Source organism: Myxococcus sp. AM009, from assembly GCF_013372605.1.
Lineage (GTDB): Bacteria > Myxococcota > Myxococcia > Myxococcales > Myxococcaceae > Myxococcus > Myxococcus vastator.
In genome coordinates, this window is sequence record NZ_JABXEP010000039.1 from 1 (window position 1) to 54,815 (window position 54,815).

Here is a 54,815-nt window from a genome sequence, read left to right on the forward strand (position 1 = left end):
CGCGCGGAGGATAACGTCCTGGCGCCACCCCGTGGCCACCCGTTTGCCCGCGGTCCCGCATGTTTCCAGCGGGCGTGGGGTGTACCTGACCCCAGCGCTCCGGAGGCTCCCGGCTGGAAATGCCATGCTGCAGAACCGTAGTATTTTACAGCCCGTGTGTTTGGGGCCACGGAGCAGGGCGACTGGATGAAGTTCCTGTGTCTCACCACCGATGCGCGGCACCCCGTGGCGGAGGAGCTGCGGCGACAGGGCCAGGCCGTGCTCATCACCGCCGACCTGGTGGAGGCCGGCGCGGCGTTGGGGCACGGGCCCGTGGACGTGCTGGTGGTGGACGCGGCGGACCTGGCGGAGGACGCGCGCTGGTTGGACACGCTGCGGACGCGGGCCCGTCCCGAGGAGCCGTTGGTGCTGGGGCTGGCGCGGGAAGGCACCGACACGGGGCTCGAGCCGCTGCTGGCCGCGGGGGTGGATGAGTTCCTGGTGGAGCCCTTCACCCCGGTGCAGGTGCGCGCGCGGCGGGTGTTGTTGGAGCGGCGGATGGCGGCGCGGCGTCAGCGGCAGACGTCCGAGGCGGAGGCGCGGGGTGAGCTGTCGCGGCTGGCCTCCATCATCCAGATGCAGTCGGACGTGTCGATGGCGGGCTTCGGGCTCGACGAGCTGATGCGGATGTTGTGCGAGCGCTCGCGGGTGCTGTGCGGCGCGGATGGCGCGGCGGTGGCGCTGCTGGAGGAGGCGACCGCGGAGGTGAACTACCTGGTGGCCACTGGCAGCCTGGCGCCCTTCATCGGCTTCCGGCTGAAGGTGGAGGGCAGCCTCACGGGCGCCAGCCTGCTGAGTGGCGAGGTGATGCGGACGGATGACTCGGAGACGGACGTCCGGGTCAACGCGGCGGCGCTGCGCCACGTGGGCGCGCGGTCGATGATTTGCGTCCCGCTGTGGCGCGAGGGCCGCCCGGTGGGCGCGCTCAACGTCACCAGCCGGCGGCCGAACGCGTTCGAGGACCGGGACGTGCGCACGCTGGAGCTGATGGCGGGCCTGCTTGGCGCGGCCATGGGCAACGCGGCCGAGGCCCAGGCGCGTCAGGAGTTGATGGCGCAGAACACGCTGGCGATGGGCGCGCTGGAGGAGTCGCAGGAGCTGTTCGCGTCCTTCATGGACAACATCCCCGCGGTGGCCTTCATGAAGGACGAGCAGGGCCGCCGCATCTGGGTGAACGCGCGCTACAGCCGGTTCTTCGGCTACCCGGTGGGCGTGGACATGTCCCACGTGTCCGATCTGGAGCTGATGCCCGCGGCCTCCGCCGAACAGTCGCGCCGGGACGACGAGGCGGTGCTCGCGTCCGGGAAGCAGAGCATCTCCGAGACGATGATTCCCGCGCGCGACGGCACCGAGCGCCACTGGCTCACCTACCGCTTCATCGTGCGGGAGCGCTCGGGGCGGCGGCTGCTGGCGGGCGTGGCGGTGGATGTCACCGACCGCAAGGCCATGCAGGCGCAGCTCGTGGTGTCGGACCGGCTGGCGGCGGTGGGCACGCTGGCGGCGGGCGTGGCGCACGAAATCAACAACCCGCTGGCCTTCGTCCTCTCCAACCTGTCGTTCCTCGCGGGCGAGCTGCACGCCCTGGCGCGGGAGCTGCCGCCGGGCCGCATGGGGGAGTTGGAGGAGGTGCTGCGCGAGGCCACCGACGGCGCGCACCGCGTGCGGCAGATCGTCCGGGACTTGAGGACCTTCTCTCGGGGCGACGACGAGGTGGCCACCGCCGTCAACGTGAAGGCGGTGCTCGAGTCGGCCATCACCCTGGCGCGCAGCGAGCTGAAGCTGCGCGCGCGGCTTGTCCGCGACTACCGCGAGGTGCCGCTGGTGGAGGGCAACGAGGGCCGCTTCGGACAGGTGTTCCTCAACCTGCTCATCAACGCCGCGCAGGCCATCCCGTTGGGCCATTCGGAGCGGCACGAGGTCCGGCTGAGCCTGCGGACGGCCGGGGACCGCGTCGTCATCGAGGTGCGGGACACGGGCGTGGGCATGCCGCCGGAGGTGCGCGCCCGCATCTTCGACCCCTTCTTCACCACCAAGCCGGTGGGTGAGGGCACGGGGCTGGGCCTGTCCATCTGCCACGGCATCGTCACCGGCTTTGGTGGAGACATCTCCGTGGAGAGCGAGGAGGGACGGGGCAGCATCTTCCGCGTCTCCCTGCCGGTGGCGCAGCGCGCGAAGGAGCCGGTGGCGCCGCCGCTGCGCATGCCCCTGGTGGGCTGAGCTCAGCGGCGGAACACGGGCGGGAAGACGCGCGGGGCCTTCTTCTTGCGCAGGCAGCGCACGTCCGCGTCCATGTAGCAGGCGGAGAAGGCGCGGCGGCGCAGGCCGGGGCGCCCGCGTCCGGAGCGGTGCCAGAGGTGGTTGTGGACCAGGAGGGCCTCGCCGGCGCGCACCGGCAGGGACACGACGCGGGCTTCGGCGTCGGCCGCCGCCACCGCGTCGGGAGGAATCACCCCGCCCAGGGCCGTCACCAGGCCGCCGCGGTGGCTGCCCGGAATGACCTCCAGACAGCCGCCGTCCTCGGGGGCGTCATCCAGCGCGGTCCAGACCTGCAGCTCCGGCTCCCGGGTGAGCCCCCACAGCCGGCCACCATCCTGGTGCCAGGGCAGGTTGCTGCCGCCGGCCTGTCCCTTGTGAAAGAGGATGGCGCGGTAGAGGACGATGTCGCCGGGGATGCGGGCCCGGGCGAGGCGTTCGAACAGCGGGTTCTCCAGCCACGCCAGGAAGCGCGGGTCCTTCTCCAGCTTCTCCAGCTTGCGGTAGTCCAGGGAGGGGCCCTGCCAGCCCAGGCCCAGGGGGGCGTCCTCGTAGCGGCCGGTGGTGGCGTCCGGCTGAAAGAAGAGGCCTGGGTGGACGACCCGGCCCAGCATCAGGTCGTCGGCTCGCTCGCGGAGCGCGTCCAGGCCCTCGTCACCCAGCACGCGGCCCAGCTTCGCGTAGCCGTGCTCGGCGTAGTGGGCCAGGGCAGGGCGGATATCGAACCGTTCCACGTCGACGCAAAGCATGGCGCCCCCTCATACCCCGGCACACGCCCGTCAGGGCAGGTTGATGCTTGCGCCTCCGGCCCGGGGGCCGCATGGTGGGAGGTGGCATGCCCTACCGTCGCACCACGCGCTTTGTGACTGCCCCGGATGGTACCCGGGTCGCCTGGCATACCCACTTCGGCAACCTCCGGGAGGCCACCGCCGACTCGGAGCTGGTGGCCCGCCCCACGGTGCTGCTGACGAACGGGATTGGCTCCTCGGAGAACTTCTGGCGCTACCTGGTGGCGAACCTGGAGCAGGACCACCGGGTGGTGCACTGGAACTACCGGGGCCACGGCAGCAGCGATGAGTCCCTGGCGGACGGGTACCAGATTCCCGTGCACGTGGACGATTTGGAGCGCGTCACCGAGGCGCTGATGGCCCGAGGGGACGGCAAGCCGCCGCACCACGTGGCGTTCTCCATGGGCGTGCGCGTCCTGCTGGACTTGTACCGGCGGCGGCCGGACCTGGTGCCGTCCATGACGCTCATCGCCGGGGCGCCGGGCGCGTTCGGCTCGGGGGCGGATACGGCGGGCGCGCGCGCGTTCCTGTCCGCCGCCCGGGGCATGCTCAAGCTGGCCACGCCCACGCTGCCGCTGGCGGCGCCCGTGGCGCACGCGGTGATGGCCAGCCGCTTCGCCTATCCCTTGGGCCGCATGGTGGGGGCGCTTCGGGCCCGGGCGCCTCGGGCGGACATCGACGAGTTCATGCTCGCCCTGCGCCGGATGAGCCCCCGCGCCTACTGGTACACCCTCCGGGGCATGGTGGAGGGCCACGCCTGGGACGTGGCCAGGACGGTGCAGGTGCCCACGCTCATCGTCGCCGCCAGCAACGACATGCTCGTCCCGCTGGGGGAGATGGAGCGGATGCGTGACGTGATGCCACACGCGCATTGGATGCGGGTGGATGACGCGGGGCACGCGGGTCTGCTGGAGGCCGGGTCGGAGATCGCCGAGGCCGTGCGTGTCTTCCTCGTGGACCACGGGTTGGAGTCGCCCCATGCGGTCGGGGAGCACGCTCCGGTGCCTCCGGCCTAGCGCCTGGAGCGCAGCCGCGTCCCGGGCCCTTGAAGTGGGTCAAGGCGCTGCGCGTCCGCCGATCTCCGGGAACCGCTCATAGGCCCGCAGGAGCGCGTCCAGGTGGGCGGGGTTGTCCAGGTCGAGCGGCGCGTCGGTGAGCTGCACGACCCAGCCGCCCGACTTCGTGCGCCGCGCTCGCGAGAGCAGTTCGGCGTCACGGGTCGGGTCCGGGAACCCGATGGCTTGCGCGGCAGCGGCGGACCAGTAGTTGAGCCACCCGAGGTAATAGGGAATCTCGGGCGCGCGGAGGTGCTCGAAGAGCTTCAGGGCGGGCAACCCCCGGCGAGGGGACGGCGGCCCTTGCGGCGTGGGGGCTGTCTGATACGCGATGTCCACCGCCGCGTCGTAGGGCGTCGCTCGTCCCCATAGCGCATGTGCCCCTTCCGCCACGCCCTCAAGCACCGCCACCGCCGACGCGATCACCGGCTCGTCCAAGGGCAGTTTCGCGTGCACCTCAAACTGGGCCTGACCGCCTGGGCTGAAGGGGCCCGGGTTTTCCGTTCCCCAGACCGTCACGGGGTAGCGCTCGTCCCCGTTACACACCATCGGGAAACCTCCGTCCTCAATCTTTTCCATGAGCCACGCGTCACGCTGCGGCAATGCAATGGGGCGCCCGCTCTTGGAAAGCCGCCATTCCAGCCGCAAGCCGGGAAGCGTCTTCTCCATCCCATGAATGCTATCGATTGCGCGGCGATCTCTGCCCGCAAGCGCAGGCGCGTAGACGATGAAGGTGAGTCTTTTTCGCGCAGTCATCGCTTACACCCCGTGACGACGACATTCAGGGACTGATTCTCTTGCAACAGCGCGTCTCTGTGCGCCTCGGTACTCACCCCAATGACAAATTCGTATCCGCACGCCATAGCAGCTTTTCTCTCCTTTCGTAGCTGCTCGATTTCCCTCTTGATCTCCTGGTCTTGGATGAAATCATTGTACAAATCAAACCGATGGGTCTTGATCTCCCAGAGCACGCGCCTGCCGACTTGAAGCGCATCGAAGCGTACACCGCCAACAAGCACATCCATTCCGGGATAACGGTTGGGCGGGAACTGGTCGGCGCACTCATTGTGTGGGTCGTCCTCGCCCGCGTGGGGCACTGGAACAGGCTCGCAACTGGCGCGGCGCGTCCGGTCCACGAGTTCAGGTGGCACCGGGGGCTGCCAGTCCTGTCCCGCTGGATCGGGCTTCAGCTTGGGTTTGCGTTGCGCTACAGCTTCCCGGGTTGCCACTTTCGCTCCTCGTGAGGCCCCTGCCTCCTCGGGGTAGGCGTGGCGTAGCGCATATGCATCCAGTTCTTCCTTGATGGCGACGGCGACCACCACCACGCCAAGGACGATGACGGCTCCCACAACGATTTCAGGAGCCAGCAGAACGCAGAGCCCGACGCCCAGGGCACCAGCGCCAGCGGAGGCGACCGCGCATCTTCCGGTGGTGTCGTGGAACTCGAGCCGGTCATGGTCGAGGGTTTGATAGCACCGCTCAATCAGCACGGGCCAAGGCTGGGAAGCCTCGCGGACAACGCACTGCCCGCCGTCCGTCCAGGGCAGCGCCGCCGCTCGCTGAAGGTTGGCGATTCTCTGGATCCGAGTTCCCCGCGCGCTGGGCGACGGTGTCGACGTAGCGCAGGCGGAGAGAAGAAGGAGGAGTCCGATGCAAGCGCGGGAACGCATGACCACCGCCCTTCCACCAAGGTAATGAGCTACGGGGCCGGGATGGCCCACTCTGGAGTATGCCAGCACGCGCTGATGACGCGGGGACTCGGTACGTGCCCGTTGGCGAGGGATGCGCTTCGCCGAGTCGGGAGGTCCGTGGTTTGTTGCGCCGCATGGCACTCCCCGCGCTTCATCACGCCCGGCGCCCCGCCTTCGCCGCCACCTGGCCCACCGAGCTCCTGGACGTCATCACCGCGAGGCTCGCGGACGAGGTGCACGCCCAGGACTTGCGCGTCATCGTGCTCGCCCCCACCCAGGACCGGCTGCGCGTGGGCGTCTGGCTTGGCACCGAGTGGGACAACTACCCCTACGTGACGGGAGACGCGGCGGCCGCCGGCTTTGTCTCGCTGACGCCGTGGCTCGACGAGCTCGACGCGCTGTCCCGAGGGGAACGGACGCTCCCCCCGCCCGAGGACTGGACGCCGCTCGCGCCGCTCCACTTCCACGATGCGGCGCGCGATGCCTCCTTCCTGGCCTGGTGGCTCGAGCTCCACCGCGCCCTCGTCGCCAGCGCCATCGAGCTTGGCACGCGCCTGCTGGCGGAGCGCTTCGAGCAGCCCGTGGGCGTCTTCGTGTCCATGGACGGAACCGAGGCCCAACTCGTCTCCTTCTGTCACCCCCGAGGCGCCCCGCTCTGGCCCGTGCAGGAGCACCGGAAGGAGCACGGCTACGGCAGCGTCTATCCGCGCGCGTCCCTCGAAGGCGACACGATGGTCCTCTTCTACCCGGAGGGCGAGGGTGAAAGTGGCGGGCCGCCCGCCATCCGTTGCTGGTCCCATGCCCAGGTCGTCCGGGCCCGCGTGGACCGGAAGGCGCTGCACGTCACCGCGCGCTTCAAGGGCGAGGACTTCGACGTGCGCTTCAGCGCGGGCCACACCCACCCCCGGTTCGGAGGGCCAACGCCGCCCGCCATCATCAACGCCCTGCTCGGGTTCTTCAGGGCCAGCGGCGGGCTCGATGCTGGCGACCTGGCGCCACCGCTGCCCACGAGCGCCGAGGAGGTGGCGGCCACCCTCGCCGCGCTTCCCACCGCCCAGGAGCAGCTCCGGTACGTCACCGGCCTCGCGCGTGTCGTCAGCCTCGAGCGGCTGATCAGCCTTCTGGCGGGCCTCGAGGTGGCCGCGCCGACGCGCGGCGCCCTCCAACGCGCGCTTGCCGCGGACGCGCTGGACGCAGGGCAGTGGGCCACGGTGCTCGCCCATTTCGAGCAGCTCTCCGAAGAGGACCGCTCGTCCTGGATGGAGACACGGGCCCTCACCGGGCTTGGGCGCTGGGAGGACGTGCTGCGCGTGGCCAGCGATGATGCCCTCCCGGAGCGGGCGCTGGCGCTCGGTGCACTCGGGCGCCTCGACGAGGCGCTGCCCCTGGTCGACAAGGACAGCTCCGGGAGTGACGCGTTGGCGGTGCTCGCGCTGCTTCAGCATGCGCATGCGCCGGAGCAGGCCTCCGCCACGCTGCGCGCCGCCCTCGCCGGAGGGGTCCGCGAGCACCTGCTCGTTCATGTGGAGGCCTCGCCCGGGCTGAGTCCCATCCTGAAGGCGCACCGGGACTTCGAAGCGGCCGTGCGCGCCAGCCGCGACGCCTGCGAGCGGCTCGACCTCTCCCCGCTGAGGCTGGAGCCGGCGCGGATCCTCGCTGTCGAGCCCGCCACGCGGGCGCTGATCGCGCCACTCGAAGATGCCGACGCGGAGTCCAAGCGTTCGTACTTCCTCGCGGTCGTGGAGCGCCCCGGTGGAAGCTGGTGGGGGGCTGACAAGGAGGGCACGCTGTGCGAGTACCGCGCGGACGGGGGCGCGAAGACACTCGCCACGTTCAGCCCCCGCATCGAGGAGCTCGTCGCGCTGGAGTCCGGGGTCGTGGCGGCCGTGGGCTCGACGCTCGTGCTGCTGGATGCGGCGGGCCAGGCACGAGCGACGCTCCAGAGCCCCCGCGCAGGGGACGGCCCCATGGCCGCGCAGGGCGCGCTCCTGGCCTGCGCGAACGGCGAGGCGCTCAACCTCTACCGCGTCACGGGCGACACGTTGCAGTGGCTGGCCCCGCTCGCCATGCCTGGCCACAGCGCCATCGGCCAGCTCGGCTTCACCGGGCCTGGACAGCTGCTCGTCACCGCCGGGCGGCACCTGGTCCTCTTCGACGTGAGCGAGCCCACGCGGCCGGTCCCCCTGCGGCGCTGGACTGACGACGTGGACTTCGAGCTCGTCTCCACGCGTGAGGGGGCCGCCGCGCTGACCCGGGGGGAGTGGGTCTGGCTGGTGGAGGTGGGCGAGATGCTGCGCGGCAAGCACAAGCTGCACCTGGGCGCCTCCCCGACGGCCGCGGCGAGCGACGCGGCGCCGTGGGCCTTCTCGGCGCGCGGCCGTGTGGTGGAGGTCTCCGGCGCAGTCGCGCGCGAGGTCTTCCTGGTGGGCGCGGATGGCTCCCGCCTTGGCCCCCGGGCCCTCTCCCTCTCGGGCAGCCAGGGCACCGCCGTCACCCATGACACCGTGCTGCCGCTGTCGTCCGTGGAGCTCGACACGGCGCCCTTTACCGCGCACGTTGAGTCCCTCCTCCCGCGAGTGCGGGAGTGGCTGTTCGGCCACCTGGAGGCGTGGGCGCGCGACGGCGTCCGGGCCCCCGCCGGCGGGGGACATGCGCCCCTGGGGGGCCTCGTCCTCACCTGGATGACGGGGTTGTGGGCCGGCCTGCGCGGCCAGCCGCCCTGCAGCGTTGTGTCCCTGGGGTATGACAACTCCGGGGCGCTGCCGCTCGAGGGGGTTGGGACGCCACCGCCGCCCCGGGTCGCCCCCGCGTCCTCCATGGCCGCGGAACGACAGACCCGGGCGCTGGAGGACGCGCGAGAGCAGCGCGCCATGCACGAGCAGCTCCGGGTGTGCCGCGCGCTCCTCCGCGAAGCCGCGGCGGCCTTCGCGCACCGCACCTCCGCGCGGACCTTCTTGCTCGCGCTCGACACCGAGGATGGCCTCGAGGTCCTCGACGTCCTCCCGGGAGGGGGAGCGGCGCTGCCCCACCGCGCCGCGGACGCGCCGCGCGCTGAGCGGACGCTCCGGGAGCTGCTGAGCGCCGCGGATGCGGGCCTGTCGATGCCGAACCTCGTGGCCCGCGCGCGCCGCGACGCCGCCGTCCGCGCCGACGTCCTGGCCCTCTTCGAGCAGGAAGGGCTCGAGGCCGCCGGCCGGCTCTCGCTCGAACTGCTCGACGTCGACCTGGAGGGCTGCGCGCGCGCGTGGCTCGCCGTGGCCGCGCGCGACGCTCACCAAGGACTCCCAGGCCTCATCGCCCTGGCCCGGCGCGGCCACGCCGGGGCCCGCGCGCGGCTGCTGAGCCTCGTTGATGCCAGCGACACCCGTCTGGCGCTCCAGGCGCGCGTGGAGCTCGGCCGCGCCGACGAGGACGCCACGGTGCCCCTGCTGGAGCGCCACCTCGCGTCGCCTGGGGAGGTTGACGAGGTGCTGGCGCGTGCGCTCGCTGCCCTGAGCGACGCGCGCATCGTCCGCCTGCGAGCCGCGCTCGAGTCCGCGCGCGCGCGACAGGGCGCCGAGACGGACAGGCTCCTGCTCCCCCTGGTGCGCAGTGGCTGGGCTCCCGACGAGGAGACGGTGAGGGCCGGCAACGAGGCCCGCCTTGATGAAAGCGAGTTCGTCGCGAGCGTCTTCAGCGACGACGCGCCGGAGGGCTCGGCGAGCGCGGTGCGGCACTGGACGGCGCAGCGCATCGCCAGCGCGGTGGCCGCGGCAGGCCCCCTCTGGCCCCAGGAGGTCCCCCTTGAGCCACACCGGACGGGTTGGCAGCGCTTCTTCACGCTCGCCTGGCCGTACTGGGAGTCCCGTGGGGTGCTTCCCAGGCTGTACGAGACCCTGGCGAAGTGTGAGCAGGAGGCGGACGCGGAGCTGGCGTACCAGTTGCTCTTCCAGGGGCTGCTGCGCGGAGACCCACGGGGCGCCGAGCTCGGGCGGGCGCTCGCCCGGAACGCGGCCCACGCGAGCCGCCATGCGGAGACGACGCGACTGGCCGTGTTCTCGCGCCTTCAGTTCGGATGGTCCCTGGTGAAGGCCAGGCGCCTGACGGAGGCGCGCCAGGTGGCGGACGCGGCGCTCGCCGACGCGCCCCAGGATGGGCAGGTGCGCTTCTTCGACGCGCGCGTCGCCTGGCTCGAACGCGATGACCCCACCGCGGCGCTGGAGCGCATCGAGCCGGCCCTCCGCGCCGCGCGTGACTCCGTGGGGCGCGCCCGGCTGCTCAACCTGTACGGCGCCGCGCTCGACGCGCTGGGCCGCCACGCGGAGGCGCTCGACTGGTTCCACAAGGCCTTCGCCGCCAACGAGTCGTCGGTGGACGGCCACACTGGCAAGTCAGGTGACCCGGAGATGTCCCACGCGATTCTGTCGAACATCGCGGAGATGCACTGGAGGCTGGGTCAGCGGGAAGAAGCCCGGCGTCACGCCGAGCAGGCCGCGCGACGGGGCTCCACGACGGAGATCGTCATGGAAATCCTCGCTGAAAAGCGAGCCTGACGGCCGGCCCTGGCTCCCACCCTTCGGCCCTTGCCGCCGGGTGGATCAAGAGCCGGGCTTGGGTCCAGTGAAAACGGAAACTGCCGCCCAGATTGCGTCGCGGGTGACAGATATGGGATGCAGGGGGCTCTTCAAGGTTCAACGGAGACTCTTTACTCATGCCCTGGTCCTACCGGCAGATGCTGGCGCCGCTGTCCGCGCTGCTCCTTTTGATGTCCGCATGTGGCGACGATCCTGAAGTCCGGCCCGTCTGCGGCAATGGCGTCGTCGAGGCTGGCGAGACGTGCGACGACGGCAACCGGAACAACGACGACACCTGTGACAACTCCTGCCGGCGTCCCACCACGGACGATGCGGGCACCGACGCGGGCACCGGCGAAGAGGACGCGGGCACCGGCGAAGAGGACGCGGGCACCGGCGAAGAGGACGCGGGCACCGGCGAAGAGGACGCGGGCACCGGCGAAGAGGACGCGGGCACCGGCGAAGAGGACGCGGGCACCACCGAGGATGGTGGTTCGGGCGAGCCGGACTCCGGCACGGCCGAGGACGGCGGCTCCGGTGAGCCGGACGCGGGTTCGGAGGAGGACGGCGGTTCGGGTGAGCCGGATTCCGGCACCGACCTGGATGGCGGCCCGGGGCCTGACCTGGACGCCGGCACCGACGCGGGCACGGGCGAGGACGACGCCGGCACCGACGCGGGTACGGGCGAGGACGACGCCGGCACCGACGCGGGTACGGGCGAGGACGACGCCGGCACCGACGCGGGCACGGGCGAGGACGACGCCGGCACCGACGCGGGCACGGTCCAGGTCTCGCTGGACAGCTTCGGTCCGACGGGCACCTTCGCGCGCTCCGGCACCACGGGGGCGACGTTCCCCGAGGCGCTGACGGTGCGCCTGCGTGAGGACGCTCCGGCGGAGGTCTGGGTGGAGGTTGCTTCGTCCAGCGCCGTGCTGAATGTGCAGGGCGGCCTGGTGCGCATCGCCCCGGGTGAGCGCTCCGCCACGGTGCAGGTGACGGCGAACCTGGCCGCGGATCCGGAGACGGACAAGGCGACGCTGACGGCCACGCTGGGCAGCGACACGCGCGAGGCCACGGTCCGGGTGCTCGCGGAGGATCAGGCCGCTGAGCTGTCCACGCTGTCGCCCGAGGTCATCTCGGTGAGCGCGGGCCAGACGCAGGGCTTCACGGTGGAGCTGGACGTTCCCCCGGCGCAGGACACGGTCATCCAGCTCGCGCTGGAGCCCGCGTCGCTGGGCACGGTGCCGGCGACGGTGACGGTGACGGCCAACAGCCTGTCCGCCAAGTTCGACTTCACCGCGGGCAGCGAGGGCGGCGAGGGTCAGCTGGTGGCCGCGCTGAACGGCTCGTCCATCGCGGCGGCGGTGCAGGTGAGCGGCGGCGGCAGCAGCACGGGCCATGTGGTCATCAGCGAGATCGCGCCGCAGGGCCCGGGTGGTGCCGGCGATGAGTTCGTCGAGCTCTACAACCCCACGTCGAGCCCGGTGGACCTGAGCGGCTGGAAGCTCCAGTACAAGTCCGCGACGGGCACCTCCGGCTACACCGGCAACTACTCGCTGCCGGACGGCTCCATCATCGCGCCGCGCGGCTACTTCCTGGTGGGCGCGGGCGCGTACTCGGGCAGCGGCGCCACGGGGCGTGACGTGAGCTGGGGCACCATCTTCGCGATGGGCGCTGCCGGCGGCCATGTGCGCATCGGCTACCCGGAGTTGGAGGGGAGCGACCCCATCGACTCGGTGCTGGTCGTGGACACCGTGGGCTACGGCAGCACCGCCAACCAGCCGGAGGGCAACCGCATCCCGGCCTCGGCGCCCGCCGCCGGCAGCTTCGAGCGCAAGGCCTCGGCCACGTCGACCGTGGAGTCCATGACCACCGGCGCGGACGCGCTGCTGGGCAACGGCCACGACTCGGACGACAACGCGGCGGACTTCATCATCCGTCCGACGCGCCAGCCGCAGAACACGTCGAGCGCGGCGGAGCCGTAGCAATCCGCCCCTACCGCCCGTGTGTGCGGTAGGGGCTGGTAATGCCGCACGGGGCGGGCCATAAGCCTTCCCCGTGCGAGTCGTTTCGTGGAACGTAAACGGACTGCGCTCGGTGCACCGCAAGGGCTTCCTGCCCTGGCTCGCGGGGTGCCGAGCGCAAGTCGTTGGCCTGCAGGAGGTCCGCGCGCGCGCCGACCAGCTCCCCGACGAGGTGCGCTCACCGCCCCGGTGGAAGACGCACTTCGTGGCGGCGGAGCGGCCGGGCTACAGCGGCGTCGGGCTGTACAGCCGCCTGGAGCCCGATGAAGTCGTGACGGTGCTCGGCGTGGGAGAGCTGGACGTCGAAGGGCGCCTGCAGATTGCCCGCTTCGGCAAGCTCACCGTGGTGAACGGCTACTTTCCCAACGGCAACGGGAAGGACCGGGACCTCAGCCGCATCCCCTACAAGCTGACCTTCTACCGGCGCCTCTTCGAGCGGCTGGAGAAGCCCCTGCGCGACGGTGGCCGGGTGCTGGTGATGGGCGACTTCAACACGGCGCATCAAGAGCTCGACCTGGCGCGGCCCAAGGAGAACCGGGAGACGAGCGGCTTCCGGCCCGAGGAGCGCGAGGAGTTCGACCGGTGGCTCCGCGCCGGCTGGGTGGACACCTTCCGCCACTTCAACAAGGGTGGGGGGCACTATTCGTGGTGGAGTCAGCGGTTCGGCGTTCGGGAGAAGAACATCGGCTGGAGAATCGACTATGTCCTGGCCTCGCCAGCGGCCATGGCCTACGTGCGCAAGGCTGGCATCCACCCGGACGTGCTCGGCTCGGACCACTGTCCGGTGAGCGTGGACCTGGACCCCGCGGTTCGCTGACGCTTGTTCGAGGCTCTCATGAACGCACTGCTCTCCATCTGGACGTGGATCGAGATTGGCCTGGTGGCACTGGTCGGCTTCTGTGTGCAGCTGTCGCTGGCCATCCTGACCTGGGCCTTTGACCGCAAGCGCCACGTAACGGGGCGCTGCTTCCGGCTCATCGGCGTCACCGCGGCGAAGCTGACGCCGTTCTGGCGCTTCGGCGTGCACGGCCAGGTGCCGGACAAGCTCGCGCCGAACACGGTGGTCGTGAGCAACCACGAGTCCAACGCGGACCCGTTCCTGATTTCTCACCTGCCGTGGGAGATGAAGTGGCTGGGCAAGGCCAGCCTCTTCAAGATTCCCGTGGTGGGCTGGAGCATGTGGATGGCGGGGGACATCCCCGTGCACCGCGGCGACCGGGACTCGGCGACGGGCGCCATGGCGAAGTGCCGCCAGTGGCTGGCCAAGGGCATGCCGGTGATGATCTTCCCGGAGGGGACGCGCTCGAAGACGGATGACCTGCTGCCCTTCAAGGACGGCGCGTTCCGACTGGCCATTGAAGCGCAGGCGGACGTGCTGCCGCTGGCGGTGAGCGGGACGCGGCGCGCGCTGCCGAAGCACTCCTGGCGCTTCGCCACCTCGCGCGGTCTGGTGACGGTGGGCACGCCCATCTCCACCAAGGGGATGACGCTGGCGGACGTGGAGACGCTGAAGAGTCTGGCCCGCGATCAGATCTTGACGCTGCGGGCTTCGCTGATGCCGCTGACGCGCACCGGCACCGAGCCGGCCGTGCCTCCGGGGCCGGCCAGCGCCGCGTGACTCAGACGTCTTTGTCGTCGCGCTCGTCGACGATGTGGCAGCCGGTCTCCTCGTCGAGCGCGTCTTCAATGAAGCCGCGCACGATGTCCCGGCCGCCAATCTCGAAGGAGAGGCTGACCTTGTCGCCCTTGACCGCCTCATCCAGATCCACCTTCAGCCGTCCCCCCAGGGCGATGGCGTTCCCTTCGACGGCGGCGCCCTTGTGGACGCGGACCTCTCCGCCCAGGGACACCGCGCTGCCTGTCACCCGGGCACCGGCTTCGATGATGACGCGGCCCCGGATGGCGACGACGTCCTCCACCACCGCGCCCTTGCGGACGATGACGTTGCCCTCCACGGCGACGCCGTCCTTCACCTTCTCACCCGCTTCGATGATCAGGTCCGTGCCCTGGACGGCGCGGCTGCCGTCCTTTGACTGCGTGGCGCACACCACTTTCCACTTCTGGGGTGGCTTCGCGTCGTCCTCGGCGAGGGCAGGGGTGGCGAGGGTGAGCCCGAGGGCCAGAGCGGCAAAGGGGGACGAGCGCATGCGAGGCTCCTGTGAAAGCCGTGACACCGCTGCATACGCGCCCGTCCGGAAACGATTGCGTGCCCAGGCCCGTCGCGTTCCCGGCGTACGGCTTGCACACTTCAAGTTCCACCTCCACCCGGGAACACGTCCTGTCCGCCACGCCCCTTCGAGATGATGACGTCCGTGACTTGAGCATCTGGGGGTATGCCCTGGGCTACTTCGTGGCCTATGCCCCCTACAGCGCGCTGACGAAGGCGCTGTCCGGAGGCGCCTTGCCCGGCATGGGGCAGGGCATCTCCGGCTTCACGCTCCTGCCGGTGAGCACCGCGGCCTCGCTGGTGGGGATGTTCGCCTTCCTCACGTGGATGCGCTGGTGGCGTCACGCGGGGCACCGTCAGGTGCTGGGCCTCCAGGTGCCGGTGCCGGGGCGGTGGACGCTGCTGTCGGGGTTCTGCTCGGCGGCCATCATTGGCACCACGACGCTGGCGTACACCCTGCCGGGGGCGTCCATCGTCTTCATGATGCTGCTGATGCGCGGCGGCGTGCTCGTCCTGGCGCCGCTGGTGGATGTCCTCAGTGGACGGCGGGTGCGCTGGCCCTCCTGGGTGGCCTTGGGCTTGAGCTTCGCGGCGGTGTCGGTGGCCGCGGGCTCGTCGGTGAGCCCCACGCTGACGCTCCTGGCCACGGTGGACGTGGGCGTGTACCTGGCGGCCTACTTCTTCCGGCTGCGCGCCATGAGCCAGCTGGCCAAGTCCGGTGAACGTGAAGTCTCCATCCGCTACTTCGTGGAGGAGCAGATGGTGGCCACGCCGGTGCTGGTGAGCACCCTGGCGATGCTGGCCCTCATCGGCGGCGACGGCGTGCTCGGGGACATCCGCGACGGCTTCACCGGGGCCTGGTCGCGAGGCCACCTGGCCTCCGAGGTCGCGGTGGGACTGCTGTCGCAGGCCACCGGCATCTTCGGCGGCCTCATCCTCCTGGACGGGCGGGAGAATGCCTTCTGCGTGCCGGTGAACCGCGCGTCCAGCGTGCTCGCCGGGGTGGTGGCCACGGTGGTGATGTCCGTCACGCTGGGGCAGCCGGGCGCGGGGGCCCTGGAGCTGGTGGGCGCCGCGCTCGTCGTCGCATCCATGGCGGTGCTGGCCGTGCCCACGGTGCTGGCCGCGCGGCGGAAGGCAGGGGCGCAGACCGCTCCTCCGGTGGTCTCCGCCCCGGGGCCATGAGGCGCGTCAGCGCGGTTTCTGCTCGGACAGGTGGATGGTGAGCACCGGGCAGGACGCGCGGGCGACGACCTTCTGCGCCACGCTCCCCAACAGCAGGCGAGGGAGGCCACGCCGGCCGTGGGTGCCCATGACGATGAGGTCGCACTTCTCCTGCTCGGCGAGGTCCAGGATGGTGGACGCCGCCTCACCCACGACGATTCGCTGGCTCATGGGGACGCCGGGTGGCTCACCCTGGTTCACCTGCGCCGTCAGCTCCTTCGTCGCTGTCTCCACGGCGACGTGCTCCAGGGATTGGGAGCTCCACCCAGGCGCGGCCACCAGCAGGTCGGGCGCCACGTACTGGGGCGGCTCCCAGGCGTGGACCACCTCGACCGAAGCATTGAAGGGCCGCGCGAGCTTCACCGCGTAGTCGATGACCTCCCGGGAGCCATCCGACAGGTCCACGGGAACGAGGATTCGGGAAACAGTCGCCATGTCTTCTTTTCTGGGCATGACCCGCTCCATATGGAAGCGCCGTGCCAGCGCCTCGCCGGCTGTCCGCTGGCCGGGCGTGCAAACCTTGCGGAGGGAGCGGCAGACCGCGCAAGGCGTGCGCACGATGGGCACCTCAACGAACGGAGGATTTTGTCATGCGTCCTCTCCCCATCGACCAGGGAACCGTGCTCATCATCGGCGCGGCCCGAGGGATTGGCCGGGAGCTTGCCCGGCTGCTTGCGCGTCGCGTTCGGACCCTGGTGCTCGTGGACCGTGAGGCCCAGGCACTGGAGCCCCTGCGCGAAGACCTGTTGCTGCACTACCCGACGCTGGGCGTGCTCGTCGAATCCTGCGACGTCTGCGACCCCCGGCAGGTGGACGCGCTGCTCGCTTCGCTGGAGACGCAGTTCGTCCGCGTGGACGTGCTGGTGAACAACGCCGCGGAAGGTGACCAGGCGCTGTATGCCCAGGAGGGCTGGGAGCGCGTGGAGGCCATGCTGCGCGCCAACGTCTGGGTGCCCGCGCTGCTGACGCACCGGCTGCTCAAGCCCATGTTGGAGCGGGGGCGGGGCGGTATCCTCAACATCGGCTCCGGCGCGGCGCAGCTCATCCTGCCGGGCTCAGCCACCTTCGCCGCCACCCAGCGCTTCCTGGATGGCTTCACGGAGGCGCTGCGCCTGGAGGTGGAGGGGCAGGGCGTCACGGTGACGCGCGTGGCGCCGGGGCCGCTGTGGGAAGCGGGCATGGAGGGCACGGAGTCCCTGGCGCCGTTCTTCCACCTGTCGCTGGAGCGCTGCGCCCGCGAGGCGCTCGCCGGCTTCGAGCGCGGCGAGGCCCTGGTGTACCCGGGCCTGGGGCACCGGTGGGTGATGCGGCTGCTGCCAATGCTGCCACGCGGGCTCAAGCGGAGCCTGGGGCGGATGGCGCTGCGGGGCCTGCGGCGGGAGGCGTTGCTGCTCCCTGGGCAGGCCCCCAAGACGCTGCCGCTGTCGGGCGAGCCCTCACCCGCGTGACAGGCGTGGCTCGACGCTAGAGGCCAATCTCCGCCAGGCGCGCCTTCACGCGGGTGGCCTTCACGCCGGAGTTGGCCGTGCCGCGCCCTTGCGAGTTGCCGCCCAGGCCGTAGTGGTGCAGCCCCACCACCTGGTGCGAGGACGAGGACAGCACGGGCGAGCCGGACGAGCCGCCCAGCGTGTCCGCGTTGTAGGACAGGTCCGTGGTGCTGTAGTTGGCGTTGAGCACCACGCCCGGCGAGGACTTCTTCGTCGGCGTGCAGCCGCTCGACGTGTAGTAGTCGCAGTTCTGGTGGACCACGTAGATGCTGGAGTTGGTGGCGGCGTTGGCGCTGGCCACCGTCAGCCAGCCGTACACGTCACCCGGGAGCTGGCCGTTGGTGGCCGTGCAGCGCAGCGCCGTCATGTCGTCGCCAGCCCAGGTCCGAATCATCGTGCCGCAGTTGTACCAGACGCGGGCGGAGGAGCTGACGCCGTCCTCGTAGTTGAAGGACGCGCGCGCGCCGGAGGCCTGGGAGCTGCTGCCAACGCAGTGGTTGTTGGTGATGATGACGTCCCGCGACACCAGCCACGCCGTGCAGCGCGAGCCCACCGCCGGAATGGACAGGTAGCCCACCGCGCGTGAGCGCGTGCGCTGCGTGCCGGACAGGGTGGTGGCGCTCACCCAGTTCACCGAGCCCACGATGACGTTGGACTCTTGCGACTGCAGCGGCTCCTGGCCGTCCGCGTTGGGAACGTCGAGAGGTGCTTCGGTACCGCAGGCAGACAGGGCTCCCACCAGGAACAGCGCACGAACGCTCTTCGGGAACATCGGAACACCTCCTCGCGCTGAATTGCGCGGCGAGGCGCCAAGGCACGCGCCGTGCCATGCCACCACATTGAGCGTCTCCGCTCGGAGCGTTCATCGCGCCGGCATGCGCGACTGGTGCGTCCTTGTCCCGGCAATCCGGTTGTTGATGTAAAGGGATTTCACAATCTCACTGGGGTGGTCAGTGAAATTCGTGATTTGCGAGATTGTCCGGAGGTGACGCGGTCCGGGTCAATCCGTTCCCCAGCCGTTGTCTCCGGCCAGGACAGGCGCTGGAAAAGTACAGGGGCTCAGCCGATGACCATGTCCTCGCGCTCCAGGGTGCCGGAGCCGAAGTCCCGCGAATGGCCCGCCGCGTCGGAGTAGCGCCGGAGGTTGAAGCGGGTGAAGAGCTCGTCGGACTCGCCGGTGGCCATCCACTGGGCCATGCGCTCCGCGACGGCGGGGGCCATCATGAAGCCGTGGCCCACGAAGCCTGACATCTGGAGCAGGTTGTCCAGGCCCGGGGTGCGCCCCAGAATCGGGTTGTTGTCCGGCGTCACGTCGTAGCAGCCGGCCCACTGGCGCAGCACCTTCACGTGGCCCACCTGGGGCAGCTGCTCCAGCAGCGCCTGCGAGAAGCGCGACACGAAGCGCAGGGTGCTGCCCATGTTGAGGCCCGCGGGCTCCTTGGCGTCACCCATGCCGCCCACGATCTCACCGCGCATGGACTGGCTGAAGTACAGCCCGCTGTCGAGCACGGACACCAGCGGCGTCAGGAAGGGCTTCAGCGGCTCGGTGCTGAGGATTTCGTGCCGGTGCGGCTCGTTGGGCAGCTTCACGTCCGCCAGCTTCGCCACCTGGGGGCTCCAGGCGCCGGCGGCCAGCACCACGGTGTCGCAGGCGATGTCGCCGCGCGTCGTCTTCACCTTGCGCACCTGGCCGCCGCTCGTTTCAAAGCCGGTGACGTCCGTGTACGTCTCCACGCGGACGCCGCGCTTCTGGCAGCCCTGCGCGTAGCCCCACAGGAAGGGCCAGGGGAAGATGACGCCGTCCTCCGGATTGTAGGACGCGATGAGGCTGTTCTTCATCGTGAGGCCGGGGACGATGCCGCGCGCCTCGTCGGGGGTGATGAGCCGGGTGGGGACGCCGAAGCGGTTGTGCAGCGAGACGTTGCGCTCCAGCCGCTGGGCCACCGGCTTCGTCTTCGCCAGGAAGATGTAGCCCCCCTGGCGCAGCCAGACGTTGATGCCCAGCTCGCGCGCGAAGCCCTTCATCAGCTCGATGGAGCGCTTGGCCAGCTCCACCAGCGAGGGCGTGCCCCACTGCATGCGCACGCCGCCGCCGTTGCGGCCAGACGCGCCCGCGCACAGGTAGCCGCGCTCCAGCACCACCACGTCCGTCTCACCGGCGCGCGCCAGGTTGTACGCCAGCGCCAGGCCCATGATGCCGCCGCCGATGATGACCACCTTCGCCTTCGCGGGCACCGGGCCCTCCGGGCGCAGCGCGGCGGGGAAGGCGTCCACTTCCTGGGGCAGCCCGCCCACGGGCGGCTGGGACTCGTCCACGGGCGCGGAGGCCAGCATCCGCAGCTCGGTGGGGTAGAGCGGCGGGCGCGGCGTGAAGGGCACCACGGCCGCGGGCTTGAGCGCCTTCTCCTTCTCCAGCAGCGCGGCCACCGCCGCCGCGCAGCTCTTGCCCTGGCAGATGCCGGTGCCGAAGCCGGTGTAGCGCTTCACCGACTCCACGTCGCGGAAGCCCCGGGACACCGCGTGACGGATGTCGTCCACGGTGACGTCCTCACAGGAGCAGATCATCGCCTTGCTCATGACAGTCCTCCCACCAGCGCCTGGGCCGCGCGCCGTCCGGCCGCCGCCGCTTCCCGCGCCGAGCCTCCGCCCGTGACGTCCCCCGCCGCGTACACGTCCTGTGCCTGGGTGCGTCCGTCCGCGTCCGTCTCCACCACGAAGAGCCCGCGCTGCGCGTCGAACGGCACCTTCGCGCCGCCCTGCCGCGCCAGCTCGAAGCTGGGGCTGACGGGGACGGAGACCAGCACCGCGTCACACGACACCTTCTCCCGGCCGCCGCCTTTGCGCGTGTAGCTGAAGGCGCTCACGCCGCGCAGGCCATGGGCCTTGGGCTCATCGCCGCGCACCGCCGTGGCATGGGCGCCCGGTGGCGGCGGGTCCCGCAGGTCCACCACCGCCACCACCTTCGTGCCGCGCTCCTGGAGCAGGTTCGCCAGCGCGTGCAGCTCCGCGCCCCAGCCCACCAGGGCCGCCGTCTGGGGCGCCACGTCGTAGCGGCGCAGCAGGAGGCTGGCCGCGCGGCCGGCGTAGACGCCGGGCAAGTCGTTGTTCTCGAAGGGCAGCGTGGGCGGATGGCCGCCGGGCGTGAGCAGGAAGCGCTCCGAGTACACCTTCACCAGGCGCGGCGCGTCCGCCTCCCAGGTGCCCACCGCGAGGAAGCGCCCCGCCTCGTCGTCGTACAGGCCCAGCGCGGTGGCCCGCGTGAGCACGCTGCTGGGTGGGATGCGGTGGACGTCGTCCAGGCTGGGGCCGCCGGCCTCCGGCGCGCCGTTCGCGAGCCGGCCACCGAGCGCGTCGTCCCGCTCAATCAGGAGGAAGCCCACGTCCCGCTCGGTGAGCACGCGCGCCGCCGCCAGGCCCGCCGCGCCGCCGCCCACCACCGCCACGCGGGTGCGCACCGTGCGCGCGGGCGCCGTCACCGGCGCGGGCGTCTTGGGCAAGAGGCCCAGCCCCGCGAGCTGCCGCGCCACCTTGGCCATCACCTGCTCGGCCACCGGCACGCCGGCGAACATCTCGTGGTGGTCCATGCCCTTGGGGAAGGCCCAGTCGATGCTCTCGAAGATGTCCACCTTCGCGGAGGGGTAGGCGTTCTGCCGCTCCAGCTTCATGCCGTCCCGCGCGGGCGTGCGGCACGCGTAGACGTTGGGCACGCCGTCCACCCGCATCAGGCAATGCGAGCAGGCCCCGGCGAAGCAGTAGGGGCCTCGCGGCCGGTGGTACTTGATGGAGCGGGCGAGCAGCGGCTCACCCGCGGCAATCAGCGAGCACGCCACCGGCTCACCTTCGATGGCGGGGAGGCTCTCGCCCTCGAGGTCCACGGTGATGGCCCGGCCGCGCGGCGGTACGTCGGGAAGGCGTCGCATATGGGTGCGCGCAAAATGGCTTAGGCGGACCGGGCGGTCAAAGCCTCTGACGGCATGACGCGCAATGCCCAACACGCCTGGCTGACAGGCGCGGTGATGGCGCGCCCGAGCCTGGCTAAGGCGCACACCGTAAAACGAGCGGGGACCGTCCCGGGCGTGGGGCGCCCGGGACAGTCCCCGTGAAGGCTCGCGTCGGTGCGTGACGCGCCGGGCAAAGCACCCGGCAATCCCTGTCAGACAGGCTGCTCGCTGGACGGGATGATGGGCTCGGGCATGCCCTGCGGCCGGTGCCCGAAGCGGGTGCGGACCACCGCGCCCAGGGCCATCAGCCCGACCAGCGTGGTGAGGATGGGGCCGAAGATGGGGAGCGCGCCCACCACCATCAGCACCAGCAGCCCCAGGGCCAGCACCACCGCCTGCGTCTTCCGGCCGCGGAGGATGGGCAGCCTCGTGCCCAGCTCGCTCGCCACCGCCGCGTAGCCGAGCGCCGCCGCCAAGGGGGCCGCCATCCACAGCACCAGCGCCACCGGGATGCCGATGATGGTGATGCACAGCACCACCGTGAGGGGAAGCATCGCCAGCAGTCCCACGAAGCCGGTGAGCCCTGTCTGCACCGGCTTGCGGCGCACCTCCTCACCCAGCTGCTTCATGCGCGCGGGGAAGAACATCTGTCCCAGGAAGCCGAGCCCGAAGAGCACCGCGAAGGTGAGGATGAAGCCCGCCAGGCCCGCGCCGTCATCGTCGCGGTCCCTCCGGTCTTCGTCAGGGTCCTTGGCTTCCTTCACGCCCTTCTTGATTTCGCTGGCCACCATGCGACCAATGCCCGCGCCGCCGAAGGACTCGATGCTGCCCTCCACCCGGGCGTCGTCGTCGCGCTCCACGGAGCCGCCAAAGGCAGACACGTCGCCTTCCACGTGGGCGTCCGGCCCCAGGATGACGTTGCCGCCGAAGGCGTGGGCGTCCCCGTCCACGCGGCCGTGGACCTCCAGGTTGCCGCCGAAGGCGACCGCGTCATCCCTGACGTGGCCGTTGACCACCAGGTTGCCGCCGTACACCACGGCGCTCTCCACCGCCTGGCCTTCCTTCACCTCCAGGCTCTGTCCGCGCGCCACCACGTTGCGGCTGCCGTTGCGGCGCATCGTGCGCCGCACCTCGTCGCGGGCCCGCTTCATCTCGTCCCGGGCGCGCTTCATTTCCTCCCGCGTCTCCTCGGAGAACGCGTCCGGGAGGTCGGGAATCGGAGGGATGGGCGGTGCCGCCATCACGGGCGGGGCCTCCGGCGCGGGCGGAGCGCTGGGCGCGGTTGGAGCCTCCGGCGCGGGCGGGGCCTCCGGCGCGGCGGGCGCGACGTGGGCGTTGGCCGCACCCGATTCGGCGGCGTGCTTCTCCTGCGCCGTCATGGGTCGCAGCGTGAAGATGGTGCCGTCCTGGTCCAGCCGCAGCGAGTAGGCGCGGGCCACGGTGCGCAGGGCCTGGTTCGCCGTGACGTGGCGGACGTGGACCTCGGCGGGCACGTCCAGGTCACCGGTGACGACCAGGTTGAGGCCGCCCTTGTCGGCGATCGTCTTGAGGGCGTCGCGCAGGGTGCCGCGGAAGCTGATGTCGACGGTGCTCGCGGCGGGCGCCGTCACGCCGGCCTGGGGCGCCGTGTCCTGGGCAAGCGCCAGGGGGGCGCCGAGCAGCAGAGCGGGGAAGAGGATTCGAGAGAGGATCTTCATGGTTCGCTCACGCTTCGGAAGGAGAGGGACCGGTGCCGACGAGCCGCTTGAGGCCGTACAGCGACGTCAGCAGGAGGAAGGCGAGGGAGCAGGCCACCGTCAGGCCCGCGGTGGTCCACAACGCGTTGGCGCCGCTGAGGACGCCTTCGACGAAGGGCCGCCCCTGCACCAGCACGGAGGCCAGCCCGGTTCCCAGCCGGCCGAGCGCCTGGTCGCTCATCACCAGGTAGCCCAGCCCGCCCAGCATCGACGTCAGCAGGATGGCCAGCCCGGACCAGACCTCACGGCGCCGGGGCACGGGCTCGGCGGACACGCGCGCCATGACGCTGGCCACCAGGGTGGGCGGAGGGAGGGGGTCCGCCAGCCGGTACAGGTCCTGCTCCATCAGCCGGTGCTCTTCCAGGACGGCGGCGCAGGCGGCGCACTCGGCGGCGTGGTCCAGCGCGGGCCCTTCACCGGCTTCCAGCTCCGTGAAGAGGACTTCGAGGTCCGGACACAGGTGGGGATTCATCGCGGCGCCTCCTCCGTGGTCATCTTCTTGCGCAGCTTCTCACGAGCCCGGAAGAGCCGGGCCATGATGGTTCCAGGCGCACAGCCCATGATCTGGGCGATCTCCTTCGTCGTGCGCTTCTGGACGTAATAGAGGGCGAGCACCTCCCGGTCGTCGACGGACAGGGTGGCCATGGCCTCCTCCAGCGACTGCCGCTCCTCGCGGGCGATGGCGCCATCCTCCTGCGACGCCTCGCCGCTGGGGATCAGCTCCTTCATGGGCTCCAGCTCCTCGGTGCGCACCTTGGTGCGGCGGCGGAGCAGGTCCAGGCAGAGGTTGCGGGTGATGGCGAGCACCCACAGGTCGAACGGGCGCGCGTCGTCGTAGCGGTGGAGGTTCTGGTAGGCGCGAAGCAGCGCTTCCTGCGCCACCTCCGCGGCCTCGGCCTCGCGCTGGAGCAGCCGCAGCGCCAGGCCGTAGACGGGGCGCTGCACGCTGCGAACCAGGGCCTCGAAGGCGGACGGGTCGCCTCGTCGGGCGGCCTGCACGTCCGCTTTCCAGGGAAGCGGCGGGGCTTCCTCAGCCATCAGCATCCCGATGGCATGGGCGAGCGTCCCGGGAGCGTCGTCGAGGGCAAGAGCGTTCACGCCTTGTCCTACGGCGCGCCCGTCCGCCCATTGCATCCGGGCGAGACATCTCTATTTCTTCCGTGATTTCGCGGGTTTGGATTTCTGGGCGCGCTGGGCCGCGGTCTCCGCGCGGGCCGTCTCACGGGCGTCCTTGCGCTGGCGCTGGCGCTCGCGGAAGCCCACGGGCGTGGCGGGCTCCTCCGGGGCCGCGGGCCTGGCCTCGGGGGCCTTGGCGGCCAGGGTGCGGGCGCGGCCCGAGGTGGGCTCCAGGAGCTCCGGTTCCCGGGGACCGGTGCGGCGGCGGCCGGGCGCGCCAGCAGCGCCCCGGGCATCGCGGTTTCCAGCGGGCGCGCGCGTGTCGCGGTCTCCGGACGAGCGGCGGCGGGGCTCCGCGCCACGGCTTCCGGCGCGTGCGCCGTCCGTGTCACGGCGGGGCGGGCCCCGGCGGCTGGAGGGCTCGTGCGCGGCGGCGGCGGCTTCGGCCTCCACCAGCTTCGGACGCTGCGAGGCGCGGATGGTCTCCGCGCTGTCCTCCGCGTAGTCGAAGTGGAACAGCCGCTTGACGACCAGGGTGGCGTAGGCGCCAGGCGGCAGGGTGAAGGCGATGTTGACCTTGATGTCGTCGCGGCTGAGCTCGTCCACCTGCGTGCGGCCCACGACGAGCTTGTGCGGGAACGACAGCAGGGGCCGCTCCTCGTGCTTGAAGTAGAGCCTGCGCTCGGCGCCGGGGACCTGCAGGTCCGACAGCTGGAGCTTCTCGCGGCCCAGCACCCAGCGCACGGCCTCCTCCACCTTCGGATCGCTGAACGTCGAGTTCGGCGCGAGCAGGGGGAAGGTGGCGTCGCGCAGCGTGCGGAGCACCTCCGGGCTGGCGTCGCGGTGGAACAGCAGCGTGCCGGCCTGGTAGCGCATGGGGAAGAGGTGCTCGCGCGGCAGCATTAGCTGGAGGTAGCGCCGCACGCCCTCGTTCCAGAGGAAGCTCTGGAAGGTGAAGATGAGCATCGCGCGGTAGTCCGCGTCGATCTGCATGAAGGCGCGCAGGTAGTCACCCGGCTGGTCGCGCAGGGACTTGAGGACGCGGTGGTACTTGCGCGTGCCCTCATACGGGACGCGCGCGTCCCAGCGGCCCCAGTTCTCCCTCCAGAAGGCCTTGATCTTGGCGTCCTCCGTCCGGTCCAGCTCGGACGGCTTGGCCATGTAGTTGTGCAGCGCGGCCTCGAAGTCGCCCCGGATGAGGTCCTTGGCGATGAAGCCCTGGCCGTGCTTCAGCGAGCCGAAGCGCTGGCTGTCGAAGTAGTTGATGACGCCCAGGCGGTTGACCTCGGCGGTGGCCACGTTGAGGGGCCCCAGCGACGCGGGCTGGAGCGAGCGCACCGTGACGGAGAAGCGGTTGGAGGTGATGTTGGCGGCGGACAGCGGCTTGTCCGTGCGGCCCAGGTACTTCAGCCGCAGGTCAGGCTCCTGCATGTCCACGTCGGTGCCGTCCACCGCGATGATCTGCTCGGTCCGGCCCTGCTTGTCCTTGAGGCCGCAGTAGCTGATGGCGCCGGGCTTGAGCCCGAACGCATCCCGCAGCCGCGTCACCGCGTCGAAGGTGGACAGCTTCTGCTTGTCCATCAGGTAGACGCGGTGACGTCCCGAGTCGACTTCGTCGAAACGGTATGACTCCTTGACGGAGAAGTCCTCGGGCTTTTGTTTGATTCGCACGGCGCCCCCTTACCAGCGCGGCGCCCCGGAATGAAGCATCTGCGCCAGAAAGGGGATAACGTGACTTCTCATGCGAATCCTTCCCCTGCTGCTCCTGGCCCTGGCCCCAGGGTGTGCCTCCACGCTGTCCACGCAGCAGACCGCCCGGACGCTGGCGCCGGGGCAGGTGCAGGTGACGGGCGGGGCGGGGTTCTTCATCCCGGTCGGCACGCTGGTCCGGGTGGTGGACGCCGGCAAGCGTGAGGGCGAGGCGGCCCGGGACGCGGTGGAGAATGACCGCCCCTACACGCTGAGCGAGGAGGCGCAGCAGGAGCTGCTGACGGCGGGCGTGGCGCTGATGGTGGCCCCGCCGGGCGTCAATCCGGAGCTGATGGTCCGGGTGGGCGTGGTGGACCGGCTGGACGTGGGCCTGCGCTACAGCGGCATCTCCCTGCGCGGGGACCTGAAGTTCCAACTGGCCCATGGCGGGGATGAGGTGGGCCGCTACCTGGAGCTGGGGCAGCGCTCCTACGACATGTCGCTGGGGGTGGGGGTGTCCCGGCACTTCTTCAGCAGCCCGGTCCTGGACGTGCTGGAGGTGGTGGAGATGGGCGAATTCAGCCGCTACGACGTGGAGGTGCCCCTGTACCTGAGCGCGGACTGGGGGGACGTCTTCAAGCTCTACGCGGCGCCCAAGTACATCTACAGCCGGACCCGGCTGGACGCCCGGCTGGTGGACTACGCCCAGCAGGGGAAGCCGGTGTCGGGCTTCGACGCGACGCTCCCCGCCTCGGTGGGCAGCCACTTCGTGGGCTCCACGCTGGGCATCGCCGTGGGCTACCGGTACGTCCACCTCTTCGCCGAGGTGACGGGGGGCTACTTCCGGAGCAGGCCCCAGCTCTTCGGGATGAAGCGGGACCTGGGCGGGGTGACGGTGATGCCGTCGGTGGGGCTGGCCATCCGGATGGGCGGCTCGGACCGGAAGCCGACGGCTGGCCGCTGACCAGGCGTGCAGTGGTGATTCCGAGCGTTCCCCGGTGACGATGGGCTCTGGTAGTGTCCGGGCCGGTGAGGATTTCCGCGTGAGCCAGTCCCCCGTCCCCTTCGCACCCAAACCCGGGCAGCTTCGTGGCCCCCGTCTGACAGGGCGCTTCGCGGACGGCACGCTCGGAGAGTTTCCCCTGGGGCCGGCGACGTCCCTGGGCCGGCATCCGTCCAACACGCTGCGGCTGGTGGACCGGGAGGTCTCCAAGGAGCACGCGGTCATCGAGCGCGTGGGCAAGGACTTCCTCCTCAAGGACCTGGGCTCGTCCAACGGCACCTTCGTGAATGGCCGCCGGGTGAAGGAGCTCAAGCTGCGCGACGGGGACGAAATCTCCCTGGGCGCCTCGCGGCTCATCTTCCACAGCGGCGAGCCGGTGGCGCCGGCCACCCTGCCCACCGCGCCGGGCGTGACGGTGGTGGCGCAGTCCATCTCCATGCCGGCCTTCCTGGCGCAGATGGACCAAGTGCCGCAGAACTTCCGACCCGCCGAGCAGGTGACGGACGTGGAGGCGCTGCGCCGCGACTACGAGAAGCTGCGCATCGCCCATGAGTTCCACCGGCAGGTGAGCCTGCAGGGCAGCCAGACGGGGCTCTTCGAGCAGATCCTCAAGGTGGCCTTCCAGTTGCTGGCCGCGGACCACGGCGTCATCCTGAAGGTGGCCGCGGACGGCGAGTTCATCCCGTCGGCGGTGCACCACCGCTCCGACAAGGCCGTCAACGTCATGCTGTCCGACACCGTGCTCAAGCGCGTGGTGGAGACGGGCAAGGCGGTGCTGACGGCGGACGCCATCATCGACGAGCGCTTCTCCGCGGCGGAGAGCATCGTCGCGCAGGGCATCCGGTCCGCCATGGCGGTGCCGCTGAAGGTGAACGGGAAGATTCAAGCGGTGCTCTTCCTGGACAGCCGGCAGCAGATCAACGCCTTCTCGGAGAAGGATTTGACCATCCTCTCCGGCATCGCCTCGCAGGCGAGCATCGCGCTGGAGAACGCGGCGCTGGCCGAGCAGATTCGCGCCGAGGCCGTGACGCGCGCGGAGCTCAGCCGCTTCCTGTCCAAGGCCGTCGCCGACGCGGTGATCGCCGGCGAGACGGAAGACCTGGCGCAGAGCCGGCTGGCGGAGGTGAGCTGCCTGTTCGCCGACATCCGCGGGTTCACCACCATCTCGGAGAACGACTCTCCGCAAGAGGTGGTGGACATGCTCAACGCCTTCTTCACCGCCATGGCCGGGGTGGTGTTCCGCCACGAGGGGAACCTGGACAAGTTCATTGGGGACTGTGTCATGGCCGTCTGGGGGCCGCCGTTGTCGCACCCGGATGACGCCGCCCGCGCGCTGCGGGCCGCCCTGGAGATGCAGGACGCCGTGCAGGAGCTGAACCGCCGCCGCGTGGACGCGGGCAAGCAGCCCATCGAGGTCGGCGTCGGGGTGAACACCGGGCAGGCCGTTGTCGGCTACATGGGCAGCGCCGAACGCCATGAGTTCACCGCCATTGGCGACACGGTGAACACGGCCTCGCGCCTGTGTGGCATGGCGAAGAGCGGTGAGGTGCTGGCCTCCGAGTCCACGGTGCGCAAGGCGGGCGCCGGCTTCGACGTGGAGGGGCTGCCGGCCCTCCAGGTGAAGGGCAAGGAGAAGGCCGTGCCGACCTACCGCGTCCACGGGCTGGAATACACCACCGCCGCCTCCTCACGCCGCGCATGAGCCCGACGACGCAGGCCTGCCCCAACTGCGGCCATCCCCACGACATCCGCGTCTACGTGAGCGGCCAGCGTGTCCAGTGCCGCTGCGGCATCCGGTTCGAGGCCCGCCGGGGTGACGTGGCCGCCGAGGTGGCGCGCAACACGATGGTGCCCACCGGCAGCGGCCTCCAGGAGCGGCGTCCACCGGCCCATGGGACCTCCGGCGCGGTGACGGTGGTGCCCCACGCGGAGCCGGCGCCGGGCATCGACATTTCGCTCTCGCGCGTTTCGGAGCCCGTGGGCTCCGGGCCCCACGGCGGCGTGAATGGGCCGCCGGGCGTGGTGGCGCAGGAGAGCAGCGGGGTGGCCATGCCGTCTAGCAAGGGGAGCTCGGACGCGCCGGTGGACCCGACGCTGGTGCGCTCGTCCGCGAAGACGGGCTCGGGCAGCGCGCGCTCGGACCTGAACGGGCACGAGGACAGCACCTTCGTGGGGGGCGGCAAGGTGGACCTGCCGGGGTTCGAGCTGCTGGAGATGCTCGGGCGCGGCGGCATGGGTGAGGTGTGGCTGGCGCGGCAGCAGTCGCTGGGGCGCACGGTGGCGGTGAAGCTGCTGCCGCCGCGGCTGGCGAAGGACCCGGAGTTCGTCACGCGCTTCGAGAAGGAAGCCACGGCGCTGGCGGCGCTCAACCACCCGCACATCATCCAGATCATCGACCGGGGCGTGGCGGGCGAGCACTACTACTTCGTCATGGAGTACGTGGAGGGCCGCTCGCTGCGCGAGGCGATGTCGGCCGGGCTCACGCCGGAGAAGGGCATCAAGCTCCTCCTGGCGGTGGCGCGCGCCATCGAGTGCGCGCACGACAAGGGCATCATCCACCGCGACCTGAAGCCGGAGAACATCCTGCTGGACGGGCGTGGGCACGTGAAGGTGGCGGACTTCGGCCTCGCGGGCATCCGCGCGCCGGACTCACGCCTGCAGCTCACCGCGACGTCGGTGGCCATGGGCACGCTGAACTACATGGCGCCCGAGCAGCGCCGCGACGCGAAGAACGTGGACGGCCGCGCGGACCTCTTCTCGTTGGGCGTCATCCTCTATGAGGTGCTCACCGGAGAGCTGCCGCTGGGCCGCTTCAAGCTGCCCTCCGCGAGGGTGCCCGGGCTGGATTCGCGCGTGGACCCGGTGGTGGACCGCCTGCTGGAGCAGGACCCGGCCGCGCGTTATCAGAAGGCCGGTGAGCTGTGCGCCGCGCTGGAGGCGATGACGGCCACCAGCTCCGCGCCGGGCATTCCCCAGGGCGAGCTGGACGGGCGCCTGGTGCCCGCGGCCGCGCGGTCGGTGCGGCCGGCGCGGCAGACCGCGCTGTCGCGTCAGCTCCGTTCAGGCTGGCGGCGCGTGCGCGGTGGCCTGTCGGTGGTGGGCGGACTGGCGCTGCTGGGCTTCGCGGTCCGGTGGTTCGTGGGGCCGGTGAGCCTCCACCTGGGCGAGGACCAGGGCGTCATCATCGGCACGAAGGGGGTCCGGGTGAAGCCCGGCAACCAGGTGCTGCCGCCGAACACCTACGGCGAGGTCTTCTCCACGCTCTCCTTCGCGGCGCCCGCCAAGGCCGGGGGCACCTCGCGCCTGGAGCTGGGCTTCAACGAGGGAAACGAGGAGATCAACGTCCACAGCGGCCAATGGCGGCTGGTGGATGGGGAACTCCAGGCCCTGCAGGCGGGCAAGGAGACCAACGGGCGGCGGCTGGTTCCGCGCGCGTACATCGCGCAGCGCTACTTCTCCTCCAACGAGTTCACGGCCGAGGTGCTGATGGACGTGGCGGCGCTGGGGCAGGAGTACGCGCAGGACGCGGACGCGCAGCACTACGGCGAGCTGGCGTTCCGCATCAAGGACCTGCAGGTCTCCGCGTTCGCCATTCCGGACGTAGGCATGCGGCTGTCGTGGCGCTACTTCATGCCGGACGGCCGTGAGGTGGTGGGCAACAGCGCGCAGGACACGGAGGCGCTCGTCGAGGACGAGATGCCGCTGCCGGCCCACGGCCCCTACCAGGTGCGGCTGCAGCTGCGCCGGAACAGCTCGGGCGTGCTGGTGGAGGCGTTCCTCAACAATGAGCGCTTCGCCCGCAAGCTGCTGGTGGGCCTGGAGGACCGGGTGGGCAAGGTGGCCCTGGGCTGCCGCAACCTGTCCTGCTCGTTCGATGACCTGAAGGTCCGAGGGCACCTGATGCCCCGGCCCGTCCGCCGCGTCGCCGCCAGCCCCGAATAGCAGCCCACACGGGCAGGCGGAGGCTTGCGCGGACGCCGCGTCATCCCCACCTTGCGCTCGGCAGGCTTCGCCACGCGGGTGGCCATGCCCAAGCCTGCAGGGGGACGCGATGGAGCTATGGCGCATGGCGCTGGCGCCGGTCTACGCGGCGTGCCTGTTGGGGTTGTTGGTGGCGGCCTTCGCCTACGGGCGCAAGGACGCGGCGCCGCGTCCCTACCGCGTGCCCTTGTTGTGGTTTGGACTTCTGGCGGGGGCGTCGCTCGTCGTGCTGCGGCACGTCCAGGGGACCGGGGCGGTGCTGGCCTCGGAGACGGCCGTGAAGGCCCTGGGCTCTGTCCTGCTGGTGCTGGCCGCAGGGTTGGCGCTGCGGGGCGCCTGGGCACGGACGCGCGCCAAGGTGCTGCGGGGCTCGGCGCCGGTGCCGTTGGAAGAAGCCGTGGCGGCCCTGCGCGCCGGAGCGTCGCCGGGCTGGGGCGTCTACCACGGCGTCCTGGACGCGGAGTCGACGTTGACGTCGCCCGGCGGCGTGCCGTGTGCCTTCTTCGACGCGGAGGTTCGCGAGGTGGCGGCGGACGGCCAGCGCGGGGCGCTGCTGTCTCGTGAGCGCGCGTATGCGCCGGTGCTGGCGCTGCGGGGCCAGCGCGTCAGCGCCTCCGTGTCGTTTTCGCCCGCGTCGCTGATGGCCCCGGTGGAGGTCCGCCGGTGCAAGGCGCTGCCAGGCACGGTGCCCGCGTCCTGGTATCAGACGGCGCATCCTGGGGCGGCGAACGCTCCTCCCACCGGCGCCGCCGGACCCGAGGCCCTGTCCTGGGAGCGCGTGGGCGCGGTGGGCGAAGCCTGCCTCGTGGTGGGCGAGCTCCGCCGAGGCCCTGTCGAGGGCAGCTACGTCCTGGGCGGCCGGGAGGGAGGCCCCGCGCTGGTGGTGCTGGGGCCGCAGGCGCCGGCCACCCGTGAGACGCTGGCGCGCCGGGCCTGGCGGCACTTCGCCGCGGCCGGGGTGTTGTCCATGGCCGCGGCCGTCGTCCTGTCACGGGCGCTGTGAGGCGCGCTCAGTCGGCCCGGGTGTTCCCGGTGCCGCGTGTGGTGGAGAACACGAGCTGCTCCTCGCTGTCCGCCACTCGCACCGTGAGGGTCCGCTCCATGCCCGCGAGGCCCAGCGGCGTGGTCTGCGCCAGGTCCGCGAGCAGCGAGCCCGCGGCGCGCAGGTGGAAGCCGGTGGTCCACATGCCCTCCAGCTCGCCGAACACGGTGCGCAGCTCGTCCGGGGCCTTGCGCTCGTCAATGGCGCGGCGCAGGCGCACCATGCCGCTCACGAAGCTCCGGCACCGCGTGAGCGTGTTGGGGTTCTTCGAGATGACCTCCGCGAAGCTGAAGTTGCCGCCGCCCGGACGCCACTCGCTCTCGATGAGCTGCAGGTCCTTGCCCAACTCGCGCACCGTGGGGTCCTTCTGGAAATACCATTTGGCGATCTGCGCCGCGCGGCTGGGCGACAGGTCACTCAGCATGAGGCTGCCTTGCTCCTGCACCTCGCGGAGGTAGGCCTCCCAGATGGGGGCGTAGACGGCGCGCCGGAACTCGGGGGAGGCGCGGGGGAGCTGCTCGCTCCAGGGCAGCGCGCGGGCCAGGGCGCGTGAGAAGCGCGACAGCTCGAGCGTCTGGATGCGGGGCACCAGGGCGCGGAACGAGTCATCCGCCATCTTCAGCTCGAGCCGCGTTTCGATGGGGTGCTTGCCCACGTCCTCCTGCATGACGCTGATGACGCTGGCCGCGTCCTTCGCGTCCAGCACGCCCCAGACGACGGCGTCATCCACCGCCTGCTGCAGGTCCTTGCGCGACAGCTTCTTCTGCCGTCCCCACAGCATCAGGTGCAGGCCGTAGCCGAAGTCGGAGGCGACGGGGGTGGGGGAGAAGCGCGTCATGTCCGCCTTCAGGTCCACCACCCACTGGCCGCGGGTGCCCAGCAGCTTGTCCTCGTAGCCCCGGCGGCCGAGGAACGCCATGCGCCGGGCGCCCTGGAAGTTCTCCTGCGTCACCCAGGACTGCTTGCTGACGTTCTTCGCCTTGAGCAGCTCGAACGAGCCAATCCCCAGGGAGAAGCCGTAGGCCTGCTGGCGCGTGAGCGTGGTGGCGTGGAGGTAGTTGCGCAGCTCGAACTCGCTCTGCTGGGCGGGGAGGCTCTTCATCCACTTCAGCAGCTCCACCAGGTTGCCCTTGAGCAGGGACTCGTGGAAGCGCATCGCGGTGACGTCCTCCACGACGACCTCCATCAGCGTGGAGGCCTCTGACAGGCGCAGGTATTCGTACTCGAAGCCCTCGGCGACCTGCGTGCGGACGGCGTTGTCCAGCGCCTCGGAGACGCGGGCCTTGAAGTCGGCCCAGGCCTGCGGGAGGTTGGCCGGGTCGGCCAGCTGCGGGTCGATGCCCAGCCGCTCCAGCACCTGGCCCAGCACCTTCTTCTGGGTGTCGTCCAGCTTCGCCTTGCTGGCCTTGTCCACCAGGCCGTCCATGAGCTCCACCGCGGTGGCGCCCTTCTTGGCGAGCTCGCGGAGGACGGGCCCCAGCAGCGCCTCCAGCACTTGGCCCAGCTGGGACTTCACCGCCGCCGGGTCCAGCAGCTCCACGGTGATGCCCAGGCCGGCGGAGAGCGCCTGCTCATGGGACTTCACCTTGCGCACGGCGACCTGGATGCGGCCGGCGCGGGGACGGGAGAAGCTGAGCTGGTAGTCGTCGGTGAGGGACACCCGGGCGGCGAGGCCGGCCTTGGCGCTGACCTTCAGCGCGAGCAGTTCGTTGCCGCGCAGGAAGCCCAGGCGGTTGAGGTTGGCGGGGAAGAGGTCCGCCCAGTTGAGCTCCAGCCGCGTGTGGAGCGCGCCGCGGGCCTGCCACGCCACCGCGTCCCCCGTGCCAAGCTTGGCCAGGTCGGTGGCCTGCATCAGCCGCAGCTCGGACAGGTCCGCGCGCACCGCCTCGCGCATGTTCTGCCCCAGCGGGTGCGCGCGGTAGTCGCTGAGCGTGACGGACAGCTCCGACTGGTTCTCGGAGGCGAGGAAGGACAGGCTGGCGCTCACGGCGGCCTTCACGCGCGCGGACACCTGGTAGCGCATCCAGCCCACGTCACTGCCCAGCAGCAGCTGGGGCCGGGGCCCTGACTCGGCGCTCTCCGGGCCCGACTCGCCGATGATGCCGTTTTCGTCCACGTCACCGGGCGAGTTGAAGTTGCGGATGGAGGCCTCGCCGGTGGTTTCGAAGGAGAGGGTGAGGCCGTGCATGGCCAGCTTGGGCGGAAGGATTTTCTCTTCCGTGAAGGTCCCCTGGGCCAGCGGCACCTTGATGTCCTGGTCCTGCAGCTTCACGTCGGGCACCTTGCCCGCCACGACGTCGGGAAGCTTCTCCAGCAGCTTGTTGACCACTTTCATGCGCATCCCCCTGGGCTGAAGCCTCCTGCTCGGTGGCCGGAGGTCTCTTCGTCGTACGCCGTTGCTCAGCTCGGAACAAGGCGGATACTCGAAAAGCCCGGTGGTCAGCGGAGACCTGCCCTGGAGGGAGGGGTCAGGGCTCGTCGCCCAGGCCGTACTCCTTGAGCTTGCGTGCGAGCGTGTTGCGGCCAATCTCCAGCACGCGGGCCGCGGCGGTGCGGTTGCCCTTCACGGCGTCCAGCACGCGCAGGATGTGGCGGCGTTCGACCTCCGCCAGCGACAGCAGGCCCGCATCCACGGGCGCGGGGGCCTCCGGCGCGTCGGCATCCTGGGCGGCGGCTGGAGGCGGCATGGCGGCCCGGTCGACGTCGGGCAGGGGCAGGTGCTCTTCGAGAATCTCCCCTTCGCAGAGCACCACGGCGCTCTCGATGCAGTTCTCCAGCTCCCGCACGTTGCCGGGCCAGCGGTAGCGCTTGAGCCGCTCCAACGCGGCGGCGCTGAGGCGGGGCGGCGTCAGCCGGTGCCTCCGGGCGACGGCGGCGACGAAGTGGCGGGCGAGCCGCTCGATGTCCTCCGCGCCGCGCTCCCGCAGCGGCGGCAGCACCACCTCGACGACCTTGATGCGGTAGTAGAGGTCCTCGCGGAAGCGGCCCTCGGTCACCATGCGGGCCAGGTCCCGGTGGGTGGCGGCGACGATGCGCACGTCCACCTTCACGGCCTGGGTGCCGCCCACGCGCTCGAACTCACGGTCCTGGAGGACTCGCAGCAGCTTGCCCTGCACGGGCAGGGGCAGCTCGCCAAGCTCGTCGATGAACACCGTGCCGCCACTGGCCGCCTCGAACTTGCCGGGCACGCGGTGGTCCGCGCCGGTGAAGGCGCCGCGCTCGTGGCCGAAGAGCTCGTTTTCGATGAGCGCGGCGGGCAGCGCCGCGCAGTCCACCTTGATGAAGGGCTGGTCCCTGCGGGGGCCGTTCACATGGACGGCGCGGGCGAACAGCTCCTTGCCGCTGCCACTCTCGCCGCGCAGCAGCACCGTCGCGTCGGTGGGCGCGGCCTTGCGCACCAGACGGTAGATGGCCTGGAGCTGCGGGGACTCTCCGATGATGCGGTTGAAGAAGTAGCCCACCGGCACCTGGGGCTGGTCCTTCGCGCGCTGGAGCTCCTGATAGAGGCTGGTGCCCTGGAGGGCGGTGCTCACCTGCGAGGCGATGGCGGTGAGCCGCTGCGTGTCCTCATCGGTGAAGCGATCCGCGCCGCGGCGGTTGAGGACCTGGAGCACGCCGTAGAGGGCGCCGTCCCCGTCGCGCAGCGGCACCGCGAGCAGGCTGGTGGTGCGGTAGCCCGTCATCCGGTCGATGTCCGCGAAGAAGCGCTGCTCGCCGCGCGGGTCCGGCACGTTGATGGCGTGGCCCGCCTCGGCGACGGTGCCGGCGACGCCCTGGCCCAGCTTGACGCGAATCTGGGACACCTCGGGCAGGTGCGCGGCGCGGCTGAACAGCTCGCGGCGGGCCGGGTCCAGCAGCCAGAGGGTCCCGCGGTCCGCCTGCAAGGTGATGGCGATGCGGTCCATCAGCGTCTGGAGGAACGCGTCGAGGTCCACCTCCCTGCCAACGAGTCCTCCGAAGGGGAGGAGGACCTGGGAGACTTCCGAGGAGGCTTGGGGCATGGCGGGCAACGGCGGAAGGACGAAGGCGGAGGCCGCACCATAACATCCGGAGGGCATGGGGCCGCCCTTCTCAGGCCGCGCGGCCCAGCACCAGCCGCTGGCCCTCTCGCGCGGGCTCGCAGACGGGGAAGAGCGCGCGCGCCTGCTCCGCCATGTCCTCGAGCACGTCGTCGCCGTGCGCCGGGTCATGGTGGAAGAGGCACAGCCGGCGCGCGCCCACGAGCCCGGCCACGCCCGCCGCGTCCATCATCGTCGAGTGGCCCCAGCCCTTCTTCGACATCCCCTTGCGGCCCTCGTATTCGTCCGGCGTGTACTGCGCGTCCAGGCATAGGACATCCGCGCCCTCGAAGAGCCGCCCCACCTCCGGGGCCAGGTCCTCCACGCGCACCTCCACGTCGGTGGCATAGACGAACGAGTGTCCATCCGCCTCCACGCGGTAGGCCAGACATCCCTGCGGGTGTGGCACGTCGATGGGCGTGACGCGAAAGGGGCCCACCTCCACGGGCCGGGCGTGCAGCGCGGAGCGGAAGTCCATCCGCGAGCGCATGGTGGAGAGCGGCACCGGGAAGTGGGGCGGTTGCATCTGCGCGGCCAGCTCGGACTGGAGCGCCTGGGCCCCATTCGCCCCCGGGCCGTAGAGCGTCAGCTCGGACGTGGGCAGGTATGCCGGCGTGAAGAAGGGGAAGCCCTGCACGTGGTCCCAATGCAGGTGCGAGAAGAAGAGCGTGGCCTTCTGGGGCGCGCCCTCGCGCATCATGACTTCGCCCAGCGCGCGGAGTCCCGTGCCCGCGTCCAGGATGAGCCGGTGGCCCTGGCTGGTGACTTCCACGCAGGCCGTGTTGCCGCCAATGCGCGAGCCCGACACCGCGATGCTCCCCCGAACGCCATGAAACCGGACTTCCATCGTGAGGCTCCTTGAATGGGGGGCCTCCGCCTGGGACGCCCTCATGCCCAGCGCTTCAGAGCACGGGGTGTGCCATTTCCAAGTGTCTGGAATCAGGAGCGCGAGCCACGGGGGGGCCTACCGGTGCTCCAGAATGGAGCGCGCCTGGCTGGTGCGGGCGATCCAAACTGGTGCTGAGGGCCCCGTGTCTACGCGGTGGCGGCGGGGGCTGGCTGCGGACGGCGGGAGTCGAAGGCCATCAAGATGGCGCCGACGACGAGCGCGGCGTCCGCGACGTTGAAGGCATACCAGGGGTTGAGCGGCCAGAACCCGAAGTCCGCGACGACGAAGTCCGTCACGCTGCCCAGGCGGACGCGGTCAATCAGGTTGCCGATACCGCCGCCGACGAGGCCGAGCGCGACGTGCAGCCGGTAATGGTCCGCGGGCGTCTGGCGGACCAGGTGGATGACCAGGAGGAAGACGGGGATGGCCACCGCGCTGAGGATGAGCTGGGCGTAGGGCAGCGACCGGAACATGCCGAAGGTGATGCCGGTGTTCTCCACGTACTGGAAGCGGAGGACGTCGCCGAAGACGCTCATGCCGAAGGCGCCCAGGGGCTTCACGTGCTCGCGGACCAGGACCTTCGTCCACTGGTCGAGGATGAGGAGCATCGTGGCCAGCCCGCCCACGACCAGGTACTTTCGACGGTCCGGAGTCATTGCGGCGCAGCCTCCTACAATTGCCGGGGCCCGACAACCACCCGGAGTCTCAGTCCGCCTGCCTGGGAAACGAGCGCTTCTGTTCCTCCAGAGGCAGCACCAAGATGGGGGCAGTGTCATCCCGTCTCGTCAGCCGCCCGCGGTGTTCCCGCTGCAACCTGTCGCTGCACCTGTGTCTGTGTGACGAGATCCCCCAGATCCACACACGGACGCGAATCCTCTTCCTGCAACACGTGATGGAGATCGCGAAGAAGAGCAACACCGGTGGTGTGGCCGTGCTGGCGCTGGTGAACTCGAAGCGCATCATCCACGGCGCACCCACGGGGAACTCGGAGCTGGAGCTGCTCTCCGAGCCCGGGACCTGGCTGCTCTATCCGGATGGGCCCGCCGCGCCCCCAGGTGCGCCCCCGCCGCGGCAGCTGGTGGTGCTGGATGCGAGCTGGTCCCAGGCCCGGCGGATGACCCAGCGGCTCCCCCTGCTGCGGACGCTTCCTCGCCTGGCGCTGCCGCCACCGGAGCCCGGCCTGCTTCGGCTCCGCGAGCCCTCGCACCCCTCCGGGATGTCCACCCTGGATGCCGTGGCTCGCGCGGTGGCGGCGCTGGAAGGGCCCGAGGTGGCCTTGCCCCTGGCGCGGCTGGCCGCGCTCCGGGTCCAGCGGATCGCCGAGTGTGGGACCTTGTATTGAGTCCCCCGGGAGCCGCGCTCCGCGCCGTGTCGTCGTGACGGGGCACGCGCTTGAGCGGGTATGGGGCGGCTCAGGATGTCTGTGATTGTGTTGCCGGGGGCTCGCGGCGGCGTCCGCCACCGCGATGTCAGAGGCGTGAGTTAAAGAGAATGCTGCCGCGGATGAGACGCCTTCGTGTACCTCATGAAAAATCAGGAAAACTTGCACTTGCGGACAAAGTAAAATTCACGTAACGTCTCTGTGACGTCAGCGTAGGCTGGCTCTTCTATTTTCAAGAAGTGATGAGGGGGAGGGTCCCCGGGAGCTTCGGGGGCGCTGCTGGGCGGATGTGGCTGTATCCATGCCGACGCCGGCATGGGCGCCCTCCTGGGTGCGGTGAGCCTTTCAATTGGGCGGCTCAGATTCGTCAACCAAGGCTCTGCGGCCCATTGATGGCTGCGAAGCCGTACTTCATTCCACGCCATGTCCGCACGCATCAGAGAGCGCCAGGAGAGCTGGGGCACCATCATCTACGACAACCTCCGCGATGAGTTCTCGGCGAAGGTGTTCGAGGGCTGTGTACCTGTGCCGCGAAGTCCCATCGGTTGTGGATGGCTGGTCACCGCGCCGTGCAACCTCAAATGTATCCACTGCTACGGGAACGTCGAGGACCTGCCGTCGAAGCGGCTCTCCACGCCCCAGCAGCTCAAGGTGGCCGACGAGATCATCCGCGCGGGAATCATGCGACAGATTCTCTCAGGCGGTGAGCCTTTGATGCGCCGAGACACCCTGAACGTCATCGACAAGCTCACGGACCATGGTGTCGCCACCATCCTCGGCACCAACGGCACCTTCCTGACGCAGCAGATGATGAAGACGGTGTCTCGCTGCACGCGCGTGGAGATCAGCCTCGATTCCATGGACGAGCGGGTCAACAACGAGATTCGCCCCAGCCGTAGCGCCAAGGGCAACACCTACCAGGAGACGCTCCGGGCCATGGGCCTGTGCGTGGACCATGGCGTGGCGCCGCGAATCCTGACCTGTCTCAACCGCCACAACAGCCAGCATGTCGAGGAGCTGGCCCAGTTCATCTACGAGCGGGGCATCCGCGACTGGGCCATCTCCTGGACGCTCTCCGCCGGCCGCGCCTATCACATCTACGGCGAGCTGATGCCCGAGGAGACGTCGCACGTCACCGCGGCCGTGGAGCGGCTGCGGGAGCGCTACCCGGACATGCAGATTCGCCTGTCGGACCGCACCGTCAACTACAGCCGCTACTACTTCCTCATCTGGCCAGACGGCATCATGGGCACCGAGGAGATCGTCACCGGCAAGAAGCTCTTCTTCAGCTCCCTGGTGACGGGCACCGTCCAGGACGGCTGGAGGCAAGAGAACTACGACCTGGACGCACACCTCCGGAAGTGGGTGGGGGACCGCATCGAGGTCATTCCCGTGCAAGGCCGCGAGCCCCTGGTCGCATAGGATGTCCGCGGCATGGAGCTGATTGACGTCATCGACCCCCAGGGGCAGGTGGTGGGGCGCGCGCCCCGCGACCAGATCTACGGCCAGAAGCTGCCCCACCGCATCGTGCATGTGCTGGTGGAGCGCGACGACGGCAAGGTCTTCCTGCAGCGGCGCTCCCGGCACATGACCTTCATGCCCGGCCACCTGTGCACGTCCGCGGGAGGCCACGTGAGCGCGGGCGAGGCGCCCCTGGAGGCCGCCCGGCGGGAGCTCCTGGAGGAGCTGGGCCTGGAGGGCCCGTTGGCGCCCGTGGCCGAGTTCGTCTTCGACGATGGGCACCACCGGCGCATCTTCCTCTACCGCGCCCGCTTGGAGGGCCCGCTGCGCTTCTCCGAGCGGGAGGTGGACGGGGGCCTCTTCCTGGCGCCGGACGAGCTGGGGCGCCTGCTGGATGAGCCCTGTCATCCCCAGCTGTGGCCCTGTCTGGAGCGCCTCTTCCCCGGGCCGAGCGCGGACGCGCGGACGCGATGGAAACCGTCCTCTACTCGCTGACCTCCGTCCTGCTGCGGTCGGGGAACAGCGTCTTCGACCGGCTCAGCTACGGGCTCCGCCGCCAGTCCATCCTCGTCCTCAACTTCGCCAACAACTTCGTCCCGTTCCTCTTGCTGGCGGCGCTGACGCCGCTGCTGCCCATGGAGGACAGGGCGGGGTGGGCGCTCTACGGCAACGCGAGGCTCGCGCTGTTCGCGGTGAGCGTTCAGGGGGTGGCCTTCGCCTTCTCCTTCGGCTTCCGGAACCTCACGGTCGCCCGGGTGAACATCGCCTCGCGCGTCGGGGATGTGCTCATCCCCCTGGCGCTCATGCTGTCCGGCCGCACGGTGCACTGGACCGAGTACCTGTTCGCCCTCGCGGTGTCCGGCTGCTCGCTGCTGGCGGCGGGAGGTGGCTCGGACAGCCGTCGCGCCCTGTGGCTGCCGGCGTTCTTCATCACCGCGGCCGTCGTCGTGCAGAGCCTCTGCGGGGAGCTCTTCTTCCAGGGCCAGCCTTCGGGCGTGGCGTCCAACCTGGAGGTGAGCACCGCCTTGATGTTCTGGCGGAGCGCGGCCTGCCTGGTGTTGCTGCTCCTCTTCGGCGCTCGGGGGACGCTGGGGGCGCGGTTGAGCGAGCTGGTCGTGGACGGCCGCGCGCGCACCAGCCTGCTCGTGCGCGCCCTCTTCACCGTGGGCAATCAGGTCGCCTTCGTCATGGCCCTGGCGGCGGGAAACCGCGTCGTCGCCTGGCCCATCCTCAACTCGGTGACGCTCTTCTCCCTGGTGTTCGCCAACGCCTTCATCCAGGAGGCGCCCGCGCGGCGCGAGGTGTTCGCCGTCGTGGCCATCGTCTCGTTGGCCGTGCTCAAGGCCGCGCTGTAGCGCGTGGCGACGCCAGGTCAGGCAGCACCTGGTCCGCGAAGCGCAGCGCGAGGGCGGTGAGCGTCAGCGTCGGGTTGATGGCGCCGTTGTTCGGGAAGTTGCCGTTGGTGAGGGCGAACAGGTTCTTCGTCCCGAAGACGAGGTGCCTGCCGTCCACGACGCCCGAGTCCGGCCCCTGGCCAAAGCGCGCCGTGCCCACCGAGTGGTCCGCCCGGCGAATCACGCCCGAAACCCAGACCTCCGACTCGCGGCAGCCCGCGGTCTTCATCACCTGCATCAAGGTGTCGGTCATCCACTGCCAGCGCGCGGCGAACCCCGCGTCCACCGCGTAGTGAAGCTCCACCCGGCGCTCGCCCGGCGTGCCCGTGAAGCGCAGGCGGTTCTCCGCCTGGGGGAACTCCTCGATGAAGCCATGGAGGTTGAGCCGGCTCTCCCGGCCGAACGAGGCGATGTACTCGGGCGCCAGCTGCTCCTTGCGGACCCAGGCCTGCAGGTCCGGCTCCTCCGGGTACTCGGAGAAGATCATCTTCCCGGCGGCCTGCTGCTCCGGCGTGTCGAAGTGCCGCGAGAAGAGGGCGGGCATGGGGACCTCGCGCCCGTTGAACGCCCGGGGTGGCTTCGCCAGCTTGCCTTCGAGCTTCAGCATCGGGTGGGTAATCAGGTAGCGCCCGAGCGCGGGCAGGCGCTGCTCGTCGAAGCCCGAGTGCCACAGCAGCTTGGGCGTCTCCAGGGCGCCCGCGGCCACCAGCACGGCGTCCGCGTCCAGCGTGGCCGTCTCGCCCTCGGCGGTGCGGTAGGTGACGCCCTGGGCCACCTCACCCGCCATGCGCACGGCCAGCACCGGGCTGCTCGCCAGCAACCGGAAGCCCGGGTGGGACTCCATGTCCGCCAGCAGCAGGGTGGGGTCGAAGCGCGCGCCCATCGGGCAATACCGGCACGTGCCAAACGACATGCACGGGCCGCCCACGCCCTCGCCGCCGGGGCCTCTGCGCGACATGGGGATGTGGTCGTAGGTGATGCCCAGGGCCTTCAGGGCGTGGCGCACCGGCTCCGACTCGATGGGATACGGCGGGCTGTTCCACTTGAAGGGCCGCGAGCGCCAGGGCGTGGGATGTCCGTCCGCGGGCGCGTGGGGACCGGTGACGTTCAGCAGGGACTCGGCCTGGCCGTAATAGGGCTCGAGCTGGGCGTAGCCGAAGGGCCAATCGTTTCCCTTGCCGGTGCGCGTGCGGAGCTCCAGGTCCTCGGGCTGGAGGCGGGGCGTCCAGCCGCTCCAGTGCAGCGTGGACCCGCCCACCGCCATGAGCCGGCTGCCCTTGATGAGGAAGTGGTCGCGCTCGGGCTGGACACCGGGGCGGGAGTTGGCGTCACCCTGCGCGTCCTCACAGGCGTGGTAGGGCCGCACGCCCGTGGTGACGAAGTCCAGCCAGCGGCGCGAGTCCCGCATGGGCGTGCGAGGACCGGCCTCCAGCATCACCACCTCGTAGCCCCGCTCCAGCGCGGCGCGGGCGGTGATGACCGCGGCGACCCCACTTCCGACGATACACAGCCTCATGGTTGTCAATTCCTGTCAGCGGCAGCGCTGACTACAGGTCGTCCGAGGCGTGAAAGGAGCCAGACTCGCGCGGTTCGTGCCAGAGCCCGCCCATGTGGCCATTCATGTTGCCGAAGCCAAACGTCCGGAAGCCCCCGCCGACCAGGGACATGATGGCCAGCTCACCCACGACCTTCACGCGGTGGAGCTCCGGCAGCTCCGAGAGCCACTCCACCGAGAGCTGCTCGGGCCGCTTCACCTCCGCCGCGAAGCGGGTGTAGGTGGCCAGGTACGAGGGACGCTCCTCGCACTTGAGGCGCAGATGGCCTTCCAGCAGCGCCTCATCGAGCTGACCGTCCATTCCCACGAAGTGTGAGAGCCGGCGGGCCGTGTCGAGCAGGACCTCCCGCACGTCGTCGGGGAGGGGCCCCGCGCTGTCGGGCGCGATGAGCTGGAGGGGCGCCGCGCCCACCGTGGGAGGCGCGAGCCGCGGGCGAAGCGCGCCGCAACTGGAGGCCACCACGCCGATTCCCAACCACTGCAGGAGCTGTCTGCGATTCAGCAGCGCTTCCGTCAGCACAGTCTCAGTAGAGGGAGGTGGTTTCACGGCGTTATTCATGACGCGCTCAGCCCCCCATGCTGCCCCAGTCTTCCCAGGGGAAGCAAGGGTTGCGGACATTGCCTCGTTTACTGTCGGTCGGCCTTGATATGCTGTGCGGACTGGAGACTTCAATGAAGCGTTTTCTGTGGCTGACTGTTTTCACGGTGGCGTCGGTGTCCAACGTGGCGTTCGCGAGCGAGGAGCTCGCGAAGGCCAAGAACTGCTCGACGTGCCATTCCGCGACGGCGCGGCTGGTCGGTCCCTCGTTCAAGGAGATTGCCGCCCGCTATGCGAAGCAGGAGGGCGTGGAGGACAAGCTGACGCAGCGCGTGCGCAAGGGCAGCAGCGGCGTCTGGGGCGCCATTCCGATGCCGGCGAACGCCCAGGTGTCGGAGGCCGAGGCGCGCGCGCTGGTGAAGTGGATCATGACGCAGAAGTAGGGCGTGAACCGCCGCTGCCCGTGGCTTCTCTCTCCGTGGGACGTCCGGTATAGACCGGGGCATGGCGTTCATCGCGTTCTCCACCATCAAGGGCGGCGTCGGCAAGACGACGCTCTGCGCGCATGTGGCGGCGGCTCTCGCGGATGCCGGGCGCCAGGTGCTGCTGCTGGACCTGGACCCGCAGGCCCATGCGTCGCTGGTCCTGGGGCTGGAGGGCCGGGAGGGCCCGTGCGTGGGGGACGCGCTCGGGCCCCGTCCCAAGCACACGCTGGCGCAGGTGGTGGTGGCTTCACCGAAGCGGCCCGGCCTCTTCATCGCCCCCGCCGCGCCGCGCATGGCCGCCCAGGAGCGCGAGCTGTTCCAGTGGGGCCACCGCCTCCAGGCCATTCCGCGCGCGCTCAAGACGCTGGGGTGGACGCCGGACGTCATCCTCGCGGACACCCCGCCCAGCATCGGCGCCTACACCGAGGCCGTGCTCGCCTCCGCGGACCTGGTCGTGGCCCCCGTGCCCACCGGCGCCTTCGCGCTCCAGGGCCTGGGGGAAATCGAGACCGCGTGGCGGGACGTCCGCGAGCAGGGCGGCGAGCTGGTCGCGGTGGTGAACCTGTGGGACCGCCGCACCACCGCCACCAACGAGGCCATGGAGGGCGCGCTGAGCGAGTCCACGGTGCCCGTGCTCCGGGCGCGCATTCCGCGCTCGGAGTCCATCAACCAGGCGGGGCTGGGCTACGAGGTGGTGTTCGACACGAGCCCCCAGGCGGCCGGCGTGGAGGAGCTGCGGGCCCTGGCGCAGGAGCTGGCGAAGCGCGTGGGTCTGCGCTGAAACGGCGAACGGCACCGTCCGCCACGAGGGCGCACGGTGCCGTCCAGGCGAAGCCGAATCAGAGGTGGTAGTGGCCCGAGGCCTCGGGCTGGTACGGCACCGCGACGATGCGCAGCCGCTTGGAGCGTCCGCCCGGCAGCGGCCAGGTGATGGACTGCCCCACGGACAGGCCGATGAGCGCGCTGCCGATGGGGGCCAGCACGGAGATGCGGCCGTCGTCGCTGCTGGCGTCGCGCGGGTAGACGAGGGTGACCTCCCGGCGCTCTCCTGACTGTTCGTCCTCGAAGACGACCTTGCTGTTCATCGTCACGACTTCAGGTGGGATCGCTTCCGAAGGCACGACGCGAGCCCGGGTCAGCTCCGCGTCGAGCATTTCCGCGAACTCAGCCGTCCGGCCGCCTCCGTTGTGGTCCACCACCTGGCGCAGGCGCTCCAGGTCGGTTTCGGTCACGATGAGGGACTGCTCGCTGGCCATGTCACGGGCCTCCTGTGGGAGGAAGTTATGGGTTAAGCCCATTCTAACTGCCCAGCCCACGGTTTATTCCCGAGTCGTTCCCAAAACGACCCGGGCGTCCAACTTCGCTCAGAAGGCGCAGTCGGCGCCCCGGGTGGGCAGCACGGAGCGCCCCCCGGAAAGATAGGCATCGCAGGCCTTGGCGGCTTCGCGGCCGTCCGACAGGGCCCAGACGATGAGGCTGGCGCCCCGGCTCGCGTCCCCGGCGCAGAACACCCCGTCCGCGGACGTGGCGAAGCGCGCGTCCACCTGCACCGTGCCGCGGGGCGACAGCTTCACCCCCAGCGCCTCGGAGAGGTTGCCCGCCTCGGGCCCGGTGAAGCCCATGGCCAGCACCAGCAGGTCCGCTTCGAAGGTCACCTCGGTGCCGGGACGCTCGATGAGGCGGGGCAGGGCGCCGGGCTCGGGCTGGAACTCGACTTCCACGGCGTGCAGCGCCTGGAGCCGTCCGTCGCTGCCCGTCAGCCGCTTCGTCATCAGCGCGAAGCGGCGCTCGCCGCCTTCCTCCTGGCTGGTGGAGGTGCGGAAGATGACCGGCCACCTCGGCCAGGGGTTGCCCTCCGCGCGCACCGCGGGCGGCGCGGGGAGCAGCTCCACCTGCCGCACGCTCGCCGCGCCCTGGCGCAGCGCGGTGCCCAGGCAGTCCGAGCCGGTGTCGCCGCCGCCCAGCACCACGACGTGCCGGCCCGCCGCGTCCAGGCGCGAATCCTTCTGGCCATGCCCCGAGACGAGCCGGTTCTGGTGCTCCAGGTACTCCATGGCCTGGACGACGCCGGACAGCTCGCGTCCGGGGACCTCCAGCTCGCGCGGACGGCGCGCGCCCAGGGCCAGCACCAGCGCGTCATGCTTCGCGCGCAGCTCGCGGTAGCTCAGGGCCCCGCCCACGTCCACGCCGGTGACGAAGGTGATGCCCTCCGCCTCCATCAACGCCAGGCGCCGGTCCACCACGGACTTCTCCAGCTTGAAGTCGGGGATGCCGTAGCGCAGCAGGCCGCCCGCATGGGCGTCCCGCTCATACACGGTGACGGTGTGCCCGGCCGCGTTGAGCTGCGCCGCCGCCGCCAGCCCCGCGGGCCCGGAGCCCACCACGCCCACCGTCTTCCCGGTGCGGCGCGCCGGCGGCCGGGGCGTCACCCAGCCCTCCTTGAAGGCCCGCTCGACAATCTCCTTCTCCATCTGCTCGATGGTGACCGGGTCCCGGTCGATGGCGAGCACGCACGCGGCCTCGCACGGCGCCGGGCACAGCCGGCCCGTCATCTCCGGGAAGCCATTGGTGCGGCTGAGCAAGTCATACGCCTCGCGCCAGCGCCCACGGAACACGGCCTCGTTGAAGTCGGGGATGAGGTTCCCCAGGGGACAGCCCTGGTGACAGAAGGGGACGCCACAGTCCATGCAGCGGCCCGCCTGCCGTTTCGCCTCGTCGGGGGCCAGCGGCAGCGCGAACTCGCGCCAGTCGCCCAGCCGGTCCGCCGTGTCCCGCTTGTCCGCGTGGACGCGCTCCCACTCGATGAATCCCGTCGGCTTACCCATGGCTCAGGCCCTCCCCGCCCCGGACCGGGGCAGCGGCAGCGGATGTGGACTCCGGCGGTCTGCGCGCCGCGCGCCGTGCCTGGAGGACCCGCTTGTAGTCCGTGGGCATCACCTTCACGAAGCGCGGCACCATCAGCTCCCAGTTGTCCAACACCCGCCGCGCCAGCGCGCTGCCGGTGTGATGCAGGTGCCGCTCCACCATGCCGTGCACCAGCCAGATTTCGGACTCGTCCACCAGGGACTCCAGCTCCACCATCTCCAGGTTGCAGCGCTGCCGGAAGGACTGGTCTCGGTCGAGCACATAGGCGATGCCGCCGCTCATGCCGGCCGCGAAGTTGCGCCCGGTGGGGCCCAGCACCACCACCGCGCCGCCCGTCATGTATTCGCAGCCGTGGTCGCCCACGCCCTCCACGACGGCCTGCGCGCCGCTGTTGCGCACCGCGAAGCGCTCCCCCGCGAGCCCCCGCAGGTACACCTCGCCGGCCGTGGCGCCGTAGAGCGCGGTGTTGCCCACCAGCACGTTCTCCTCGGCGGTGAAGCGGCTGGCCTGCGGCGGGTAGGCGATGATGCGCCCGCCGGACAGGCCCTTGCCCACGTAGTCGTTGGCGTCGCCCTCCAGCTCCAGCGTCACGCCCTTCACCACGAAGGCTCCGAAGCTCTGGCCTGCGGAGCCCTTCATCCGGACATGGAGCCGGCCATCCGGCAGCCCCTGGCCCCCGTGACGCCGGGCAATCTCCCCCGACAGCAGGGCGCCCACCGCGCGGTGGGAGTTGGCCACCGGCACGGTGAGCAGCATGGGCGGCCCGCCGTCCAGCACCCCGCGGGCGTCGCGCAGCAGCGCGTGGTCCAGGTGGTCGGACACGTCCTTGATGCGCGGCGTGGTGCAGTGGCGCGGCTCGCTGTCCGGCGCGGCCGGCGCGGCCAGCAGCCCGGACAGGTCCACGCGCCGGGCCTTCCAGTGGTCCACCGCCGGGCGCTGCCGCAGCAGGTCCACGCGGCCCACCAATTCCTCCAGGGTGCGGGCGCCCAGCGCGGCCATCCGCTGGCGCAGGTCCTCCGCGATGAGGAGGAAGAAGTTCACCACGTCCTCGGGCTTGCCCTGGAAGCGCTCGCGCAGCCCCGCGTCCTGCGTGGCGATGCCCGCCGAGCACGTGTTGAGGTGGCACTTGCGCAGCATGATGCAGCCCACGGCCACCAGACTGGCGGTGGCCATGCCGAACTCCTCGGCGCCCAGCAGCGCGGCCACCAGCACGTCGCGCGCGGTGCGCATGCCGCCGTCCGCCTGCACGCGGATGCGCGAGCGCAGCCCGTTGTGCACCAGCACCTGCTGCGTCTCCGCCAGCCCCAGCTCCCAGGGCAGGCCCGCGTGCTGGATGCTGGACAGCGGCGAGGCGCCCGTGCCGCCCTCGTAGCCGGAGACGACCACGCAGCTGGCGCCGGCCTTGGCCACGCCCGCGGCGATGGTGCCCACGCCCACCTCGCTCACCAGCTTCACGCTGACCCGCGCGGCCGGGTTCACCGACTGGAGGTCGTAGATGAGCTGCGCCAGGTCCTCGATGGAGTAGATGTCGTGGTGCGGCGGCGGCGAGATGAGCGTCACGCCCGGCGTGGACCAGCGCACGCGGGCGATCCGCGCATCCACCTTGTGGCCGGGCAGCTGGCCGCCCTCGCCGGGCTTGGCGCCCTGGGCCACCTTGATCTGGAGCTCGTCCGCGTTGACCAGGTACTCCGTGGTGACGCCGAAGCGCGCGCTGGCCACCTGCTTGATGGCGCTGCGGCGCGAATCGCCATTCTCATCCCGCGTGTAGCGCCGCGACTCCTCGCCGCCCTCGCCGCTGTTGGAGCGCCCGCCCAGCCGGTTCATGGCGATGGCCAGCGTCTCGTGCGCCTCCGCGCTGATGGAGCCGAAGGACATGGCGCCGGTGACGAAGCGCCGGGCAATGGAGAGCGCCGGCTCCACCTCCTCCAGCGGCACCGGCGCGCGGCCCTCGTGGACGACTTCGAGCAGGCCGCGCAGGTTGCAGTGCTCGCGCGTCTCGTCGTCCGCCAGCCGCGAGTACTCCGCGAAGGTGGCGGCGTCATTCTCGCGCACCGCCGCCTGGAGCCTGGCGATGGTGGCCGGGTTCCACTTGTGCCGCTCGCCCAGCCGGCGCCAGCGGTACTGCCCGCCCACGGGCAGCATGCCGGCCTCCACGTCCGCCTCCGCGCCGAAGCCACGGGTGTGGCGCTCCTGCACCTCGCGCCCCAGCTCCGGCAGGCCCACGCCCTCCACGCGCGACGCCGTGCCGGTGAAGTGCCGCTCCACCAGCGAGCGCTGGAGCCCCACGGCCTCGAAGAGCTGTGCGCCGCGGTAGGACTGGAGCGTGGAGATTCCCATCTTCGACATCACCTTGAGCAGGCCTTCCTCCACGGCGTGGATGAAGCGGTCCTGCGCCTTCTCCGCGTCCACGGCCAGCTCGCCGCCGTCCGCCAGGGCCCGGAGCGTGTCCAGCGCCAGGTACGGGTTCACCGCCGCGGCGCCGTAGGCGAACAGGCAGGCGAAGTGGTGCACCTCGCGCGCCTCCGCCGTCTCCAGCAGCAGGCCCGCGTACATTCGGATGCCGTCACGCACCAGCCGCTGGTGCACCGCGGACATGGCCAGTAGCGCGGGGATGGCCGCGTTCGCCGCGTCCACGCCCCGGTCGCTCAACAGCAGGATGCTGGCGCCCGCGTCCACGGCCTCCACGGCCTCGTTGCACAGCTTCTCCACCGCCGCCTCGAGCGCGCCCTCGCCGCCGTCCAGGGCGTAGAGCAGCGACAGGCGGCGCGTCTCGAACAGGCCCTCGTCGTTGATGGCCGCCAGCCGCGCGAGCTGTCCGTTGGTGAGGATGGGGCCGGGGAGGGACAGCCGGTGGCACTGCTCCGGCGTCTCCTCGAAGGTGTTGCTCTCCGGGCCCAGCGCGGTGGCCAGCGTCATCACCAGCGACTCGCGCAGCGGGTCGATGGGCGGGTTGGTGACCTGCGCGAAGAGCTGGTGGAAGTAGGAGAAGAGGCTGGGGGCCTGGTCGCTGAGCACCGCCAGCGGCGTGTCCGTGCCCATGGAGCCCACCGGCTCCTTGCCCGTCTCCGCCATGGGCGTGAGCACCGAGCGCACGTCCTCGGCGGTGTAGCCGAAGGCGCGCTGGGCCCGCCACAGCTCCTCGCCGCGCAGCCGCACCGGGGCGGCGACGGCGGGGAGGTTGTCGAAGGTGTAGACGTTGCGCTGGAGCCAGCGGCGGTAGGGCCAGCGCGTGGTGATGTCGCGCTTGACCTCCTCGTCCTCCAGGATGCGGCCCTCGGTGGTGTCCACCAGCAGCATGCGGCCCGGCGTCAGGCGGCCCTTGCGGCGCACCTGCGAGGGCGGCACGTCGATGACGCCCATCTCCGAGGCGAGGATGATGCGGTCGTCCTCCGTGACGAGGTAGCGCGCGGGGCGCAGGCCGTTGCGATCCAACGTGGCGCCGATGAGCTGTCCGTCCGTGAAGGCGATGGCCGCGGGGCCGTCCCACGGCTCCAGCAGCGCGGAGGAGTACTCGTAGAAGGCGCGCCGCTCGTCGGACATCTGCGTGTCGCCCTCCCACGCCTCCGGAATCATCATCATCAGCGCGTGGGGCAGGGGGCGGCCGCCCAGGTAGAGCAGCTCCACCATGTTGTCGAACTGCGCCGAGTCGCTCTTGCCCGGGACGATGATGGGCTGGAGCGCCTCCAGGCTGCCGCCCAGGCGCGCCGTCTGGAGCAGGCCGCGCCGCGCGGTCATCCAGTTCCGGTTGCCGCGCAGGGTGTTGATTTCACCGTTGTGCGCGATGAAGCGGAACGGCTGCGCCAGCTCCCACGTGGGGAAGGTGTTGGTGGAGAAGCGCGAGTGGACCAGGCCCAGCGCGCTCACGAAGTCCGGCTGCTGCAGGTCGCAGTAGAAGCGCGGCAGGTCCGCCGGCAACAGCAGGCCCTTGTAGACGAGCGTCTCCGACGACAGCGACGCCACGTGGAAGCGGCCCGTGGGGTCCACGCCGCGCGCTTGGATGAGCTTCTCCGTCAGCTTGCGGATGCGGTACAGCTTCCGCTCGAAGGCGCTGGGCACCATGCGCCGGCGCGCCACGAAGAGCTGGCGGATGACGGGGGCGGCCTCTCGGGCCACGGGGCCCAGGTGCTCCGGGTCCACGGGCACGTCGCGCCAGCCGAGCACGCGCTGCCCCTCTTGTACGACGACCTCCTCGAAGGCGGCCTCACAGGCGGCCCGGGCCTCGGGCTCGGGCGGGAGGAACACCTGCCCCACGCCATAGTGCCGGCGCGGAGGGAGGGCGAAGGGCAGCTTCGGGGACTCGCGCTCGAAGAAGCGGTGGGGGAGCTGCACCAGGATGCCGGCGCCGTCGCCGGTCCGTGGGTCCCTGCCCGCGGCCGCCCGGTGGCTGAGCCGGTTGAGGAGCTCCAGGGCGTCCTCGACGATGCCGCGCGAGCGCTCACCCCTCAGGTGGGCGACGAACCCCACGCCGCAAGCGTCATGCTCGGTATCCGGCTCATACAGGCCGTACCGACCGGGGCGGAATGCCGACATCTAGAGTCCCCTTTCCCGACGACGCGGGATGTCATCAATAATAAAGCTGTGTCGCAACACGCTAACGCGCTGCGTTGGCTGGCGTAAAGGGAAGTCCCTACCCAGGGTGCAAGGAGGGCGGGGTGAGGAGGGACCTGGCTGGCCCGGCATGAACTACAGTGCCGCGCGCTGTCACATTCCGGCGGTGGCCAAGGGGCGTTGACGCCTGGATGCCGCGCCGCGCGAGGTCGCTCCCATGCCGTACACGCCCATCATCGGCACGCTCGGCTACGTGATGTCGCCGGACGGGCAGCGCGTGCTGCTCGTCCACCGCAACGCCCGCCCGGAGGACGCCCACTACGGGAAGTACAACGGCCTGGGCGGGAAGCTGGAGCGCGACGAGGACGTGGCCGCCTGCATGCGCCGGGAGCTCCGCGAGGAGGCCGGCATCGAGTGCACGCGGATGGTGCTGCGCGGCACCATCTCCTGGCCGGGCTTCGGCAAGCACGGAGAGGACTGGCTGGGCTTCGTGTTTCGCATCGACGGCTTCGAAGGCACCCCGCTGGAGCGCAACCCGGAGGGCTCCCTCTCCTGGGTGCCGGTGGCGGACCTGCAGGGCCTCAACCTGTGGGACGGCGACCGGCACTTCCTGCCGCTGGTGTTCGACGCCGACCCCCGGCCGTTCCACGGCGTCATGCCGTACTCCGGTGGCCGCGCGCTGAGCTGGTCCTTCAGTCGCTTGTAGGCGCGCAACCCGTCCGTGGAGCGCCGGGCGGGCGTTCCAGCGTGCGTGGGACGCTTTACTCAGCGAGCGTTGACGGATGAGGGCCGTGGGAGGTATCCACGTTTGCAGTGCAAATGAGAACGATTCTCAATTTCGACATTTCGGTGAACTTCTCCCTGTCGTGAGCCAGTGCGCACCTTCCGAAACATCCTCTTCTGGGTTCATCTCATCGTCGGTGTCGCCGCCGGGCTGGTGATTGCGATCATGTCCTTCACGGGCGTGGTCATCGCTTTCGAGAAGCAGCTCATCGAATGGGCGGAGCGGGAGGTCCGGACGGTGCGGCTCCCGGCTCCGGGCGCGCCTCGGCTCCCCGTGGAGGAGCTGGTCGAGCGCGTCCGCGCGTCAGGCTCGGAGGGGCAGCCCTCCGGGGTGACGGTGTATCCGGAGCCGACGTCCGCGGTGCTCGTGAGCATCGGCCGGGGCGCGGTGAGCTACGTCAACCCCTACACCGGCGAGGTGCTGGGGAATGGCGCGACGGGCCTGCGCGGCTTCTTCCAGTGGAACGTGCAGCTTCACCGGTGGCTGGCCGCTGGCGGTGACAACCGCGCGGTGGGCAAGGCCGTCACCGGCGCGAGCAACGCGGTGTTCCTCTTCCTGGCCATCTCCGGCCTGTACCTGTGGTGGCCGCGCAAGTGGACGCTGCGCGCGATGCGGCCGTCGCTGTGGTTCCGGCGCGGGCTGAAGGGCAAGGCGCGCGACTGGAACTGGCACAACGTCATCGGCTTCTGGTCGCTGCCGGTGCTCATCGTGCTCACGGCGTCGGGCATGGTCATCTCGTACAAGTGGGCGTCCAGCCTGGTGTTCACCATGACGGGCAACACGCCGCCCGCGGCGAAGGGGCCGCCGGGCTCGGCGACGGTGAAGGTCCCCGCGCCCGCGGAGGAGACGCCGCGCAAGCCGCTGGACGTCCTCATCGCCGAGGCGCAGAGGACGTCACCCACCTGGTCGTCCGCCACGCTGCGCCTGGGCGGCGGAACGCGGGGCGGAAAGGGTGGCTCGGATGGCGTGGACGCGGTGACGGTCACCCTCCGCGAGGCGGAGGCGTGGCCGCTGTTCTCCTCCACGCAGGTGTCACTCAACCCCTTCTCGGGCGAGGTGGCGAAGCAGGAGACCTACGCGGACTACAACAGCGGCCGGAAGCTGCGCACCTGGCTGCGCTTCCTGCACACCGGAGAAGCGCTGGGGCTCTGGGGCCAACTGGTGGCCGCCATCGCGTCGCTGGGCGGCGTGTTCCTCGTCTACACGGGCTTCGCGCTGTCGTGGCGCCGGTTCTTCTCCCGGCGCCGGACGAACACCGAGCCTCGGGAAGAAGCCGCCGCGCAGTCCGAGCCGGCGGCCTGACGGATTTCAGCCCTCCTCGTGAGCGTGACGGGTTCCCTCGTCATCCTCCTGCTCACGAGGCGGGCTTCCCTCCGAGTCGGAAGGTCAGTTCCGGTCCTTGCGGACGAGCACCTTCTTGCCGCGCAGGGTGGCGTTCTTCAGCGCGGCGATGATGCGGTTGGCCTCGGACTCCGGCACCTCTACCAGCGAGAAGCTGTCGCCAATCTGGATGGCGCCAATCTTGGAGGACTCTACGCCCGCCTCACCGGCGATGGCGCCCACCAGGTCGGCGGGGCGAATACCGGCGTGACGGCCGGCGCCAATCCACAGGCGGGTGACGTCCCACGTCGGCGGGACACCGCGAGCCCTCGGGCTCCGCTCCGGACGGCCTGCGCGTCCCGGGGGCGCTCCGAACTTACCCGTGCGCTCCTGCGGCGGCGCGACGACGGGAATCTCCGTCTCCTCCGAGTCGCGGCCCTCGTCCTGGGCCTCATGGAGGAGCTTCACGGCGGCGGCGGCGATGTCCATGGCGTCGAACTCGCTGGCCAGGCTCTCCACCACGTTGCGGAGGGAGTCGTACTCACCGGCCACCAGCGTCTCGCGCAGGGACGCGCGCAGCAGCTCCTGCCGCTTCTCGCGCATGTCCGCGACGGTGGGCACGGTGGCCACTTCAATGCGCTGGCCGGTGACGCGCTCGATGTTGCGCAGCAGCCGGTGCTCGCGGGGCTCCACCAGGGTGATGGCCACGCCCTCGCGGCCGGCGCGGCCCGTGCGGCCGATGCGGTGCACGTAGGCCTCGGGCGCGTTGGGCACGTCGAAGTTCACGACGTGCGACAGGCGGGGGATGTCCAGGCCGCGCGCCGCGACGTCGGTGGCCACGAGCAGGTCGGTGCCCTGGGACTTGAGCTGCTTGATGACGCGGTCCCGCTGCTCCTGCGTCATGCCGCCGTGCAGGGCGTGGGCGCGCCAGCCGCGGCCGTTCAGGGACACGGTGAGGTCATCCACTTCCGTGCGCGTGCGACAGAAGATGATGGCGGCGGTGGGGGACTCCACGTCGAGCAGGCGGCCCAGGGTGGCGATCTTGAAGGCGCGCGGGACGACGTAGGCCGTCTGGCGGACGCGGGGGATCTCCCCCTGCTCCACCTTCTCGCGGGCAATCTTCACGCGCACGGGCTCGTGCAGGTGACGCTCGGCGATGCTGGCGATGCGCGGCGGGAGGGTGGCGGAGAAGAGGGCCGTCTGCCGGTTCTCGGGCGTGCCGGAGAGGATGGCCTCCAGGTCCTCGGCGAAGCCCATGTCGAGCATCTCGTCGGCCTCGTCGAGCACGACGACGCGCACGTCATCGAGCTGGAGCGTGCCGCGGCGCAGGTGGTCCAGCGCGCGGCCCGGGGTGGCAACGACGACGTCCACGCCGCGCTTGAGGACGCGGAGCTGCTGCCCGATGACCTGCCCGCCGTACAGGGGCAGCACGGAGATGCCGAGCTTCTGTCCGTAGCGGTGGATGGCCTCGGAGACCTGCATGGCCAGCTCGCGCGTGGGGACCAGCACCAGCGCGGACGTGGTGTTGGGCCGGCAGGCGCCGGGCTCCACCTGGTTGAGCAGGGGTAGGGCGAAGGCGGCCGTCTTGCCGGTGCCGGTGGCGGCGATGCCGAGCAGGTCCTTCCCTGCGAGCAACGGCGGGAGGGCGGCGGCCTGGATGGGGGTGGGCTCCTCGTAGCCGAGCGCGCTGAGCGCCTCGACGAGCGCGGGCTTCAAGCCCAGGGAATCAAAGGTGGCCTCGGTAGGGG

General features: G+C 70.8%; 42 protein-coding genes. 20 read left to right on the plus strand and 22 right to left on the minus strand.

The genetic code is table 11. The features are described 5' to 3' along the window. Positions 1-186: 186 nt before the first annotated feature. Positions 187-2,256: an ATP-binding protein gene (locus tag HV824_RS12405; RefSeq protein WP_217917340.1), complete on the plus strand. Its 2,070-nt coding sequence runs from the start codon at positions 187-189 to the stop codon at positions 2,254-2,256. A 2-nt stretch (positions 2,257-2,258) separates the two neighbouring features. On the opposite strand, the gene HV824_RS12410 is transcribed toward HV824_RS12405, so the two are convergent. Then, positions 2,259-3,041, minus strand: coding sequence for a phytanoyl-CoA dioxygenase family protein (locus HV824_RS12410; protein ID WP_176417078.1), 783 nt, complete (start codon positions 3,039-3,041; stop codon positions 2,259-2,261). A gap of 86 nt (positions 3,042-3,127) precedes the next feature. On the opposite strand from HV824_RS12410, the gene HV824_RS12415 reads away from it, so the two are divergent. Further along, on the plus strand, positions 3,128-4,096 hold the full coding sequence (locus HV824_RS12415) for an alpha/beta fold hydrolase (protein WP_176417077.1): 969 nt from the start codon (positions 3,128-3,130) through the stop codon (positions 4,094-4,096). 39 nt (positions 4,097-4,135) lie between these two features. Here the strand turns inward: HV824_RS12415 and HV824_RS12420 are convergent, their stop codons facing one another. Next, on the minus strand, positions 4,136-4,891 hold the full coding sequence (locus HV824_RS12420) for a DUF5953 family protein (RefSeq protein ID WP_176417076.1): 756 nt from the start codon (positions 4,889-4,891) through the stop codon (positions 4,136-4,138). Then, positions 4,888-5,805: a DUF6310 domain-containing protein gene (locus tag HV824_RS12425; protein WP_176417075.1), complete on the minus strand. Its 918-nt coding sequence runs from the start codon at positions 5,803-5,805 to the stop codon at positions 4,888-4,890. The genes HV824_RS12420 and HV824_RS12425 overlap by 4 nt, the downstream gene beginning before the upstream one ends. Before the next feature lie 155 nt (positions 5,806-5,960). Between HV824_RS12425 and HV824_RS12430 the strand changes: the two genes are divergently transcribed. The 4 genes from HV824_RS12430 (at position 5,961) to HV824_RS12445 (ending at position 14,021) form a co-directional block, all read left to right on the plus strand. Beyond that, complete coding sequence (locus HV824_RS12430) at positions 5,961-10,358, plus strand: tetratricopeptide repeat protein (RefSeq protein ID WP_176423352.1); 4,398 nt, start codon at positions 5,961-5,963, stop codon at positions 10,356-10,358. 158 nt (positions 10,359-10,516) lie between these two features. Next, a complete protein-coding gene (locus tag HV824_RS12435; protein ID WP_176423353.1) occupies positions 10,517-12,364 on the plus strand; it encodes a lamin tail domain-containing protein in 1,848 nt (615 codons plus the stop codon). A gap of 73 nt (positions 12,365-12,437) precedes the next feature. Beyond that, positions 12,438-13,220, plus strand: coding sequence for an exodeoxyribonuclease III (locus tag HV824_RS12440; protein ID WP_176423354.1), 783 nt, complete (start codon positions 12,438-12,440; stop codon positions 13,218-13,220). Between the two features lie 18 nt (positions 13,221-13,238). Further along, on the plus strand, positions 13,239-14,021 hold the full coding sequence (locus tag HV824_RS12445; RefSeq protein WP_176417071.1) for a 1-acyl-sn-glycerol-3-phosphate acyltransferase: 783 nt from the start codon (positions 13,239-13,241) through the stop codon (positions 14,019-14,021). A gap of 1 nt (position 14,022) precedes the next feature. On the opposite strand, the gene HV824_RS12450 is transcribed toward HV824_RS12445, so the two are convergent. Beyond that, on the minus strand, positions 14,023-14,550 hold the full coding sequence (locus tag HV824_RS12450) for a hypothetical protein (RefSeq protein WP_176417070.1): 528 nt from the start codon (positions 14,548-14,550) through the stop codon (positions 14,023-14,025). 170 nt (positions 14,551-14,720) lie between these two features. Here HV824_RS12450 and HV824_RS12455 point away from each other — a divergent pair, with 170 nt between their 5' ends. Further along, the gene (locus HV824_RS12455) at positions 14,721-15,755 is read left to right on the plus strand and encodes a hypothetical protein (RefSeq protein WP_255207986.1); all 1,035 of its coding nucleotides are present in this window, start codon (positions 14,721-14,723) and stop codon (positions 15,753-15,755) included. A 6-nt stretch (positions 15,756-15,761) separates the two neighbouring features. On the opposite strand, the gene HV824_RS12460 is transcribed toward HV824_RS12455, so the two are convergent. Then, on the minus strand, positions 15,762-16,229 hold the full coding sequence (locus HV824_RS12460; RefSeq protein WP_176423356.1) for a universal stress protein: 468 nt from the start codon (positions 16,227-16,229) through the stop codon (positions 15,762-15,764). Positions 16,230-16,384: 155 nt separating this feature from the next. Between HV824_RS12460 and HV824_RS12465 the strand changes: the two genes are divergently transcribed. Beyond that, the gene (locus HV824_RS12465) at positions 16,385-17,242 is read left to right on the plus strand and encodes an SDR family oxidoreductase (RefSeq protein WP_176423357.1); all 858 of its coding nucleotides are present in this window, start codon (positions 16,385-16,387) and stop codon (positions 17,240-17,242) included. A 16-nt stretch (positions 17,243-17,258) separates the two neighbouring features. Here the strand turns inward: HV824_RS12465 and HV824_RS12470 are convergent, their stop codons facing one another. The 7 genes from HV824_RS12470 to truD all read right to left on the minus strand — a co-directional run bounded on the left by HV824_RS12470 (position 17,259) and on the right by truD (position 25,745). After that, positions 17,259-18,053 carry a serine protease gene (locus tag HV824_RS12470; protein WP_176417066.1) on the minus strand — a complete coding sequence of 265 codons (795 nt, stop codon included), beginning with the start codon at positions 18,051-18,053 and terminating at the stop codon, positions 17,259-17,261. A gap of 287 nt (positions 18,054-18,340) precedes the next feature. Beyond that, positions 18,341-19,858 carry an FAD-dependent oxidoreductase gene (locus tag HV824_RS12475; RefSeq protein ID WP_176417065.1) on the minus strand — a complete coding sequence of 506 codons (1,518 nt, stop codon included), beginning with the start codon at positions 19,856-19,858 and terminating at the stop codon, positions 18,341-18,343. After that, positions 19,855-21,201, minus strand: coding sequence for a 2Fe-2S iron-sulfur cluster-binding protein (locus HV824_RS12480; RefSeq protein ID WP_176423358.1), 1,347 nt, complete (start codon positions 21,199-21,201; stop codon positions 19,855-19,857). The genes HV824_RS12475 and HV824_RS12480 overlap by 4 nt, the downstream gene beginning before the upstream one ends. 233 nt (positions 21,202-21,434) lie before the next feature. Then, a complete protein-coding gene (locus HV824_RS12485) occupies positions 21,435-22,919 on the minus strand; it encodes a hypothetical protein (protein WP_176423359.1) in 1,485 nt (494 codons plus the stop codon). A 7-nt stretch (positions 22,920-22,926) separates the two neighbouring features. Further along, the gene (locus HV824_RS12490) at positions 22,927-23,430 is read right to left on the minus strand and encodes a hypothetical protein (RefSeq protein WP_176417062.1); all 504 of its coding nucleotides are present in this window, start codon (positions 23,428-23,430) and stop codon (positions 22,927-22,929) included. Continuing rightward, a complete protein-coding gene (locus tag HV824_RS12495) occupies positions 23,427-23,996 on the minus strand; it encodes an RNA polymerase sigma factor (RefSeq protein WP_255207990.1) in 570 nt (189 codons plus the stop codon). The genes HV824_RS12490 and HV824_RS12495 overlap by 4 nt, the downstream gene beginning before the upstream one ends. A gap of 111 nt (positions 23,997-24,107) precedes the next feature. After that, entirely contained in the window at positions 24,108-25,745 is a 1,638-nt protein-coding gene (gene truD / locus HV824_RS12500) for a tRNA pseudouridine(13) synthase TruD (protein ID WP_176417060.1), read from the minus strand. A gap of 70 nt (positions 25,746-25,815) precedes the next feature. Here truD and HV824_RS12505 point away from each other — a divergent pair, with 70 nt between their 5' ends. The 4 genes from HV824_RS12505 (at position 25,816) to HV824_RS12520 (ending at position 31,750) form a co-directional block, all read left to right on the plus strand. Beyond that, the gene (locus HV824_RS12505) at positions 25,816-26,727 is read left to right on the plus strand and encodes a hypothetical protein (RefSeq protein WP_176417059.1); all 912 of its coding nucleotides are present in this window, start codon (positions 25,816-25,818) and stop codon (positions 26,725-26,727) included. Positions 26,728-26,806: 79 nt separating this feature from the next. Beyond that, positions 26,807-28,468, plus strand: coding sequence for an adenylate/guanylate cyclase domain-containing protein (locus tag HV824_RS12510; protein WP_176417058.1), 1,662 nt, complete (start codon positions 26,807-26,809; stop codon positions 28,466-28,468). Further along, complete coding sequence (locus HV824_RS12515) at positions 28,465-30,708, plus strand: serine/threonine-protein kinase (protein ID WP_176417057.1); 2,244 nt, start codon at positions 28,465-28,467, stop codon at positions 30,706-30,708. The genes HV824_RS12510 and HV824_RS12515 overlap by 4 nt, the downstream gene beginning before the upstream one ends. A 109-nt stretch (positions 30,709-30,817) precedes the next feature. Further along, positions 30,818-31,750 (plus strand): hypothetical protein, encoded by a 933-nt coding sequence (locus tag HV824_RS12520; protein ID WP_176423360.1) that lies wholly within the window; start codon positions 30,818-30,820, stop codon positions 31,748-31,750. 7 nt (positions 31,751-31,757) lie between these two features. On the opposite strand, the gene HV824_RS12525 is transcribed toward HV824_RS12520, so the two are convergent. The 4 genes from HV824_RS12525 to lspA all read right to left on the minus strand — a co-directional run bounded on the left by HV824_RS12525 (position 31,758) and on the right by lspA (position 37,392). Then, positions 31,758-34,124, minus strand: coding sequence for a hypothetical protein (locus HV824_RS12525; RefSeq protein WP_255207988.1), 2,367 nt, complete (start codon positions 34,122-34,124; stop codon positions 31,758-31,760). Between the two features lie 133 nt (positions 34,125-34,257). Continuing rightward, positions 34,258-35,847, minus strand: a complete 1,590-nt coding sequence (locus tag HV824_RS12530) for a sigma 54-interacting transcriptional regulator (RefSeq protein WP_176423362.1) — start codon at positions 35,845-35,847, stop codon at positions 34,258-34,260. A gap of 13 nt (positions 35,848-35,860) precedes the next feature. Next, positions 35,861-36,694 (minus strand): MBL fold metallo-hydrolase, encoded by an 834-nt coding sequence (locus tag HV824_RS12535; protein WP_176423363.1) that lies wholly within the window; start codon positions 36,692-36,694, stop codon positions 35,861-35,863. 188 nt (positions 36,695-36,882) lie between these two features. Then, the gene (gene lspA / locus HV824_RS12540) at positions 36,883-37,392 is read right to left on the minus strand and encodes a signal peptidase II (RefSeq protein ID WP_176417052.1); all 510 of its coding nucleotides are present in this window, start codon (positions 37,390-37,392) and stop codon (positions 36,883-36,885) included. 104 nt (positions 37,393-37,496) lie between these two features. Here lspA and HV824_RS12545 point away from each other — a divergent pair, with 104 nt between their 5' ends. From HV824_RS12545 to HV824_RS12560, 4 genes are all read left to right on the plus strand, one after another. Then, the gene (locus tag HV824_RS12545; protein ID WP_176417051.1) at positions 37,497-38,078 is read left to right on the plus strand and encodes a tRNA-uridine aminocarboxypropyltransferase; all 582 of its coding nucleotides are present in this window, start codon (positions 37,497-37,499) and stop codon (positions 38,076-38,078) included. A gap of 462 nt (positions 38,079-38,540) precedes the next feature. Then, positions 38,541-39,539: a radical SAM protein gene (locus HV824_RS12550; protein ID WP_176417050.1), complete on the plus strand. Its 999-nt coding sequence runs from the start codon at positions 38,541-38,543 to the stop codon at positions 39,537-39,539. Between the two features lie 12 nt (positions 39,540-39,551). After that, on the plus strand, positions 39,552-40,073 hold the full coding sequence (locus HV824_RS12555) for an NUDIX domain-containing protein (RefSeq protein WP_176417049.1): 522 nt from the start codon (positions 39,552-39,554) through the stop codon (positions 40,071-40,073). Further along, positions 40,049-40,933, plus strand: coding sequence for a hypothetical protein (locus HV824_RS12560; protein ID WP_176417048.1), 885 nt, complete (start codon positions 40,049-40,051; stop codon positions 40,931-40,933). Before HV824_RS12555 ends, HV824_RS12560 begins: the two co-directional genes overlap by 25 nt. On the opposite strand, the gene HV824_RS12565 is transcribed toward HV824_RS12560, so the two are convergent. Together HV824_RS12565 and HV824_RS12570 are read right to left on the minus strand one after the other, a co-directional pair. Continuing rightward, positions 40,917-42,488: a GMC oxidoreductase gene (locus tag HV824_RS12565; protein WP_176423364.1), complete on the minus strand. Its 1,572-nt coding sequence runs from the start codon at positions 42,486-42,488 to the stop codon at positions 40,917-40,919. The genes HV824_RS12560 and HV824_RS12565 overlap by 17 nt on opposite strands. Before the next feature lie 31 nt (positions 42,489-42,519). Further along, positions 42,520-43,074 carry a hypothetical protein gene (locus HV824_RS12570; RefSeq protein ID WP_368738050.1) on the minus strand — a complete coding sequence of 185 codons (555 nt, stop codon included), beginning with the start codon at positions 43,072-43,074 and terminating at the stop codon, positions 42,520-42,522. Between the two features lie 125 nt (positions 43,075-43,199). Here HV824_RS12570 and HV824_RS12575 point away from each other — a divergent pair, with 125 nt between their 5' ends. Beyond that, positions 43,200-43,508, plus strand: a complete 309-nt coding sequence (locus HV824_RS12575) for a c-type cytochrome (RefSeq protein WP_176423365.1) — start codon at positions 43,200-43,202, stop codon at positions 43,506-43,508. Between the two features lie 61 nt (positions 43,509-43,569). After that, a complete protein-coding gene (locus HV824_RS12580) occupies positions 43,570-44,331 on the plus strand; it encodes a ParA family protein (RefSeq protein ID WP_176423366.1) in 762 nt (253 codons plus the stop codon). Positions 44,332-44,389: 58 nt separating this feature from the next. Here the strand turns inward: HV824_RS12580 and rnk are convergent, their stop codons facing one another. From rnk to gltB, 3 genes are all read right to left on the minus strand, one after another. After that, entirely contained in the window at positions 44,390-44,806 is a 417-nt protein-coding gene (gene rnk / locus HV824_RS12585; RefSeq protein WP_163780562.1) for a nucleoside diphosphate kinase regulator, read from the minus strand. 108 nt (positions 44,807-44,914) lie between these two features. Further along, positions 44,915-46,375: a glutamate synthase subunit beta gene (locus HV824_RS12590; RefSeq protein ID WP_176423367.1), complete on the minus strand. Its 1,461-nt coding sequence runs from the start codon at positions 46,373-46,375 to the stop codon at positions 44,915-44,917. Next, entirely contained in the window at positions 46,368-50,945 is a 4,578-nt protein-coding gene (gltB, locus tag HV824_RS12595) for a glutamate synthase large subunit (RefSeq protein ID WP_176423368.1), read from the minus strand. Before gltB ends, HV824_RS12590 begins: the two co-directional genes overlap by 8 nt. Positions 50,946-51,180: 235 nt before the next feature. Here gltB and HV824_RS12600 point away from each other — a divergent pair, with 235 nt between their 5' ends. Beyond that, entirely contained in the window at positions 51,181-51,669 is a 489-nt protein-coding gene (locus HV824_RS12600) for an 8-oxo-dGTP diphosphatase (protein WP_176423369.1), read from the plus strand. 168 nt (positions 51,670-51,837) lie between these two features. Beyond that, the gene (locus HV824_RS12605) at positions 51,838-53,049 is read left to right on the plus strand and encodes a PepSY-associated TM helix domain-containing protein (RefSeq protein ID WP_176423370.1); all 1,212 of its coding nucleotides are present in this window, start codon (positions 51,838-51,840) and stop codon (positions 53,047-53,049) included. Between the two features lie 84 nt (positions 53,050-53,133). Here the strand turns inward: HV824_RS12605 and HV824_RS12610 are convergent. Then, positions 53,134-54,815 (minus strand): DEAD/DEAH box helicase (locus HV824_RS12610; protein ID WP_176423371.1); only part of this gene is annotated, 1,682 nt, incomplete at its 5' end.

Bases quoted from the DNA above. Each gene is read 5' to 3' on its own strand.
- HV824_RS12515 (WP_176417057.1), top strand. From the start codon at position 28,465: ATGAGCCCGACGACGCAGGCCTGCCCCAACTGCGGCCATCCCCACGAC.
- HV824_RS12520 (WP_176423360.1), top strand. From the start codon at position 30,818: ATGGAGCTATGGCGCATGGCGCTGGCGCCGGTCTACGCGGCGTGCCTG.
- HV824_RS12435 (WP_176423353.1), top strand. From the start codon at position 10,517: ATGCCCTGGTCCTACCGGCAGATGCTGGCGCCGCTGTCCGCGCTGCTC.
- HV824_RS12555 (WP_176417049.1), top strand. From the start codon at position 39,552: ATGGAGCTGATTGACGTCATCGACCCCCAGGGGCAGGTGGTGGGGCGC.
- HV824_RS12545 (WP_176417051.1), top strand. From the start codon at position 37,497: ATGGGGGCAGTGTCATCCCGTCTCGTCAGCCGCCCGCGGTGTTCCCGC.
- HV824_RS12445 (WP_176417071.1), top strand. From the start codon at position 13,239: ATGAACGCACTGCTCTCCATCTGGACGTGGATCGAGATTGGCCTGGTG.
- HV824_RS12575 (WP_176423365.1), top strand. From the start codon at position 43,200: ATGAAGCGTTTTCTGTGGCTGACTGTTTTCACGGTGGCGTCGGTGTCC.
- HV824_RS12580 (WP_176423366.1), top strand. From the start codon at position 43,570: ATGGCGTTCATCGCGTTCTCCACCATCAAGGGCGGCGTCGGCAAGACG.
- HV824_RS12535 (WP_176423363.1), bottom strand. From the start codon at position 36,694: ATGGAAGTCCGGTTTCATGGCGTTCGGGGGAGCATCGCGGTGTCGGGC.
- HV824_RS12430 (WP_176423352.1), top strand. From the start codon at position 5,961: ATGGCACTCCCCGCGCTTCATCACGCCCGGCGCCCCGCCTTCGCCGCC.
- lspA (WP_176417052.1), bottom strand. From the start codon at position 37,392: ATGACTCCGGACCGTCGAAAGTACCTGGTCGTGGGCGGGCTGGCCACG.
- HV824_RS12565 (WP_176423364.1), bottom strand. From the start codon at position 42,488: ATGAGGCTGTGTATCGTCGGAAGTGGGGTCGCCGCGGTCATCACCGCC.
- HV824_RS12465 (WP_176423357.1), top strand. From the start codon at position 16,385: ATGCGTCCTCTCCCCATCGACCAGGGAACCGTGCTCATCATCGGCGCG.
- HV824_RS12460 (WP_176423356.1), bottom strand. From the start codon at position 16,229: ATGGCGACTGTTTCCCGAATCCTCGTTCCCGTGGACCTGTCGGATGGC.
- gltB (WP_176423368.1), bottom strand. From the start codon at position 50,945: ATGTCGGCATTCCGCCCCGGTCGGTACGGCCTGTATGAGCCGGATACC.
- HV824_RS12495 (WP_255207990.1), bottom strand. From the start codon at position 23,996: ATGGCTGAGGAAGCCCCGCCGCTTCCCTGGAAAGCGGACGTGCAGGCC.
- HV824_RS12405 (WP_217917340.1), top strand. From the start codon at position 187: ATGAAGTTCCTGTGTCTCACCACCGATGCGCGGCACCCCGTGGCGGAG.
- rnk (WP_163780562.1), bottom strand. From the start codon at position 44,806: ATGGCCAGCGAGCAGTCCCTCATCGTGACCGAAACCGACCTGGAGCGC.
- HV824_RS12485 (WP_176423359.1), bottom strand. From the start codon at position 22,919: ATGAAGATCCTCTCTCGAATCCTCTTCCCCGCTCTGCTGCTCGGCGCC.
- HV824_RS12470 (WP_176417066.1), bottom strand. From the start codon at position 18,053: ATGTTCCCGAAGAGCGTTCGTGCGCTGTTCCTGGTGGGAGCCCTGTCT.
- HV824_RS12550 (WP_176417050.1), top strand. From the start codon at position 38,541: ATGTCCGCACGCATCAGAGAGCGCCAGGAGAGCTGGGGCACCATCATC.
- HV824_RS12425 (WP_176417075.1), bottom strand. From the start codon at position 5,805: ATGCGTTCCCGCGCTTGCATCGGACTCCTCCTTCTTCTCTCCGCCTGC.
- HV824_RS12530 (WP_176423362.1), bottom strand. From the start codon at position 35,847: ATGCCCTCCGGATGTTATGGTGCGGCCTCCGCCTTCGTCCTTCCGCCG.
- HV824_RS12475 (WP_176417065.1), bottom strand. From the start codon at position 19,858: ATGAGCAAGGCGATGATCTGCTCCTGTGAGGACGTCACCGTGGACGAC.
- HV824_RS12590 (WP_176423367.1), bottom strand. From the start codon at position 46,375: ATGGGTAAGCCGACGGGATTCATCGAGTGGGAGCGCGTCCACGCGGAC.
- HV824_RS12450 (WP_176417070.1), bottom strand. From the start codon at position 14,550: ATGCGCTCGTCCCCCTTTGCCGCTCTGGCCCTCGGGCTCACCCTCGCC.
- HV824_RS12505 (WP_176417059.1), top strand. From the start codon at position 25,816: ATGCGAATCCTTCCCCTGCTGCTCCTGGCCCTGGCCCCAGGGTGTGCC.
- HV824_RS12480 (WP_176423358.1), bottom strand. From the start codon at position 21,201: ATGCGACGCCTTCCCGACGTACCGCCGCGCGGCCGGGCCATCACCGTG.
- HV824_RS12420 (WP_176417076.1), bottom strand. From the start codon at position 4,891: ATGACTGCGCGAAAAAGACTCACCTTCATCGTCTACGCGCCTGCGCTT.
- HV824_RS12525 (WP_255207988.1), bottom strand. From the start codon at position 34,124: ATGAAAGTGGTCAACAAGCTGCTGGAGAAGCTTCCCGACGTCGTGGCG.
- HV824_RS12490 (WP_176417062.1), bottom strand. From the start codon at position 23,430: ATGAATCCCCACCTGTGTCCGGACCTCGAAGTCCTCTTCACGGAGCTG.
- HV824_RS12415 (WP_176417077.1), top strand. From the start codon at position 3,128: ATGCCCTACCGTCGCACCACGCGCTTTGTGACTGCCCCGGATGGTACC.
- HV824_RS12560 (WP_176417048.1), top strand. From the start codon at position 40,049: ATGGAAACCGTCCTCTACTCGCTGACCTCCGTCCTGCTGCGGTCGGGG.
- HV824_RS12410 (WP_176417078.1), bottom strand. From the start codon at position 3,041: ATGCTTTGCGTCGACGTGGAACGGTTCGATATCCGCCCTGCCCTGGCC.
- HV824_RS12600 (WP_176423369.1), top strand. From the start codon at position 51,181: ATGCCGTACACGCCCATCATCGGCACGCTCGGCTACGTGATGTCGCCG.